Here is a 54,428-nt window from a genome sequence, read left to right on the forward strand (position 1 = left end):
GGGCCTGGTCGGGCGCCCCCCTGCCCGATCAGGTCCGCCGGTATTTTTCGTTGGTCCCTTGTATTCCTGAGCCAGACTTGAGTATTTTCCGCAGAAAGCCTGAGCGGGGCCAGACAGACTCAGCTACAGACTCCTCGAGAGAAGTCGAACCATCCCCGAAAGGAACGCCAGGACATGAGCACCCTCACCAGCATCAACGGACCAGCCCTCCATGGCCGGCGTTCCGCCGTGAAGAGCACCCTGGCCGGGGTCGAGAACCAGCCCGCCGCCGTCGCCGTCGCCGCCGTCGCCGTCGCCGCCGTCGCCGTCGTCCCTTGCGCCCCTGAGGCTGCCCCTGTGAAGCAGGCCGCAGCAGACGCACCGACACTGACGCCGGCCGCTGTGCAGCAGTCCGCGGCGGCCACACCGAACACCAGCACTGCCGGTACGTTCCGTCGCGTCGCCGGTAAAACAGCCAAGGGAATCGGCGCGGGCATGCTGGTCCTCGCCGCCCTCGTGTTCCTGTTCCTCGCCATCGGCCCCCGCGTCCTGGGCTACCAAACCTCCACCATGCTCACCGGCTCCATGGCACCCATGATCAACCCCGGCGACATCGTCGTCACCGTCCCAACCCCCATCACGGACATCAAAACAGGCGACGTCATCACCTACCACATCCCGGTCGAAGACCAACGCGTGGAAACCCACCGCATCACCGAAATCACCCCCACAGCCGACGGCGGCACAGCAGTCCAAACCAAAGGCGACGCCAACAACGGCATCGACCCCTGGATCGCCACCCTCCAAGGAACCACCGTGGACAAACACGTCGCCACCATCCCCGGCGTCGGCAACGCCATCCGCACCCTGCGCCAACCCATCATCATGAACATCCTGATGTACGGCGCACCCAGCATCCTGGTCATCGGAATGCTCGCCTCCATCTGGACCAAAAACCCCACCAAGACAACACCGGAAGGTGCTGCAGAGCCCAAGGCAGCAAGTAGTGAGTGACCTGACGGGGAGACACGGTGAACAGGGCCGGACGTCGTCGGAATCTGTCCTGGAGACCTGCAAATTGCAAGCTTTGGCTGAGGAATTGGGCGACTCCGCGCCGGCCGTCAGTTTCCTCTCCACATACCTGAGCATGCTGCCCGGCAGGATCCTCAGAATTTCCAACGGACTGTGCCTGCATGATGCCGATGCCAGCATGGACGCGGTGCTGAGCCTTAAGATTTCCTCCGCCATGGTGGGGGCTGTGGAGACAGAAAACCAGTGCCGTGCCATTGAGTCGATGATCCGTGACGATCACTTTGATTCAGCGGTTCTGGCACTCCCGGCCCTTCAGAACTCCACGGACCACTGCTTCGCGGCAGGTCCGAAATTGCTCGTGAAGGTGCAGGAGTCTTTGTGCAAAGGTCCTGGGAACTTGAGCCGGGGGTAATCCCCGGGATGAGAGGGGCTAGTGGCGGGCCGGTACGGAGTTGTCGGCGGCCTTGATTTCATGCGGCACCAGGAAGAGTGCTGCCACCGCGAGCAGGCCGGCGGCAGCAAACACATAGAAACCTGCAGGGTAGGCGATGTTCGCGGCCACCAACGTCCCCGTCACTGCAGGACCAACGATTGCTCCCAACCTGCCAACTCCTGCAGCGAAGCCCAAGGCAGTCCCTCGAAGCCTTGCAGGGAACAGTTGGCTGACCCAGGCATAAACCAGCACCTGGGAGCTGAAGACGAAGACCCCCGTTACGAAGACGGCGGTGTTGAGCAGGAATTCGTTCTGGATCTTCGCGCTGAGGATGGCCAGCAGGACCGCCGACAAACCGAACCACACGAGCACGATCTTCTTGGTCCCATGCTTATCGGCCAGGAATCCGGCGAGGAACAGTCCGGCGACTGCGCCCACATTCAGGACCAGCAACAGCGTCAGGCCGGTGCTCACGGGATACCCGGCAGCCGCCATCAGTTGCGGCAGCCACGTATTGAGCCCGTAGACCAGCAGAAGCCCCATGAACGATGCGATGCCAATGCCGACCGCCACCATTGGATAGGGCTTCTGCAAGAGGTCGCGGAAGCCGGTCTTTGGCTTGGGGCCCGCTGATTGTTCGACGGCGGCTGCTGCCTTCGGGTCCGCGTCCGCCTTGGCGGGAGCTGCTTCCGGGAGCGATTCCGGCAGCTTGGCCCACAGGAAGGGCAACAGTACAAGCCCAGCCACGCCGCCGATGATGAACATGAGCCGCCAATTGGGAACAATAAAGATGGCCAGCAGGGCAGTTGCTACAGCACCGACGTGGTAGCCGGTCATGGTGCGGGTTGTTGATTTTCCTGCCGAGCCCGCCGGGGCGTAGTCGTTCATGTAGGCCAAGGCCGCCGGAAGGCATGCGCCCAATCCCAGGCCGGCGAGCAACCGGAGCAGGGAGAACACGGCAACGTTCGGCGCGAAGGCGACGCCGATGGTGAACACCGAGAAGCCGGCCACACAGGCGATCAGGAGCTTGCGGCGCCCGAGCTTATCCGACAGCGGGGCGATAAAGAGTGCTCCAAGACCCACGCCGACCAAGGAGATGGTGGCGGCGAAGGTTGCTCCAACCGCGTCGAAACCCAGCTCGCCTGTCTTGATGAGTGTGGGGATCACCGTTCCGAGGACCACGAGGTCGAAGCCGTCCAGCACCATGGCAAGCCAGCAAAGCCAAACAGGCCATTGGGAACGGCGGGCAGATGGCATCGTTGGCATAGCGTCCTCAGTACTTCTTTGTTCACTCTGGCTTGTTGATTCCTGGCCAAAGAACGTTCGGTCGGTCATGAGAGTTGTATCACCGCGCGATGTTGCGTGGCACACGTTCTACCATTGAATGGAAGGTGTCCACCGGTGCGCTGTAGCACCGGTCGGGAAGCAAAGGAGCGCGTCGTGGCCAACTCAGCATCGGGAGATTCCGTGGTTGACCGCGTAGTGCGGGTGATCGAGGCTTTCCCGGAGGGAGTGACCTCGCTGCAATTAACCGAGCTGGCCGAACGGTCCGGGCTCCCACTGTCCTCGGCTCATCGGCTGGTCCGCCAACTCTCCGAGCACAGGCTGTTGGACCTTGGTGCTGGCGGGACGGTGCGCCTTGGCCTCCGTTTATGGGAACTGGTCAACAGGAATTCGCCCACCTTGGCCCTGCGCCAAGCCGCAATGCCCTTCATGGAGGATATCCAGCAGGTTCTGAACCAGAACGTAAACCTGGCAGTTCTCGACGGCTGGGAAGCGCTCTTCGTGGAACGGCTTTCACGGCGAGGATCGGTTGCCAACAGAGCGAAAATTGCGGGAAGGATGCCTGTCCACATCTCCTCGGCAGGGCTCGCCCTGATGTCGCACCAGACCCGCGAGCTTCAGGCGGAGTACCTCGAGCAGTTCCAGGACCCTTCCGGAAAGGTGACGGCCGACGTCGTGCGTCACTTCCTGGCCGAAGCGGCCCAACAGGGGTACGCGCAACTCGCGGGCGTGGTAGATCCCGATACGTGGGGCATCGCCGTTCCGGTCATGGACGGGAAGCGTCGCACGGTAGCGGCCCTTGGTGTTGTTGTCCCGTTGGCGGAGATGCGGCTCCAGGCGCTGGTCCCCGCGCTCCAAACGGCAGCCCGCGGAATCGGACGGCGACTCGGCGAGTGATCCCGATTCCGTTCAACGGAATCAATGTAACGCCAGTCACCCGATGCGGGCCACACTGATCCCAGAATCATCCCGCTTCCGAGCAAGCCGGGATACGCAACGAAGCGAGGAACAACCATGGCACGCACACCCATCACAACCCAAGTGGCCATCATGGGCGCAGGCCCTGCAGGCCTCATGCTCTCCCATTTGCTGGCCCAACAAGGCGTCGAATCGGTAGTGGTGGAAATCCGCAGCCGCAAGGACATCCAGGAAACGGTCCGAGCCGGAATTCTTGAGCACGGCACCGTAAACCTGCTGGTTGATTCCGGGGTTTCGGACCGCGTGCTGCGCGAAGGCGACCGCCACGACGGCATCGAGCTGCGCTTCAACGGTGAGAGCCATCGCATCAATTTCAAGGAACTCGTGGGCGAATCCGTCTGGTTGTACCCGCAAACTGACGTGTTCATGGATCTCGCCGCAAAGCGGGAGGCCGACGGCGGCGACGTCCGGTACAGCGTCACGGACACCACAGTTCACGACCTTGAAGGGAAACCGAAGGTTTGGTTCACGGACGAGGACGGCCAGGAATTCGAGATCCAGGCAGACTTCCTCGTGGGTGCCGACGGATCCCGCAGCCACTGCCGCTTCCAGATCCCGGAAGCCAACCGCAAGTGGTACTTCCACGAATACCCGTTCGCGTGGTTCGGGATCCTCGCCGAGGCCCCCCGCAGTGCCGATGAACTGATCTACGCCAACTCCGAAAACGGCTTTGCCCTGATCAGCCAGCGCACCGAAACCGTGCAGCGCATGTATTTCCAGTGCGACCCCAAGGAAAACGTGGCTGACTGGGACGACGAGCGCATCTGGACTGAGTTCCGCAAACGCGTCAACGGCAACGGGTTCGAACTTAAGGAAGGTCCCGTCCTGGAGAAGATGGTCCTGCCCTTCCGCAGCTTCGTCCACACTCCGATGCGGCACGGCAACCTCTTCCTGGCCGGCGACGCAGCCCACACTGTTCCGCCCACGGGAGCCAAGGGACTCAACCTGGCCATCCACGACGTCAAGATGCTCTTCGAGGGCCTCGATTCCTTCTACTCCAACGGTTCCACCGCTTTGCTTGACTCTTACAGCGACCGCGCGTTGGACCGGGTGTGGAAGGCCCAGCACTTCTCATACTGGATGACGTCCATGCTGCACACTGTGCCGGGAGCCGACGACTTCGACCGGGCCCGCCAACTCGGCGAACTGCACTCCGTGGTCACATCCGAACATGCCAAGGCGTACCTCGCGGAGTCCTACACGGGCTGGCCGGCCTCGCGCTAAGCCGGCAGTTGGGTCATCGCGCCGCGCCGCGGTGCATACCGGCCACCATGATTCCCCGCCAGTGCCAGTATCAGTACCGCTAGCAGCGCCAGTGCCAGTGCCAGTATCAGTACCGCGAACAGCGCCAGTGCCGAGTGCTATTGCCGCTGCTGGTGGTTGTTCTATGGGTGTTTATGTTCGTTGGGGTGTGTGGTGGTGGTTGCGTCGGGGTTTTTGTTGGGGGTCGATGTGGGGTGGGGGGATGAACCAGGGGACGCCGGTTTTCATGTCGATCCGCCATTGTTCTTTGTGGATGAGGTGGTGGTGGTGGCTGCAGAGGAGGGTGCCGTTGTGTGTTGAGGTGGTGCCGCCGTGGGACCAGTAGGTGGTGTGGTGGGCTTCGCACCAGGGTGCTGGCATGGTGCAGTCGGGGAAGGCGCAGCCGCCGTCGCGGGCGGTGATGGCTTTGCGGATGTGGGGTGGGAAAATCCGGGTGGTGCGGCCGATGTCCAGGATGCGTCCTTCGCTGCCGAGCAGGACGGGGATGATGTCGGCGTCGCAGGCTATTTTGCGGATGGTGTTGGGGTGGATGGGTCCGGCGAACGTCGCTGTGCCTGTGCCTGTGTCTGGGCTGGTGCCTGTACCCGCGCCTAAACCGGTGCTGGTGTGTTGGGTGAGTTGATCGAAGAGTTCGTTGTAGTCGATGGTGACGGTGAGTTGGGGTCTGAGTCCGCCGTTGGAGGGTAGTTTCGCGGTGGTCATTGCGAGGTTGCAGGCGCCGGTGAGGCCGTCCAGGAGTTTCTGGGCCCGGGAGCGCCGGTCAAGGTCAGGGCCGTCGCCGGCATCAGGGCCAGCATCAGCACCGAAGCCAGCATCAGCACTCAGACCCGCACCGGCCCCAGTGCCAGCTCTAACGCGGGGGTCAGCACCAGCGGCCATGGCCGTGCCGGCGCCTGTGTTGGTCAGGCGTGGGTTGGTGGCGGTGTTCATGGTGGTGGTGAGGGTTTCGTATTGTTCGGTGGTGGCGAAGATTTCGATGTGGTGCAGGCCGTAGCGGCGTCGGCGGCGCAGGAACGCGCCTTGGTGTTGGCGGAGGACTTCTTCGGAAGGTTCGGGTCCGTCTTGGTCGATGCGGTCGGTCCAGCGTTTGGCCATTCTGGTGACGAAGTCCGGGTCGGACTCCACTGCGGTATTGGTCAGGGCGTGTTCCATCCGGGTGATGGTGGCGTCGTCGGTGAGGTTCCGGACTTTGTCCAGGGCGCTGCTGATGATGGTCGCTGGCCGGGACGGCAGGTCTCCGGTGGCCAGGGCTTCGGCCAGGATCCCGCGTCGGGCCGGGATGTCCTGGCCGGTCATGCCGGGTTGGGGGAGGACATCCGGGGCGAGGGCAAGTCTGCGCCGGGCCTCGCCGATCCCGACCCGCAACCGTGCCCGCAAGAACTCAGCCGCGTTCCGGTACCCGTCATCCAAGACACCGCCCGATCCCGCAACACCTGCCTCGGACCCTGTTTTCGCTCCGGTCTCGATGCTGCCAGCCTGAGCGCTGCCAGCCTGAGCGCTGCTGGTTCCCGTCCAGGACTGGGAAGCCGCTCCGCCCTCAGGCCTCTGCTCCGTCACCGGCTCCGGCTCGACCCACCCCGTCCGCCATTCCGTCGCTGCCGACAACGCCCCCGGACTCGACTGCTGCGCTGCCGTCCGCGTCCGCTCCACGGCATGGGCGGCGATAACTTGGACATACTCCAGGACGCGGGCGATCTCCTCCACCCTGCCAGCGAAGTCAGCGGCTTCAGTAAACCCAAACAGCCGTGACTCATCGACTGCCATGGAACGCAAAGCATCCGCGGCGGCAGCACCTTCAAGAAGTGTTGCTTCCCATGCCGGAACATCAGTCCACGGCGACCCCGCGGGTACTTTCCCGGGCATTGGGTCCTGCACTTCTCCGCGCATGGGCGCCTCGGGCGCCGGTCTCCCAGTCGCGGGCAGCGGCTCAAGCGGCGGAATCAGCCCGGTATTGCGGGAGGAATCCACTTGGGTGACCATCGGCGTCGGGCGTTGGCGTGCTGTAGTTCGGGCGGTCGTGTCGAAGGAGAACGGCGGAATGAGCGGGGGCGCCTCGTCGCCGCCGGGCAAACCTGCCCGTCGCTCCACGATCTGCCCTGTGTCCTCCATAAATCAAGCCTGTCACGGCAGCCCAACAGCCTGAATCCCCCATTCGCGCTATGTGGAAAACCGCACCACTACCCATGTTGTTCGAGGGAGGGAGGAGTGCGAGGACCTACCGTAGCAACATGACTGTAGAACCAAGTCCAAAACCACCCGTCCGTCAGTTGCGCCTTGTCGTGGAGGCTGATGACTACCAAGCGGCTTTGGCATTTTTCCGGGACGGCCTTGGCCTCACCGAGCAGGCTGCCTTCGAGGGGGATGGGGACGCCAGGGTCACCATTTTGGATGCGGGTCGTGCAACTTTGGAGATCGCCAACCGTGCACAGGTGCGGATGATCGACCAGGTTGAGGCCGACGGCTTGCCCAGCGCCAAGCTCCGCATCGCTTTCGAAGTGGATGATTCAGCCGCGACCACCAAAGAGCTGGTCGAAGCAGGAGGTACCTTGATTGCGGAACCCAGGGAAACCCCGTGGAAGTCGCTGAACTCCCGGCTCGAAGCACCTGAAGGGCTTCAAGTAACTGTGTTTCAGGAGCTCGAACCCCGGCAATAGCCGGACTCAACCCGGCATAGCCGGACTCAGTCGGACCCAACCGGCCTCCAACTCCCCGCCATAGCCGGACCCAACCGGACTCAGCCACCGACGCCCGTCCGGTGGTCAATACCAGCTTGGTCGACTTTCCGGTGGAAGCGCATGCCCGCCTTTCCGCCGAGGATGGCACCGACGAGGGGGACGAGCAGGGCAATGACCAATCCGATGATGCCACTGGCCGTCATCAGGCTTCCGTCGAGGGGAATTTGGGGTGCGCCGTTGAGGTCGTCGAGGATGTTGAACCGGCTGCCCGCCACTGCTGCGAGGATCGCCACGATTATCGGGACGATAATGCCCCACAACCAGACGGCGAGCCCTTGCTTCGCTCCGTCAAAGCGCGCCATGCGACCAGCAACGTAGCCGCCACAGTAGTAGGCCAGGAACAGGACTATGGCCAGTACGATTCCACTGGCCACGCCGAGGGTTTCGGGGTTCTGCCGTGCTTGGTCCGCTGCTTGCTCGGCACCTGACGGGTTCGCCGCTCCTACGCCTACTCCTATCGCCGCAGCCAGGGCGCTGAGCAGGACGGTCATCCCAATCGCCGTAAGCCAGCCAAAGAAGGCGGAGCCCCATTTGATGCCACCAAAGCGTTCTTTTTCCGCTTGGACGACGTCGTTCCTGCGGGCTTTGGGGGTGCTTGATCCGGTGTCGTATGCGTCGGCCATGTCAGCTCCTGGTCCGGGTGCCTGAACTTTGGTACATCAAGCAAAACACCTCCTTCCAGCAGAAAGCAAGGATGCTTACTAAACTCCTGGACCGGCAAAAGAATGTCGTTGCGGCCGCCCGCGAACGACGCCAGCTGCCGGGTGATACGCCGGAAACGTGGCAAGCGCACGACGGCGGAAGGTCGCCGTCGTGCGCTCGTCACCTATGGCGCGGACCGCCGCAGTTGAGGTCAGGGCTGTTGCGACGCCGCCGCGGTCGGTTCGAGATCGGCAAGGGTGAGCAGATGGCCCGGGGCTTCGGGGAACGGTGCCGTGGAGGCCAGTGCCAAATCCGGCCCGACGTGAATCAGTTCGCCGGATTCCATGGGACGCCAGCCAGGGTTGCCGTCCATTGGCTCGGTGGCGAAGAGGACGTGCGGGGACCGGGAGAGGTCTGTGCTGCGAGAGTGGATCCGCTTGCTCCGGGCGTCCAGTGGTGATGCTGCGGGGCCACGTTCCAGTACATACAACGGGTGGGTTTCCGGGTATCTGAGGGCCCACATGTCCGTTGCCGTGGTGAGGATGAAGTTGAGGCTGAAGACCGGCAACTCGCGGGCCACCCAGGTGATGGCCTCCGTGATGCCCGCGCCTACGTTACCCCCGGCACGGCGTGTCTCCGCCGTGATCAGCGCAAAGAGGCGTTCGCTGTCCGATTGTCCCTGCACGAGGTTGGACACGCCGAGTTCCGCAAGGCGCTGCTCGAGGTGAGGGAGGCCGTGAAGGACGCCGTTATGCGCAAACAGGCGGCCGTCCTGCTCGAAGGGATGGGTGTTGACCATGGTCAGCGCGCCCGTGCTGGCATACCGCACGTGGGCCAGGAATGTGGTGCTCTTCAGGTCCCGTGCTTCGCGCGCGAAAGCGTGATCCTCCCAAGCGGCCAAGGGCTGCTTGGCTACGTGGGCCTTGCCCTCGGCGTCGAAGGTGCCGATCCCGGCGCCGTCGGGCTCCCGCTGGCTTTGCACCGAGAGGCTGTCCGGGGCGTCCAACAACCAGAACGTGGCCCGCACGGGCCGGGGGCCGGCGTGGAGTCCGAAGAGACGGCACATGCGCAACTGCCCTTCCCGGGGTTAGTGGTGGAAGCCTTCAGACTGTTTGTCCGTGGGCATTGGTGCTGTGAGGCTGTCGAGGTAGTCCACTTCCTTTTTGAGGTCGGCCAGGAAACTGGAGGCGAGGTCCCGTGTGAAACCGTTGCGGACCACGATCCTCTGCACGGTCACATCACTTAGTCCGTCAGGCAGGGGGTAGGCGGGGACCAGCCAGCCGTTCATCCGCAGCCGCTCGGACAAGTGATGGAGGTTCCAATGCTTTGTGTAGCCGTCGCTGAGTTGCCAGGCAAACACCGGAATGTCGGACCCATCGCTCCACAGGGTGAAGGCGTCCATGGCTCCGATTTCATGGGAAAGGTACAGGGCCACATCGCGTGAGGTGGCCTGGACGGACCTGTAGCCGGCAAAGCCGAGACGCAGGAAAAGGTAGTACTGCAGCAAAACCTGGGCGCCGGGCCTGGAGAAGTTCAAGGCAAACGTTGGCATATCCCCTCCGAGATAGCTGACGTGGAAGATCAGGTCGTCGGGAAGGGCCGCAGCATCCCGCCAGACCACCCACCCGAGGCCGGGATACACGAGCCCGTACTTGTGGCCGGATGTGTTGATCGAAGCCACGCGGGGCAGCCGGAAATCCCACATGATCTCCGGTTGAAGGAACGGGGCCACCATCGCTCCCGAGGCTCCATCTACATGGATGGGAATGTCCAGGCCGCGGCGGGCCTGAATGTCATCCAACGCCTCCGAAATCAGCTGCACGGGCTCGTACTTGCCCGTATAGGTCACTCCCAGGATGGCTACGACCCCGATGGTGTTTTCGTCCACGTACTTGTCCAGATCGTGGCCATCCAGAGTGGGGTGATCGGTGGAGACCGGCACGAACCGGGGTTCGACGTCCCAGTAATTGCAGAATTTCTCCCAGCACACCTGCACTGCCGAACTAAGGATCAGATTGGGCTTCTCCGTGGATTGCCCCGCGGCCCGCCGGGCATGCTGCCATCGTCGCTTCAACGCCAGGCCGCCCAGCATGCAGGCCTCCGAGGATCCAATGGTGGAGGTTCCGATGCTCTTCTCCGGATCCGGCGCGTTCCACAGGTCTGCGAGCATCCGCCAGCACCGGGTCTCAATCAGTGCCGTTTGTGGGTACTCATCTTTGTCGATCATGTTCTTATCGAACGTTTCGGCGTAGAGCGTGGATGCTTCGGTCTCCATCCACGTTCCGACGAACGTCGCCAAATTCAGGCGCGAGTTGCCGTCCAGCATGGCTTCGTCGTGGACTACCTGGTACGCCGTAGCCGGCAGCGATTCGGCTTCCGGCAAGGTAAAGCGCGGAAAGATGGTGGACTCTCCCGGCCGGCTGAACAGAGGATTAAGTTCGACGGCGGTGTCCGGCTCATGCTGTGACGTTCTGTGGGATCTGCTCATGGGGCAACTCCTTGCGGATCGTCCGCTCGTGGCGGGGGCAACTGTCCTCGGCTCACGCTACCCGGGACGGGCCAGCTTCCCAAGGCATGTGGAAAGACGCAGGAAAAGCGCTCGACGGCGGCAGGTCGCCGTCGAGCCCTTTTCGCTTCGTCATCCGCAGATGAGGGGTTGCCAGCAAACACTAAGCATGCTTACTTTATTGATGTTCCTTAAAGCCGGCAGGTTGAAAACGTTCCCTGTTCCGGCGACCGGAAACCATGCCTGGTGATGCAGCCCGCTTGGCAATCCACAGTAAGAGAACCGCATTCCAAGGAGACATCATGCTCGCGAGGGAAAACATCGACCGTCTTATGGGCCTCAATGGGAACGTCCGCACCACAGAAGGTGACAAAGTGGGCTCCATTGGCACGTTCTACACCGACGACGACACGGGCGAACCCACCTGGGTGACCGTCAAGACCGGACTTTTTGGCAGTTCGGAATCGTTCATACCGCTCCAGGACGCCGCCGTGGAAGGTGACGACGTGGTGGTTCCGTTCAGCAAGGACCACATCAAGGACGCTCCCCGCGTTGCGGAAGATGGACACCTCGATCCGGGGGAGGAAAACCGCCTCTACCAGCACTACGGGCTGGAGGGCAGGCACGACTACAGCGGTCACGGCGACGATCTGCGCACCGGTACCACCACTGATCGCGACCCGAATTTCGCCGGGACGGTAGGCACCCGCGACCAAATGGGTACCCAGGACACCCTCGGCACCAGGGACGCGATGGACACTGGCGGCACCTACCGCGGCGAGGGTGGCAGGAACGACGACGACGACGCCATGACCCGCTCGGAAGAGAGGCTCAACGTAGGCACCGAGAAGCAGGCCGCCGGCCGGGCCCGCCTGCGCAAATACATCACCACCGAGAACGTCACCACCACGATCCCCGTGCAGCGCGAGGAAGTCCGCGTGGAGCGTGAGCCCATCACTGACGCGAATGCAGGGGACGCCATGTCCGGCCCGGACCTGACCGAGAGTGAGCACGAAGTCACCCTCCACGAGGAAAAGCCGGTGGTGGATAAGGAGACCGTTCCGGTGGAACGGGTCCGCCTCGAAAAGGACACTGTGACCGATGATGTCCGGGTGGACGAGGAAGTCCGGAAGGAGCGGATCGAAACCGAGGGCACCAACGCGGACGACATCCGCCGGTAGAGCCTGTTGTGCGGCCCGCCCTGTTCTCCATGCGCCGCGCCTGCGCCCGGGCGAGGACGCAAGCCCGGACGAGGACGAAAGCCCGGACGAGGACGAAAGCCCGGACGAGGACGCAGGGCGGGCCGCTCGCCGCAGATTTTCCTATCGCAAAAGCACTGGCGATGGGACGATTTCCTTATGGCCGAACAAGAGAAGGACTGGCCCGATATGGCCTCCGCAGCAGCGACAGAGGACAGGGGAGACCCCACAACCCAGCAGCTCAGGACTGTGGGGCAGCGCCGTCGGGAGGCCGAACGGAAGTTGGACCTCCACTTGGAAGAAGCGCGCCACAAAGGTGAAAAGGGGTACCCGCCCGCTACCGAAGGCGGGGATCACTCCGGAGGGTAGCGCCGCTGGAGTGCCCGGGGTGTTTGCCGTGAGCCAGTGGGGTGTCGCTCTTGTGCGCCTCTCCCTGATGCAGCTGCAGCGCGCTGTGAATGAGGGGGAAATGGCTGAAGGCCTGGGGCGTGTTGCCCAGTTGCCGCTGTGCCCGCGGGTCCCATTCCTCGCTCAGCAAACCGACGTCGTTGCGCAGCGTGAGCAGCCGCTCGAAGAGCTCGGTTGCTTCCTGGGAGCGCCCGATGCCCAGCAGCGCATCCACCAGCCAGAACGAGCAGGCCAGGAAGACGCCTTCATCGCCCGGCAGGCCGTCGTGCCCGGATTGGGTCCGGTAGCGCAGCACCAGGCCGTCATCGGTGAGGGCATCCTGGATGGCATCCACTGTCCCGGAAACCCGGGGGTGCTTGTGCGGAAGGAAGCCCACGCGGGGGATCAGGAGCAGGCTGGCGTCCAGTTCCTTGCTGCCGTAAGCCTGCACGAACGTGTTGAGTTCCTCATCGAACCCCTTGGTCATGACGTCGTTGTGGATTTCGCTGCGGAGTGCCGCCCAGCGGTCATGCGGGCCGGGCAGCCCGGAGCTCCGCACTCCCTTGACCATGCGGTCCGCAGCCACCCAGGCCATGACCTTTGAGTGGGTGAAATGCTGCCTCGGTCCACGCATCTCCCAGAGCCCGTTGTCTGGCTGGTCCCATGCCCCTTCGAGGTACTCCATGAGGGCCACCTGGATGTCCCAGGAATTATCCACCGTACCGTCGTGAAAAGCGGCCCGGGTCAGGGACAGCCCGTCCAGGACCTCGCCCCACACATCAAGTTGCAGCTGGGGAGCTGCCGCATTTCCCGTGCGTACGGGAAGTGACCCTTCATAACCGGAAAGCCACGGGATGTCTGCCTCGGGGAGTCTCCGGGCGCCGTCGAGCCCGTACACAATCTGAAGTTCCGACGGGTCGCCGGCGATAGCGCGCAGCAGCCAGTCCCGCCACGCAGAGGCTTCTTCGGTGTACCCGGCGGCGAGCAACGATTGCAGGGTCAAGGTGGCGTCGCGCAGCCAGCAGTAACGGTAGTCCCAGTTTCGGGGGCCGCCGACCTGTTCCGGCAGGGACGTGGTGGCCGCCGCCACGATGCCGCCTGTTGGCGCATAGGTGAGGGCTTTGAGGGTAATCAGGGACCGCTCCACCGGCTCCTTGTATTTGCCTGCTATCTCACTGCGGCCGATCCACTCCAGCCAGAATGATTCCGTGACGGTCAGGGCCCGGAAGGGGTCGATCCGTCGCGGTTCCCGCTCATGGCTCGGTGCCCATCGCAGCACGAACGGAACGCGCTCGCCTGCCTTGACCGTGAATTCGCTGTAAGTACGTTTGTCCCGTCCTTGGAGGGGCGCATGGGTGGTCAGATAGGCCGAGTCGGGGCCGGCTACGGCGCTGATGCCGTGCTTGCTGTGCCTGACCCATGGCACCACCCGGCCGTAGTCGAAGCGCAGGACAAGCTCCATCTGCATGGCCACTTCGCCCGAAATACCTTCCACGATCCGCACCAGGTCCACGGCGTCGTCCCGGACCGGCATGAAGTCGATGACCCGGACCGCCCCGCCGTCCACTTCCCATTCGGTCTCCAGGATCAGTGTGTCTTCGCGGTATTGGCGCCGGGTGCAGGTGGCTCCCTCGGGGATTCCTGCGGGGGCGAGGAGCCAGCGGCCGGCGTCGGGATTGTGCAGCAAGGACGCGAAGCAGGCCGGGGAGTCGAACCGTGGCAAGCACATCCAGTCAATGGATCCGCTTCGCCCCACCAAAGCAGCGGTGTTCAGGTCCCCGATAATCGCGTAGTCCTCAATCCTGGCCATGGATCAGATCCTAGTCGGCCTCACCCGCCGGACGGCTGAGGCAGTCCGGGATGCGGTCCGGACCGAACGCTGTTCGGCACCAAAGCCGGAACCAGGTTCAAGGACACGCTCGTGCGCAGCAGGGTTCCGACGCTGGGATTCGCGGCACCCTGTTCCACGTTGATGATCATGCGGCGACTCACGCCGGCGGCTTCGGCCAGTTGATCGAGTGTCCATCCGCGGGTTTGGCGCTCTTGTTTCACCCGGGCGCCGATGGCCAGGGACAGAATGCTGGTGCTTTCATCCATTAGTGCAAAGACTGCACTGAGGGTGCACTATTGCCGTGATGGGAAATGTACCCTAGCCCGAGGCTCCCGCGGCGTGCTACCACTGACCATAGGACCAAACCCCCGAGGAGAAACCGTGGCCCAAGACCTGCCTGTCCTTGTTGTTGGTGCCACCGGGTTCCTGGGCGGCCAGGTGGTGGACGAGCTCCTCAAGCGGGGAAAGAGCGTCCGCGCCTTGGTGAGGCCCAAGTCCAATGCCGCCAAGCTCGAGGCCAAAGGTGTCGCGATCGCCCGGGGAGACATGCTTGACACCGCCTCCTTGATCGCGGCCATGACCGGTGTTTCCGCGGTCATCTCGACAGCGGCCGGATATACGAGGAACGACAAGAACGCCAAGGAAATCGACACCTTCGGCAACAGCAACCTTGCAGTCGCCGCCAAGTCTGCAGGCGTCCCCCGCTTTGTGCTGACCAGCATTGTCACCAGTGACCAGACCCCGCAGATCCCCCACTTTTGGAACAAAAAACTGGCTGAGGACAAGCTCCAGGAGCTCGGCGTTCCCTTCGTGGCGCTCCGGCCTGGCGCCTTCTTTGACCAAGCGGTGGGCATGGGTGGTGACCCTTTCGCGAAGGGGCGCTTTGTATGGCTCGGTTCCAAGGAGGCCCGGCTGACCTTTGTCCTGGCCAGTGACGTGGCCCGATACCTGGCCGAGGCCGTCGACGCCGACATCGTTGAGGGTGAGCGCATCGACATCGGCTGGAGCCGGCCCGTCAGTATCCAGGAAGCTGCAGGCATCGCCTCCCAGCGGGCCGGCAAGCCGGTCAAAGTGATGACCGTTCCCGCGGGCGCCATTGCCGGGCTGGGCAAAGTCACGGCAAAAGTCCTCCCCTTGGTGGGGGACATGGCAAGTATGGTGGCGTGGTTCGAGACCGGGAAGTACGTTGCGGACACCAGCCGCCAGGAGCAGGTCTTCGGGCCTGCGCCAACGCCGGAGGATGCGATCGGCAGGGTGGCCGCGCGTTACGGTCACTGACGGGCAGCCCGCCACTGACGGGCGCTCCCGCTGCCGACGGGCGTTTTCCCTGCTGACGGTCGCTTCCGTCGCCGACGGGCGGCCCGCCGGAAGAGTTTAAATTGCTGGCAGGAGTACCCATTCATAAGTATGCTGACTGTATAGATTCGGCCGAAGACCCCTGACCACGCGCCGAACGTATACGAGGAGCACGTTATGAGAATTGGTTCTTCCATTGCCCTGATCGCCATCGGAGCTATTCTGGCTTTCGCGCTCGCCCCCGGACTCATCCCCTTCCTGGACCAGGTCCTGGTGGGTTACATCCTGATGGTGGTCGGTGTTATCGGCCTCATCATCTCCATCGCCATGTCCAACAGGACGCGTCGCACTGTTGTTGAACGCCGAGGCGACCCCCACACCGTCGTCGAACGTCGCCCGGAGGTCTAAGCAGCCGCCGCAAAACGCAAGAAAGCGCACGACGCCGGGTGGCCGCCGTCGTGCGCTTTCTTGCGATAAAGGGTCATTGCGTAAGTTCCGGGCCCCTTGCGTGACGGGATGGTCCGAAGGCGTCCGCTTCGGCCCGGGCTTCCTGCCGGCGAACGGCGCGTCGGGCGTTAGGCTGCTGCTATGGAGAAGTCATTCGACATTGAACTTGTCAATCAGAACGAGTACCTGGTCCGGTGGGCCTCGGAAGGCCAAACCGGGGAATCCCTGGTCCACACCAACCCGGATTTCCTGTCCGAGGCAGGCCTGGGTGGCTTCGACGAGCAGCGTGTGGTTGAAGAAACTACGTCATTCCTGGCGGAGCACCAGCCCGTGATCGACTTCCCCCAGACGGTTGACTTGGAAGAAATTGCTGCGGCTTACACGGACTACGCCGAGCAGTTGAAGGCGCGCTTGGAAGCCAGCTAACTTCCCTTCCTGAGGTGGGGGCGTCCGGATTCAGGCGCCCACCCTCACCGGCAGTGGATTGTGCTCAGCAGCGGGTTGTTGCCGCAAGCGGACAGCCTGAATCACGACGCCCAAGGCGGCGAAAACCAGGAGAGTTCCGCCGTAAGCCTGGAGTGTCGGGACGAGCCCCCATGCGGGTACCAGCAAGCCTGCGATGACAACCGGGATGCTGAAGGCAAGGTAGGCGGCGGTGTAGATGCCTGCGAAAACACCGGCACGTTGCCGGGGTTCAACCAAGGGTGCAATCAAGCGAAGTTGGCCGCCGAAGGAGCCGCCAAAACCAACGCCTCCAAGCACGGCGCCAATCCAGATGGCAGGCAGCCATGGGGCGCTGATCCCGATCAGGACCACGACGATTCCGGCGAGGATCAGGGACACTCCTGCCAGGGTGCTGTGCCGGGCGGGATGCCGGGTGAAGTAGAAGCCCGCAGCAGCGGCAGTGAACGGACCCAGGAACGCCGTGAAGCCTGCCACGAGCCCTCCGTCCAGCCCGAATTGGTGCCGGAGCAATGCCGGAGAGAGTCCCAAAAACAGGGCCGGGAACATCCAGCCCGCGATGTGCACCGGAAGGCCTGCGCCAAATTCGCGGCGAATTGACGCCGGCAGGCTGAGTCGGGGGACGAGTGAACGCAAAGCACCCGGTTTGGCAGCCACTGTTTCCGCGGTGAAGCTCACGTATGCGATGGCCGCGGCCATGATGACCGCAAGGATCGCGAAGATCAAGGTATTGGCGTCCGGCGTGAATTGGACGGCGGCGCCGGTGACGAGGGCTCCCAGGCCCAATCCGCCGGCCACGGATGCGGCCGCAAGCCCTCCGGCGATTTTCTTGCGGTTCGCCGGAGCGTGTTCAGTGATGGCTGCGTTGAAAGCGGAAGTGGCCAGTCCGGTGGCAAGGCCCTGCGCCGCTCGAGCGATGATCACCCACGTGATGTTGGGGGCCATGATGAAGACGATCATGGAAAGCAGTTCGCCGGAGAGGGCGATCAGCATCACCGGACGCCTTCCAAGATGATCCGACAATGTGCCCCCGATGAGGAGGGCCACCAAGAGCCCGATCGCGTAGATGGAGAAGGCAATGGTCAGTGCGGAGGCCGAAAAGCCCCACTCCTGTTGGCGCAGAGAAAGCAGCGGCGTCGGTGCTCCGGCTGCGAAAAAGAATGCTGCAAACACCGCTGCGAGCCCGACGAACGAGGATTTTGAAGGGGTGGAACGAGGCAAGGGGGACTCCTTGGACAGGACGGTCTAATAACCTCAGTTAGACAGGTCTGTTCAATAAAGTCAAGAAGTTTTAGACAGATCTGTCTGATAGGCTGTTTGCATGTCCGCAACCAAGGTTCCAGCACGACAACGACTCCTCGATGCCGCAGACAAGTTGTTCTACTCCGAGGGCGTCCACACTGTGGGGATTGACCGGGTCATCGAAGAAGCCGGTGTGGCCAAGGGTTCGCTGTTCTACAACTTTTCCGGCAAGGACGAGCTCATAGCCGCTTACCTGGCCGGCCGGGACCAGCGCCGGCGGGACCGAATTGCCCGGTTCCAGCAAGGGTTGGACAGGCCGGTGGATAAGCTGCTGGCCATTTTCGAGGCACTCGAGGAAGCCGTTGCCGAGCCAGGCTACAAGGGTTGCCCATTCGCCAATGCCAACGCAGAAGCCCGTCCGGGCAGCGTTGAGTCCACCGCGTTGCGCACCTTCCGCGATTGGCTGGCCAATGCCATGCTCTCGCTCTGCGAGGAGGAGGGCTTCGCGCGCCCGGAGGATGTCTCCGCCCGGCTTTGCCTCCTCTATGACGGGGCAGTCGCCGGCTCCAACCTCGACGCACAACCCCAGGCCGTTTCCGTAGCGAAAGAACTGGCGGCAATGGTGCTGGAGGCATCCCCGCGCCGCTGAAAAGGGCCGCACACAAACAGCAAGGGCCGTGAACCTCCTCGAGGATCACGGCCCTTGCCTGTGGCTTAGCGGTCCCAGGCCGTTACTTACTGAAGCCCACTGAAGCCTACTGAAGCGCCGGCTACTTAATCAGGGCAGCGGCTTGGTCCATCATTGCGCCGGCATTGGCCACGCCCGTGGCCTCGGCGCCCTTGCCGGATGCGGTAGCCGAGATCAGGACGCCGTCTTTGATGGCGTAGGCCATGTACGTGGTCTGCGACGCACCGCTGGCGGATGACATGGCCGTCTTGTATCCGACCGTTCCCGGGACCGTGCTGATGCCCTCAAATTTTTCGGTGGCCACGTTCATGGATTGGCCGGACATGGACAGGGTCATCTTGGCGCACTTGTTGGCTTGGGCGCTGCTCTTGTCGATGCTCTCCTGCAGTTTCTGGACGTCAACGCCTGAGGTCAGGGTCACCATGGTCATTACTCCGGATTCAGCGTCGAGGTCTGCGCCGGCAGCCGTTGTTGACCCCTCAAGGACCTCTGATCCGCCCAGGGTTCCCAGGTCCTTACATTCGGCCGGTTCCACAGTGAACATGCTCAGGAGTGCCTTCATCGGATTCTCCTGGGAGAGCTCATCACTGGAGGCAACGGTCAATTCCTTGCCCGAAGGGCTCTTGACCTGCTTGACCAGTGCCATGAGCTCGTCATTGGTGTACTGCTTGGCTGTGGCCGGAGCCTGCGATGGGGACGCCTCCTGCGTGGCCGACCCAGTGGATCCCGTGGACCCGCCGCATCCGGTCAATGCCATCATCACCAGTGCCGAAATTCCGACGCTATGCAGCGCAAACTTTTTCACTTCATTCCCCCAAGGGTGCTTCATGTCCAGGCTGAGTGGTCCTCAGTCGAGACAACACTATCGGTGATTGGCTTTCGTGCCAGGCATCCCGTGCGAGGTGTCAGCACGAGGCCTATGACAACCGCGCCGGACCCACTATCCTCTTTGCATGGGCGTGTGGGGAGCGTTTTCCTTGCCGGGCTCCCGCTTTGTGGGCGGGGGTCGGACCCCGCAGCGGGCGCGTGCAGCATGCCCATCCACCAGGGTGGCTGGCCCATGAGGCCGCCGGACAACGCTTCGCCTCCGGACAACTATGCAGCCTTTATCCAGAGGCTGGACGACGCCGCTGCCCACCTCGGATCCCGGCTCCGGTCCGTCCTCCAGGCACTCGGCGCAGTCTCAGTGCTGCTGGAAAAGTACCAGGCCGCTTCCTTGAAGTGGGAACATCGCAGGGCCCGTGTATCGATGGAATTGGACCGCCACACCGGAGGGCCGGAGAAGTGCGCCGCCCTTGGTGAACTCCACGACACCGCTGTGAAAATGGTGGCGCTCCACCACGCGCAGACAACACGCATCAATGAAAGGATGCACCAGCTACGAGGCCGGCGCGACGCTATCCAAAAGTCGCTGGCAGAGCTTGAAACCGCCGCGGCCAAACTGAAGGCGTCCCGTGCGGTGCAGCAAGACCGGCACAACCTCAACACAGTCCTTTATGAACTCGCCGGGGCCAAGGGCGGCGGCGCATCGATACCGGACCATGGGTTGCTCAACGATCTGAAGCAAGCCCGCGAGGCGGTCATCCTCGCCGAAGCGCTCATGGAAGTGAAGGGGGACCAACCATGAAAGATCCAGAGCAGCCGCTATCCACCAAAGGCACGGTCACGGTGGTTCAGTGGGAAAGTAGGACGGGCGATGAACCCGTCGTGAAGTTCGTCATCTTTGGCGTGCTGGGGGTCCTTATCGGACTGCTTCTGATGGTCTTCCTGCCTGCCTTCAGAAGCATCGGCGCCGTCGCCATGTTCACGGTGGTCTTCGCAGGAATCCTAACGCTTCCTGTCATTGCAGCGCGCAGGAACTTCATGCAGGGAGTCACCGCAAGAGTGAATGACACCATTGCCGAGGTGACGGGGAACGCCAGTGAGGCGCTCTCGGTGCAGCAACTTCACCGTCTGATCAGGACTGGCGAACCATGGCCGCTCCTGGTCAACGGCGTGGCCGGGTTACGGCTGCAGGTTCAGCGGGTCCTTGCCCAGAAAGAGGACGCCCCGGTGAAGTGGCGGGCAGTGATCACGGCAGTTCCGCCCGGGAGCGGAGTATCCAGCTTTGACCGTTTGTTGGATGCCGCCCTCAAGCCTGCAGCGGGAAACCGTCGGTAGCCGCTTACTCAGGCTTCGATGTCCACCCGGACGCGCTCGCCGTTGAAGTATTCCAGCTGCCAGCCGTCCGACACGTGGTGGTGTGCCAGGTTCAGGACCGCGTTCTGGACGCTGTCCAAGGTGCGGCCGATGGCACGGCTCAGGGTCAGCCTGATCAAGGTGCCATGCGCGACCACCAGGACCCGTTTGCCGGCGAATTCACGGGCCAACTCTTCCAGGGCTGCGATGCCCCGGTCTGCGGCAGCTTCATCGCTTTCGCCGCCGCGGAATCCGCCCGGGATGCGCAATGCCTCAAGCTCAGGGCCTGCCTGCAAGCCTTCCGCGGGGCCAAAGCTGCGTTCGGTGAGCTCGGGAACAAGCCGGGCCACCTTCAGTCCGAGCCCGTCTGCGATGATTTCCGCCGTTTCGGCCGCGCGGCTCAGCGGCGAGGACACCACGGTGTCCCACGGCTGATCCGAGAGGAACGCGACGGCTTCGCGCGCCTGTTCCCGGCCGACGTCGTTGAGGGGAATATCGGTGGAACCCTGCAACCGCCGCTCCGCGTTCCAGTCGGTCTGGCCGTGGCGGACGAGGGCGAAAGTCGTGAGGGTCATGCCTTCCATTGTGCCTTGCACAGTGGTGGTGCCGCAGTTCCGTACGTCACGTAAGGAAGCGCCCGACGGCGGGAGGTCGCCGTCGGGCGCCTTGCTGCGGCTAGTGCCGCTCGGTTGGGTCAGCGGCGTACACCGTGCGCCCGCCCACCACTGTCCGCAGGACCTTTGCTTCCAGCAGCACCTGCGGGGCGTCTGCGGCGAAGACGTCGGTGTCCAGGACCACGAAGTCTGCGTACAACCCGGCAGCCAGGCGGCCGATGTGATGTTCTGCGCCACACGTCCAGGCTGAATCGCGGGTGGCGTGTTCGATCGACTCGGCCAGTGGCAGGGCGAATTCCGGGACGTTGGTGCCCGCTGAGGGATCCAAGGCGGACGCGCGCGTGGTGGCTACGTACATGTTGGGCAATGGTGCGTGCGGGGAAGTGGGCGAGTCTGTACCAAAGGCCAAGCGGGCGCCGGCGGCAGTGATCCACGGCCACGGGAAGCCGCGTTCCACGCGGTCGTCGCCCAGCTTGGCGCACCAGTTCCCGCTAATGGCAGGATCAGCGTGGACCGGCTGCATGCTCGCGGTAATCCCCAGGGAGGCGAGGCGATCGACGTCGGCCCTGTCCACCAACTCCAGATGCTCAATGCGGTGGCGGCGTTCGCGGGGGCCGTTCTCCGCCACGGCGTGCTCCACCGCTCCGATCGCGATCCGGACCGATTCATCGCCGATCGCGTGCATGGCAACCTTCAACCCGGCAGCATCTGCCGCTGCAACCACGGGTGCGAGTTCCTCGGGGCTCCAGATCGGCTCCGCATTCGAACCATCGGCGTACGGCATGCCGAGGGTGGCGGTGCAGCCGTCGATTGTGCCGTCAATGATGACCTTGATGCCCACCACCCGCAGGAAAGGCGAAACATGTTCGACGGCAAGCGCGGCCGCCCGCTGAACCTGGGCTATGTTTTCCTCCGCCGATCCAGCGTTGTTGACCCTCCAGTAGGCGATGAGCCGGCTGGTCAAGGTGCCGTCTTTGTCGGCCCGGATAAAGGCCTCAAGGTCGGTCTCGTTGAAACCCATGTCGCAGGCGGTGGTCACGCCGGTTTCGCGGTAGGCATGTTGGACGGCGGCAATGCTGGCCTCGTGTTCGCTTTTACTGACCTGGGCATCGAGGTAGGGGAGCACCATGTCGTAGAAGGCGTTCTCGTCGATGTAGCCGGTGGCACGGCCGTGCAAATCCCGCTTGATGGTGCCGCCGTGCGGGTTCTGCGTGTGGTGATCAATGCCGAGTTCAGCCAACGCCGCAGCGTTCACCCACACGGAGTGGAAGTCGTAGGCGAAGGCATACACGGGCCTGTCTTGAACTACGGCGTCGAGCATCGCCGCATCAGGAACGCCACCGGGAATGGCGCCGTGCAGCCAGCCGGTGGCCAGGATCCGGTCAGCATTCGGGCGTTCCGCTGCCCCTACCTTGATGCGGTGCTGGATCTCCTCCACGGATTTGGCTCCCCATAGGCTGACCTGTCCCAAAGCTTCCCCGGTGCCGACGACGTGGGCGTGGCCATCCACGAACCCGGGGACCACCAGGCGGCCTTCGAGGTCAACCCGTTCGGCGTCGGGCCTGAGCCGTTCGGCGGTATCGGCGTCGCCGACGTACAGGATGCGTTCGCCCTGGACGAGGATGGCCTCGGCCCAGCGGCGGGTATCGGAGGTGAAGATTCGGGCGTTGGTGTAGAGCTGGGTGGTCACGCTGCTTTGTCCTTGCTTTTGGGGGCTGTTTCGTCTGCTGCTGCATCTGCCGCAGTCCGGCTATCCAGGGAGCGGCTCACGTCCAGGAGCAGCTGGTTTTGGAGTTGGTGGAGGTGCTCGCTTTCCGGCTCCGGCCAGGTGGACAGTTTCACCATCACGGTCTGGGTGGGTGGGTCTATCCACAGGTACTGGCCGTATATGCCGATTCCCGTGACGTTGCCTCTTTCGTTGCCCGTGCACCACCACTGCCGGGTATAGGAACCGCCGGGGTGGATGGCGGTGAAAGAGGAGTCCACCATGGCTTCGCGATCCCCGCCATTGAGGATGTTCCCAACCCACTCCGGGGAAACCACCCTGCCAAGGTGAGCTTCGCCGTCGTCGAGCATCAGCTGCCCTACCCGGGCGAGGTCCCGGGCGGTGCAGGAAACCCCGCCGTTCGCGAAGCCGAAGCCGGCGGAATCCACGGTAATGGTGGCGTCCCTGTCTGCACCGAGTTTGGACCACAGATACGTGGACAGGGCCTCGGAGTAGCGCAGCCCGGTGACGCGCTCGATGACCCAGGCAAGAACATCGGTGTTGGCCGAGCAGTACTGGAATTCGGACGCGGTGCCGTTCCCGGTCAGGGTGGTCAGGAATGCATAGGTGTCTTGGGGGTCTCCGGGGCGGCGGGTGCGCCACCCTGCGGAACGGTCATGGGTCTGGACCTCGGATGCTGGATCCACATAGTCCTCGCTGTAGTCGAGGTGGATGGCCATATCCAGCACGTTCTGGATGGTGGGACCGTCGTAGGCGGAGCCGGCGAGCTCCGGGATGTAGTCCACTACGGGGGCTGTGGGGACAATCTCTCCCGAGTCGATCAAGGCCCCCACTACCAGCCCGCACATGGACTTTGAAACGCTCATCACCAGGTGCAGGTCATCGGGTGCGAAGCCGGGGCGGTAGTACTCTGCGATGACCTGGTTGTGGTGCACGACCAGAAAGGCATCGGTATAAGTCTCTTCGAGCCGGTGCAACAGGTCCGGGAGCCCCAGCCCGTTCAAGCTGCCAGCAGCCGCAGCGGTGGCGTCAGGGAGGCGGCGGGAAACTGTCGCCGTCGGGACGATCTCGCCAAGGTGCGCGAACGTCCAACGGTTGTGCGGCCCTTCCTGCCAGGTGTCCAGCGTTGGCTGGCCGGTGGCGCCGGGATAGCGGGATGGGTGGTGGCCGGTGGGGGCGGTCATGCGTGCGCTCCTTGGGTGACGGATGGTGTGGTGGTGCTGCGGCGCAGGGAGGGGGTCAATGCGATGTACACGCCGGCGGTGACGATCATGGAAACGGGTACGGAGAGATCCAGGAAGCCCATGGCTGCCGAGATTGGTCCGGTCCATACGGCGTTGGTGAGGAAGAGTGAGGCCACGGCGGCGCCGAGGAGCACCGCGAGCAAGCCGGGGATGTGCCAGCCGCGGCTGTACCAGAACGGGCCGCCCGGTTTCTCGTTGAAGAGGTCTTCGCCTTTGTAGCGGTTGCGGCGAAGGATGACGTCCACGGCGAAGATGGTCATGGTGGGACCGGAGATCAGGACCAGCAGTTGCAGCATCAGGTTGACGGCGTCCAGGAGGCTGGTGGACATGACGAGGTAGATGGTCAGTGCCGCGCCGATGCCCCCGACCACAATGGCTGATGGGATGCGCCGGATCGGGACGCCGATGGACTGGAACGCCATGCTGGCGGTGTAGGTGGTCATGCCGTTCAGCGAGATCGTGTTGATGATGACCCCCACTACGAAGATCGGTCCCAGCCAGGCCGGGAGCAGGGCCAGGAGTGCAGACTCGATGCCGAGGTCCATGGCTGCCGGGTTGATGCCGGTGGCCAGCAATGCGCCCACGGCCGTGAAGAACATGCACGGCAACGCCCCTCCGAAGGCCGTGGCCGCGATGATGTGCGAGCGCTTGGTGTTCTCGGGGAGGTAGCGGGCCAGGTCCGGGCTGTTGCTGTAGGACAGGGGAGTGGAGGCCAGAATGGCGAAGCCAATGGTCGCGGCAGACCACAGCCCAGCACCTTCAAGCGGTGCCGGGGCGGCATAATCCCATTGCACATGGGGCAGGACGAACGCCGTCACCAGCAGGAAGATGGCCAGCAGCACGGAGGCCACCAAGGGGTAGCTGCGGAGGATCAGGCTGTGGCCGAACACTGCCACCACCACGGTAATCGCGGCCACGACGATGGTGACGGTCACCGGGCCGGCTACGGGATCCGTGAAGCCAAGCTGTGCCAGGAGTTCAGCGCCCATGAAGGAGGACGCCAGCCAGTTCAGGGCCAGGAAGACGGCGGAAATGAACCAGCCAAAGAAAGCGACCACTACCCTGTTGCCGCGGATCCCGTAGATGGCGCGGGTGATGACGGAGCCGGATGTTCCGGCGGCCGGGCCGCTGGTGGCCACGATCCCGGTGAGGATCCATGGGAGGCTGCCGGCGACGATGACAAGGAGGGCCTGCCACAGTTCCAAGCCGAGCAGGATCAGTGAGGCGCCGACTGTGAAATTCAGGACGCTGACGTTGGGGGCCGCCCATACGGGGAAGAGATCGCGGGCGCGGCCGTGCCGTTCCGAGGCCTCGATGAGTTCGATGCCGCGGGTTTCGGGGTGGGCAAGGGGTTCCGGATAGCTGACCGGATCAGTGACATGGGGCTGGGACAACGCTGTTCCTCTCGGGCAAAGACCGGCTCACGACGATGGGATACCGGCCCGGTGATGCTATTGGTCGCGTGACCAACGTGCTATTGGTCACTAATCCAATAGACTGTCGATCATGGTGTCAAGCCCCCCGCCCCAACGTGTCCGGAAATTACCTGACGAGCGCCGCGCAGAAATCCTTTCCGAGGCCGCGTCCATTGCCTTGGCCGAGGGGCTCGAGCGGATTACCCTCCGCGCCGTCGCGGACCGGCTTGGTGTCCGGCCCGGCCTGATCAGCCATTACTATCCGGCCGCCGAAGACCTGGTGGTTGCAGCCTTTGTCCTCGCCGTTTCGGAGGAGCGGGAAGAGTTGTTTCCCGACGACGGAACTCCCCTGCACCGCATGGCCCATTTGGTTTCACGCATCGAAGGCAACGGGGCCTTTGCGTTGACCCGGCTATGGCTCAACGCGAGGCACCTCTGCCGCTTTACTCCCGCGTTGGCCGAGGCCATGCTGTCGCAGGAGCATCTGGACCGAACCCGGCTGACCGCGCTCATTGAAGATGGCCGGGCGTCGGGTGACTTCGCCGTCGACGATCCATTCGCAGCCTGCATCCGGATCTGGGTGGCGATCGACGGCGTCGGCTCCTACGCCAACAACCCCGGCTCCTTTGATTATGAAGCGTTTACGCGGTTCGTCACCGACGTTGCCGAATGGACCCTGGGCGTGCCCGCGGGCAAGTTGCGGGCGGCGGTGGATCGGTTGCGCGAGGCCTGACATCGGCCGCAATGCAGCTGCCCCCATTGTTCTTCCAGCGATTTAATCAGTATCCTGATAACTTATCTGGTGAAACCGGATGATGCTGTTTGGGCTCCTTGCCTGGGCCGCACGTGGCTGAAGCAGATTGGCCGCGCGGCCATCGTGAAAGTTTGATTGACGGCATTGCTTGGTGACGCAAGGACAGTGGTTGGGTCCGCGGCTCCAGGTATGCCTGAAGGACGTGACATTTCGTGGGCAACAATGACGAGGCCGTGGACTCCCGTGTCCCCGATTCCATCGACGACACACTGGACGGCCGCTACCAGTTGGGACCCGTGCTGGGTCGGGGCGCCATGTCTGCCGTTTACAAGGCAACAGACCTGCTGCTCGGCCGCGATGTAGCCATCAAGATCTTCCTCCCCGGCTCCGGCGACGACTCATTCCGGGCCCGGCAGGAAAACGAAATGCGGTTGCTGGCCGCCTTCGACCACCCCGGGCTGGTGGCAGCGTTGGATGCCGGGGTGGACACGAGGAATGACGAAGAGCGCGCCTACCTGGTCATGGAACTGGCCGAAGGCCGCGATCTGCGTGCCATGCTCTCCGAGGGACCCCTCACCATTCCGGAGACCGCACGCATCGGAACCCGGCTGGCCGGTGCTCTTTCACAAGTCCACGCCAAAGGTGTCATCCACCGCGACATCAAGCCGGCCAACATCCTGGTCTCCGACGACGACGTACTGGGTGGGTCTGTAAAGCTGGCGGACTTCGGTGTGGCGCTGGTGATGAACGACCACCGCCTGACTGCCACCGGGTTCACCGTGGGTACGGCCCAGTACCTGAGCCCCGAACAGGCCCAGGGCCTGCATCTGACCCCGGCGAGCGACATCTACTCGTTGGGCCTGGTTCTGCTCGAATGCCTTACGGGTAGGGCGGAATACCCTGGGACGCCCATCGAAACGGCGTCGGCCCGCCTCCACCGCGCGCCCCAAATACCCCTGGATCTGCCCGCCCCGTTGCGCTCGCTCCTGGAAGCCATGACCGACATGGATCCCGAAAAGCGCCCGGCCGCTCAAGAGGTGGAACAGTCGCTTGCCGCGGACGGGATTCAAACCGGGCGCAGGACTGCAGTGCTGACGGCGGTGCCCCCTCAGGGCCCGCTGCGCTCAGCGACCCGGAAGCAAGCCACCATCACCAGCATCCAGAGCTTCACCAAGCGCCGTCCCAAGACGGTGCGGGGCGTGGCGGCGGCAGCTGTGACCATTCCAATCGCCCTGTTGCTGCTGGCCCAGGGCATTGGATTGGCAGGCAATACGCCCGATCCGTCACAACCCGCCGACCCCGGAATCTCCCAGGCCGACCCCCAACCCGCCACACCCGAAGTGACCCGGGACCCTGCGGGAACCGCCCCGGATGCGCCCAAAGGACCTGGGCCCTCGGCAACCGCCCCCGCCGCTCCAAAAGCCGCGGATCCGGGCCCGGCCGAGGTCGTCAACCTTCCCGAGACCACCCAGCCGGAACTTGGCACGGTGCCTGCCGGTCAGCCGGTCGTCGAACAAGCGCCCCTCGGCGGCAAGGAACTCGCAGCTCAAAAGAGCGAGGGCAAGAGCGGCAAGAAGTCCGAAAGCGGCAAGGGCAACGGCAAGTAGCCCAATCACCGTTGATTAACGCACGACGGCGACCTGCCGCCGTCGTGCGTTACGTTCTGTCAGTTCGGCGACCCTGTCAGTTCGTCAATTCTGTCAGTTCGGCGACCCTGAACGCGCTGGCCGGGGTCAGCTTCCGGAGGGGAAACTGACGGCCACTGTTGTACCGCCGCCGGGAGTTTCTGCCAGGGTGAGGTCGCCGCCGTGTGCTTTCGCGATGCTGCTGCAGGTAGCCAGGCCGAGACCTGAGCCGGGGCCGTCACCCTGCCTGCGCAGGCGTACCAAGGGTTCCAGGACCTTTGCGCGGTCCTCCGGGGCGATGCCCTTGCCGTTGTCCGCAACGAAGACAGTGGCGCCGTGATAGTTCGAAACCCCGCTGATCCGGACCCGCAGCTCACGATCCGGGCTGCGGTAGTTCATGGCATTCGAAACGAGGTTCTGCAGCAGGGTGCGGAGCTGCCCGCGGTCCGCCTGAAGCCGGAGCTCCTGGACGTCCACAACGTCATCGTTCTCGATGCCGAGGTCACGGGCAACCTCTTGGGCTACCTCGCGCAGTGACACCGTGACCGGCTGGATGCCGCCACCCACGCGGGAGTAGCTCAGGACGTCCTCGAGCATGCCCAGCATTCGGCGGCCGCTGGCACCTATCCGGTCCAGGTACTGTGCAGCGGTGCTTTGGGGTTCGACGTCGGGGTCGTCCTCCACCAGTTCCACGTAGCCGAGGATGGTGGTCAGGGGGATGCGGAGATCATGGCTGACGCGGCCCGCAAAGCCGGCGAGTTTCGCGTTGCTTTCCCGCAACTCGGAATAGGTACGGTCCAACTGGACGGTGCGGTGCTGAAGTTCAAGCAACTCCACTACCTGCTTGGCCAGGACTTCCAGCATGCTGACCTGTTCAGGGGTCAACTCCTTGGTCTTGTCCGAGAAAACGCACAGGGTTCCGGGGACGAACCCGGACTCTGTTTGCAGGGGAACTGAGGCGTAAAAGCGGACATCGCCGATCTCGCCGGTAACAAAAGGATTGTCTGCGAAGCGGGGGTCCTTGGACGCATCCGCCACCACGGTCCTCTCGCGGGAGAGGAATACCTTGGCGCACATGGAGTCTTCACGGGAGCACACCCCCGGGTCCACGCCCCACGCGCCGATCTGGTGTTGGTACTCGGCACTGATGATGTTGACCACGCCAAACGGTGCGCCGCACAGCTCGGTGGCGAGCCTCACGAGGTTCTGCAGGGCACTCATGACGGCGGCATTGGGCAGGAGCGTGGAATCCACGGCGGGATCAAGCCCATACTCCTGCAGTTCCAAGTCCCTGGCTGCGTCCTTCGTGAAAGACAGCTGCCCCTGAATTTCCGTCATAAAAAACAATCCCCCAAGAGTTTCGTCAATTACCTGCCGATACTACCGGGCCGTTGGACCCGGTGGTTTACTGGATCGCATGACCGAGCAGGAACCGTCCACCGCCGCGTCTACTGACACCATCGATCTCTCCGTACGAACCCCGGCACAAAGGTCCCGCACCTTCACCGGGATCCTGATCAACACGGCGATCGCCAATATCACCACGAGCTATCTCTGGTTCGCGTTGACCTTTTGGGTGTATCTGGAATCCCGCAACGTGATCGCCACAGGGGTGATCGGCGGTGCGTACATGTTGTTGATCGCGCTCTCCAGCATCAGCTTCGGCACCTTCGTGGACCGGTACCGGAAACTGGCCGTGATGCGCTTCGCGGCCATGTTCACCCTGGTGATGTTCGTCCTGTCCGGGATCATGTTCCTGCTGACGCCCGAAGAAGCGCTGCTGGACCTGACGCAGCCCTGGTTCTGGATCTTCACCATGATCATCCTGATAGGTGCTGTGGTGGAGAACATGCGCAACATCGCACTGTCCACCACGGTCACCATCCTGATCGAACCCGACCGCCGGCCCAACGCAAACGGTCTGGTGGGCATGGTGCAAGGGCTCATGTTCATTGTGACCTCGGTGCTATCCGGGTTGTCCGTGGGGCTGCTGGGCATGGGGTGGACCGTGGTTGTGGCCCTGGTGCTCACCGCAGTGGCCTTCGCGCATCTCCTCACGCTGCGGATGCCCGAGGAAGTACGGGCAGCGGCCTCCGACGCGGAAGGCGGATTCGACCTGCGAGGTTCCTGGGCTGCAGTCATGGCGATATCCGGACTGTTTGCCCTGATCCTCTTCTCAACGTTCAACAACTTCATTGGCGGGGTCTACATGGCCCTGATGGATCCTTACGGACTGGAAATGTTCTCCGTGGAAATGTGGGGAACTGTCTTTGCCGTGGGAGCCACGGGGTTTGTTGTTGGCGGCGCCTTGATTGGCAAGTTCGGACTCGGCTCCAACCCCTTGCGCACCATGTTGATTGCAGTGATGCTCATGGGCTTGATCGGTGCACTGTTCACCGTGCGGGAGTGGGCCTGGCTCTACATCGCAGGAATCTGGCTGTACATGGCCTTGGTTCCCGTAGTGGAGGCGGCCGAACAAACCGTCATCCAAAAGGTGGTTCCCTTGCCCCGGCAAGGGCGGGTGTTTGGCTTCGCCATGGCGTTCGAGTCCGCGGCTGCACCCATCACCGCCTTCCTCATCGCTCCGATCGCCCAGTTCTGGATCATCCCCTACGCACGGTCATCCGAGGGCGCAGCACAACTGGAACCGCTGCTGGGAGAAGGGATTTCCCGTGGCATCGCCTTGGTCTTCCTGGCCGCGGGCCTCATCATGATTGCCGTGGCGCTGCTCGCCTTCCTGACTCCGGTTTACCGACGCGTCTCGGCCTCGTATGCGACGACGGCGGCGGAAGAGTCGGCTGGATCGGCGGCGGGATCGGCGGCGGAAGAATCCGCTGCGGGCTGAGTGGCCTGGGCGGCTCGGACGGGACTTCAACCGTCAGCGCACCCAAAGATCATTCTTTTTGGATGAGACAGGGTGATTGTCCCGGGGTGCAGGGTTGAGTCAGATCGTGTCGCCCTGGCCAGGGCCGCAGAGAGGGAGATGCTTCCATGGCTCAGCAGGACCATTGCGATTACGTCATCGGGTTCGAACCGGAAGACATCATGTTCCTGGCGTGGAAACCCGGCGTGCGGATCGAGGCCGCCAACGCCCGTGCCGCCGTCGAGGCCGTCAATGATCTCGCTGCCGGCAGCAGGTATCCGCTCTTGGTGACCATGGCCGAGACCGCCCACCTCAGCCGCGCCGCCCGCGATGTTTTTGTTGAGCCCTGTGCTGCCTCGAGGATAGCCCTTCTGGGAAACAACCCGGTGGACCGCATGCTCGCCGACTACCAATTGGCGGTCCAAGAGCCACCTTGCCCCACCCAATTCTTCACTTCTGCTGCTGAAGCTAGAGCCTGGCTTCGGCTCTCTCCGGAGGAAGATGGCCGAGGCGCGCAGCAGAAAGCGCGAGGGAACCCGCAGGAGGACCCGCACGAGGACCGGAGCGGCTCCGTCGGAAGAACCGCGCCGTGACCGAACCGGCGTCGGGCATCCCTGCCGCTTCGGCGGCAGTACCCGCGGACCCGCCAGCGCTGGCAGGCCCGCCCAGCGAGGGTCCAACACCGCCGGATTCAGCACAGCCCGGTTCAATACAGCCCAGTTCAATACAGCCCGGTTCAGCACAGCCCGGTTCAATACAGCCCAGTTCAATACAGCCCGGTTCAGCACAGCCCGGTTCAGCACAGCCCGGTTCAGCACTTCCCGGTTCCCAGCACCGCCGCCTGGCCAACGAGTCCGAGGCACTTCTGGCTGCTTCTTCCGCCGCAGTGGTGGCCGGGCTCGCAGGATTGCTCATTTTCTTTGGCCGTACCCCTCCCTTATGGGGCGGCGTCTCCTTGGGACTCGTGTCTGCGGGCGCTGTTCTGGTGCTGGGGTTGGCCTCGGCGTATATCGGGTACTGGCGGTCGCGGTATCAGCCGGATCAGCACTGGCGGCTTGGCCTGCCGGCCTGGAAATTCATTGTGGACGCCTCAACGGTGGCCTTGGTCCATGCCCTGATCGCAGCGATCGCAACTGTCGCGGTTTTCCTTCTTCTGCAGCGCAGCTTCCAGGGGCTCACCGTGGATATCTATGCGGCCACCGTGGGGATGGCAGTCGTGTCAGGCCTGGCTGCCTACTGGATTTACCTGTCGGTGTACGACATCAGCACCCGCAAACTGTCCGGTCTCCTGGTCCTGTTCATGGTGATGAGCATCGTGGCCAGCATGGCGACTTCGCAGGATCCCAAATGGTGGGAGTACCACTTCAGCCAGCTCGGCACTGTGGGCGGGGCGTCCAGTGGACTCTTTAATCTGTCGCTGATCGTGGCCGGATTCTTCATCACCACCTTCGCCGTCTATTTGGACCGTGATTTGCGTTCCCTCATCGCCCAGGGCGTACTGGTCAGGCCTTGGAGCGCAGGACTTTGCTCGGGTGCGTTCGTGGCCATGGGGTTGTTGCTGGCAGGGGTGGGCGTGGTCCCGTTGTCCGTCAGCTTCCTGATCCATACCTTGTTCGCCTCCGGGATGGCGGTGGTGTTCATCCTGCTGCTCCTTGCCTCGCCCTTCATCCTCCGGGGCCTGCCCCGCCGGTTCTTCCTGGTGTGCGGCAGTTTCCTCGCGGCCCTGATCGTGTCGCTGGTGCTGTTCTACCCGGTGGGTTACTTCAACCTCACGGCATTCGAGCTCATTGCGTTCGTGATCATCTATGGCTGGATCGCTGTCTTCATCCGCTTGCTGGACGCCCTCGCCACCCGGAACGACTGATGCCGACCGTGCAGTTGGGGGCCGAGCGGCGCGCGTTGCGGGCTTCTTTGTGGGTCTCCGCTGTGTCGGCCGCAGGGGCCCTGGTGTTGGGGATGCTCAGCGGGACAAGAATCATTGTGTTCGACGGCGCCTACATGGGCATTGGGCTGGTGCTCACCGCGATCTCCCTCAAGGCATCTTCCGCTTCTGCCGGCGGCCCCACGCGCCGTTTCCCCTTTGGCCGTGACGCCCTGACTCCGCTGGTAGTGCTCATCCAAGGCCTGGCGGTGGCGGGGACGTTGCTGGTGGCAGCGGGCGATGCCGTGGTGGTCATACGCGACGGCGGTTCTCCGGTCAGCGCCGCGATCATCGCCATCTATGGGGCTGCCACGGCGGCCATTGGATTCGGGGTGGCCGCGTGGATGCGGCGGGCGGCACCGGACTCGGACCTGGTGGTGGCTGAAATCGCGCAATGGCGGGCGGGGGCCATCCTCAGCGTCATGATGCTCCTGGGCGCGGGGGTGGCATTGGTCCTGCAGGGCCTTGGGCTGAACGATGTTGCCCTCTACGTTGACCCGGTCCTGGTCCTGCTGGCCTGCCTGATCCTGGCGTACATCCCCATCGGGTTGATCCGGACCGGGTTGAACGAGCTCCTCGAAGGTGCGCCGTCCAAAGAGTTGGACGCCGCCATCACCCAAGCGATACAGGGCGTCCGGGCGGAATACGGGCTGCAGGAACCGCTCATCCGGTCCGGGAAGGTAGGGCGGAAGCTGTACGTTGAGGTTGATTTTGTGGTGTCCGGATCCGAGTGGAGCGTGGGCGAGGAAGACGCCGTCCGCAGGGCTGTTGCTGAAGCATTGGAGCCTTTGGGCCTGGACGTGTGGGCTTACGTTGCCCTCACGGCGGCCCCGGAACTCTTCGAGTGATCCAATGCCATCCCCCGCTTCGGATGAGAACTCCCAAACCCCCTACCCCTCGTCCGGGAGGTGTGCAAGTATCGGCAAATGGACCAATATCTGTGGGTGTTGAAGCAAGATCAACTTGATTTGATTCGCGAATTGGAGCCAGCCAGGCTTGAGCTCCTCGATGAGGAAGGCCTGCTGCAACTGCACAAACGGGTGCGGCGGGCCCGCAACAAATACACCACCAACTATCGACGCAAAGCCGCTGACGAGGTCCTGGAAGCCGGCGGCCGCGGAGCTGCGTCGAACAAGTCAGACAAGGCACGTGCCCGGGCGTTCGTGTTCGAAGAGGCACTCTCGATTGTCAGCACGGAACTGGCGCGCCAGGCCCATGAAGCTGCCGAGGCCTTGAAGGACGAACGGCTGGAACGAGCCAGCGCGGGCAAGTCCACTGGACCTGGGTCCTCGGGGGGAGGCGCCAAGCCAGCCACGGATTCGGGCCGCGCCCGTTCCCACCAGAAGACCACCGGTGGCGTGAAGCGCGATGCCTCCAGCCAGTCCCAAGGCGCCCAGCGCCAGGCAAAGAAGGACGCCCGCTAAGGAAGCAACAGCTAAAAGGCAACAAGCGCACGACGGCGGCAGGTCGCCGTCGTGCGCTTGTTCGCCTTTACGGTTTGTCGCTTTGCGCTGCTGGCCGCGCTGCTGGCCGCGCTGTTGGCCGCGCTGTTGGCTGCGCTGCTGGCAGTACGTGTACGGCGCTCACGCCATAAACGCCAGGTCCTCCAGTTTCACCGGGTACTGCAGGGCCTCCCCACGGGACAACCGCAGCGCCTCATTCACTGCGCTCGCCGCCATGCGCTCCAACTCATTGCCCAGGGACCCCGCCACGTGCGGGGTGAGCAGTACGTTGGGGTGCGTATAGAAGCGGGAGCCGGCAGGCAGCACCCACGGGGTGGTCACGTCAAGGATCGCGTAGAGGTCGCCGCGTTCCACCCTGGCGAGCAGCGCATCCTGGTCCACGAGTTCGCCGCGGGAGGTGTTGATGAAGGTAGCGCCCGGCTGCATCCGCTCGATCAACCCGGCGTCCATGAGGTTCCTGGTGGACGGCAGCGACGGCGCGTGGAGGCTGACCACATCACTGTGGGCTACCAACTCCTCCAGGCTGACGAGTCCGACGCCGAGGACTTCCGCTTCCTCGGGGGAAAGGTAGGGATCGGCAACCACCACTTCCAGATCGTAGGGTGCCAGCAACCTGATCACGTGCCTGCCGATCTTCGAGGCTCCGATGATTCCTACGCGCTTGCGGTAGTTGCCCATGTCCGGGAAAAGTTGCTCGGCCAGGACATCGGCGCGGGTGGTGTGCAGGGCGCGGGCGATCTGCAGCACGCGTTTGTTGGCGAGGATAATCATGGCCACGGTGTACTCGGCAACCGGGATGGCGTTGGCGTCCGCAGCCGAGCTGACTTGGAGGCCGCGTTCCCAGCAGGCATCTCCGACGTGGTGTTTCACGCTGCCGGCGGCATGGAGTACATAGCGGAGCCGGGGTGCAGCGTCCAGGACAGCGTGGTCGATCATCGGACAGCCCCAGCCGGTGATGAGGATGTCCGCCTCTGACAACACGGCGCGGCCATCCGGCGTCGTGAAGTCCTCGATGGGGTCCCGGCTCAACAGTGTCAGCGCCGGCTCCAGGGGATCCAGGCTCCTGGAGGGAAACACCGCCCGCGCGGTGTGGGCCGGCATGGCCAGGGCAACATTCAACCTCACTTGACACTCCCTGCCGTGAGACCCGATTTCCAGAAGCGCTGCAGCATGATGAACGCCAGCAGCAACGGAATGATCGAAAGCAGCGAGCCCGTAATGACCATGGGCGTGAACTCCGGTTGAGGGATGGAATACCCCTGCCAAATGGAGATGCCGACGCTGACCGGCAGCAACTTCTGGTCCTGGAGCATCACCAAGGGCAGCATGAAGTTGTTCCACACGCCCACAAACTGGAACAGGGCGATGGTGATGTACCCGGGCATCATCATGGGAAGGCCCAGGGAGAAGAAGGACCGGATGGGCCCGGCCCCATCAACGCGGGCAGCTTCCAAGGTCTCGGCGGGAACGTAGGCCGCCGAGTACACCCTGGCCAGGTAGACGCCGAACGGGTTGCAGAGCACCGGAATGAGGATGGCCCAGATGGTGTTGGTGATGCCGAAAACGGAGGCCAACAGATACATGGGGAGAACCGTGGCCGTGTTGGGAATCAGCACGCCCACCAGGACAATCCCGAAGAACGAGTCCTTTCCACGGAACTGGAATTTGTCGAACGCGTAACCGGCCATCACGGAGATGAGGCCGCCAAGAATTGCTCCGAAAGCGGCGTAGAACATGGAGTTCGCCTTCCACCGGAGGAACATCCCGCCGTCCTGGTTCAGGACTGCCATAACGTTCTCCAAGAAGGCCGGCTCACCGAACGCGTAGGCGGCGGTTCCGTACAGGTCCGCGGTGTTCTTGGTTGAGGCGAAGAACAGCCACACCACGGGAAGCACCATGTAGGCGCAGCCCAGGATCAGCAGCGCGTTCACGGTGAACGTACTCGCGAAGCTGCCGTTACGGGCGCGCCGGCGCCTGCTTTGTGCTGGCATGGGAGTTTGGCTGGCGGTGCGGGAGATCGTGGCGGTGCTCATGCTGTGTTCCTTGAGCTGAAGCGCGTCACGGCCCATGAAAGGACTGCCGCCATGAGCGCGATGATGATGGAGGCCGCCGCGGCCTGGTTGAGGTTGTGGCGGTTGAACGCGGCGTCGTAGGCCCACATGTTGGGCACCCACGTGCTGGTGACCGAGGCTGTGGCCTTCGAGATGATGGAAGGCTCCGTGAAGAGTTGGAGCGTGCCGATCACCGTGAAGAGCATGATGACGCTCAACGCGGGCAGGATCAGGGGGAGCTTGATGCTGACGGCCGCCCGGATTTCGCCTGCCCCGTCCACGCGCGCGGCTTCCAGGGTTTCCCGCGGTACGGCTTGGAGCGCGGTGAACAGCACGATCACGTTGTAGCCCGTCCATTCCCAGACGGCGATGTTCACGATGGACGGCAGGATCAGCTGGTTGTCCAGGAAGTTCAGCGAGATTCCACCGGTTTCCAGGACGGAGACGATCGGACTCACGCCGGGAGTGTAGAGGTAGGCCCAGATCAGCGCGGCAATAACTCCGGGGACTGCGTGGGGGAGGAAGACGAGCAACTGGAACAGTTTCCTGGCCCGTGCCACGGCAGCGTCGAGCAAAAGCGCGAATGCCAGGGCGCCGCCCACCATGCAGGGAATGTAGATCAGGCAGTACAGGGCGAGGCGCCCGATACCGCCCACGAAGCTCTCGGACTGCAGGACCTGGAGGTAGTTTTCCAGGCCTACGAACGCGGTCTTGGCCTCACCGAAGCCGAGTCCGGATTTCTGCTGGGCGAAGAAGCTGAGCACGATTGCATAGATCACCGGTGCCACCATGGCGAGAGCGAAGATCGTGAAGAAGGGGGTCAGGAAGAGGGCAGCGGTGCGGCCGCCGGTTCCGGACATGGCCCGGGGCTTGCGGGGGAGCGGAAGTCCGACGTCGGTGGCTTCTGCGGACATCGCTGGTGTTGTGGACGGGTTGGCCATGATGATTCTCCTCGCTGGCAGGGCGGCCTTGGTTGGGCCGCCCCACCTTGCGGGCCTACTCCTTGACGGAGAGACCGTTCTGCTTGAGTCCGGCCACTGTTGCGTCCTGGGCGGTATCGACGGCGTCGAGTACCTTGCCGCCGCTGGTCAGCGTGCCGTAGGCGTCCTTGAGTGCGGTGTTGGTGATGTCCCAGTTGGGGCCCCACTGCCAACCCGGGGTGATGGTGGAATAGGCCTTGCCGAAGACTTCATAGATGTCGTTGCCGAAGTAGCTGGCATCAAAGGCTTTCTGCGCCACGGGCGTCAGGCCCGGGAAGGCGAGGAAGGCGGAGCCGGTGTTGCCGCGGGCAGTGACGGCCTCCTTGCTGGTGGCGAGGAACTCGATGAACTTGGCCGCTGCGGCCGGATTCTTGCTGCTCTTGGTGATGTTGAAACTGGAACCGCCGTAGAACGCGTCAGCAGGAGTGCCCCAGTTGGGGACTTCGGCGGCGATCCACTGCCCCTTCTGGCCGCTGGCCTCGGTCCGTTTCTGGATACCGGTGGCGCTCCAGTTGGCGCCCAGGACTCCGACGACGGCGCCGCTCGCCAGGTCTGCGGACCACTCGTCGCTGAAGGACTGCTGGACCTTGACGATCTTCTGGTCGATCAGTTTCTGCCAGTAGGTGGCGACCTTCTTGGTGGGCTCGTCGTTGACACCCACCTTCCAGCTGTCGCCTTCGGTGCCGAACCACTTGCCGCCGGCCTGCCAGGACAGTGCGGCGGTGAGCGCGGCCTCGTTCGGGTTGAAGCTGGCCAGGTGTGCTTCGGGGGCAACGGCCTTGAGCTTCCTGCCGGCATCCTCGAATTCCTGCCAGGTCTTGGGCGTGGAAACGCCGGCCTTGTCCAGCATGTCCTTGCGGTACCACATGATCATCGGTGCAGCATCGTAGGGAAGTGCGTAGGTCTGCTCGCCGAACTGCACCAAAGCTTTGGTCTCGTCCGTGAGTTTGTCCACGGTTTCAGCCTTGTTGATGTAGCCGTCCAGCGGCTGGAGCTGGCCGTTGCTCACGAACTGGGGCAACTGCGGGTATTCGATGGTGGCAACATCCGGACCGTTGCCTGCGGTGATGGCAGTGGAGAGCTTCGCATAACCGCCGGCGCCGCCGTTGGGAATGGTTTCGAAGGTGACCTTGATCTTGTCCTGGCTGGCGTTGAAGGCCTCTGCCACTTTGTCCATGCCGGCCATGGAGGACCAGAACGTGATGTTGCCGCTGGGGTCTTCCACGGGGGTGGGGTTTGGCGTGGCGGCCGGGGTACTGCCACAGCCGGTGACGAGTGCAGCAGTGGCCATGAGGCTGGCTGCTCCAAGCAGAAGCTGGCGACGCTTCATTCTGTTCTCCTTTGAAGTTCACGATGCGAAAGTCGTGGTGTGCTCCGGGGCACTTACGGACTAGGCACTATGAAATCCACAAAAGTGAACATCATCAATAAACTGAACAGAAGTAAACAGATCGGCGCCCCGCCGAGGTGGCACTTAAGGACAATGTTGGCGCCCAACATTGGGATTAACTGCCATCTCGGCGTGCCGGTGGGCGGAGTTGACTCGGGGGTGTGGGGCTTGGGGAGGAGCCCGGCAGGAACTACAGCTGCGTGGAGCCGCGGACTTCCAGGGCCGGGGACAGGTTGACCCGTTGCAACGCCGAGGTGCTTCCGCGCCGCGCCCCGATTCGGCTCAAGCACATCACCAAAGCCTGGTGGCCGACGTCGTATTTCGGCGGTGCCACGGCGGTGAGCGGTACGGCGCCGAGGGCTGCAATCTCGTCGTCGTAGGAGACGATTGCAAAGTCCTCAGGCACTCGGATCTGCCGCTCAAGGCAGGCGCTGACGAACTGGAGTGCGTCCTCGTCTGTGTGGACAACAGCTGCCGTCACTTGCGCTGAAGCGCACCAATCCAGGATGCGGTCCACCAGTTCCCTGTGGGCTTGGGGGTCGTTTTGGGCGCGGGACATGGCCCGTACCATCGTCTCGTCCCGGGTGTGCCCGGCGCGCTGCATGGCAAGGTGGAAGCCGTCGATGAGCTGCGGAGCCGTAGGACTGTTTTCACGCAAGCAGATGGCAATCTTTTGGTGGCCAAGGCCCAGCAGGTGGTTCACGGCGATCTCCGCACCGCGGACGTGGTCGCTCCGCACCGCTTCGAGCCTGCCGTGATCCAGCGCGTCGTCAATGGACCGCTCCACTACAACCACCGGCACCCCGGCCTCTGCCAGCAGGTCCAGCGTTTCGGTTCCGGCCAGGGATTGTGCACTGGGTGTGATGAGGATGCCGTCAACGCCGTGTTCGTACAGCCGCCGCAGCTGTCGTCGCTCCTCGGCGTCGGAATAGTTGGTGACACCCAGCACCAGCCGGACGCCGGCTTCCTGCGCCGCCGCTTCTGCGCCGCGGATGACGCCTGGGAAGTAGTACGACGCCGACGGTACGATCATCCCGATGGTCGCCAAAGGCCTCCTCCCGCCCGGCCGCCAGGACGTTGAGGGCCGGGTTGCCTGCCCTGCCGGAGTTTTTCCGTTCACCGCGATGGCGCCGCCATGGACGCGTTCCAGCAGTCCTTGCCCGGCGAGAACAGCAAGGTCCCGGCGAACGGTCATCCCCGAGGTGCCCAGTTTCGCCGCGAACTCGCTGGCGTTGAGGGAGCCGTTCAAGGCCAGTTCCCTCAGGATGAGCTGTTGACGATCCTCGGTCAGCATGCAGATGTCCGCCTATCCAGTTCACTTGTGTTCAGTTTGTTCATTATGAACCAGAACCCGGCGGCGTGGACCAACAACGACTAACTGTCCAGTTTCACCACCGAAATCTCGACGACGGCGGGCCGGGGGAGCAGGTGCTGGCGGATTGCCGCGGCTGCTTCACGGGTTACGACCGGAGCCGGGCGCGACGCATCCACGCCGATCCGGACTTTCACCGCCAGGACCTCGGCGGTTTCGACCAGCCCGATCAGGGGAAGTGCCTCACCGGTGACGGCGGCTATGGCCGCGCCGGCTATGGACTGCCACAGCGGCTGGGCCGGATATACCGCGTGGACGCCGTCCAAGGCCTGGACTACGCCGAGCAGTTCCTCAGCCAGGACCGTAACCGCGGCCGGTGCGGGGATTGCAGACGCCGTGGGTGCGGTTACGGGTCCTGTTACGGGCGCGGCTCCCTGCCCTGCTGCCGTGCGGGATTCCGGCCCTGCTGCCGTGCGGGATTCCGGCCTTGCTGCAGGCCGGGATCCCGGGCCGGTTGTGGGCGGCATGTCCGCAGCTTCCAAAAACTCCGTCATGGCTGGTCCTCCGTGTTCAGCGGGTCAGTGGTGCTGAGTGGTTCAAGGACATCAGTCACCGTGATGTCGATTGCCTGGATGTTCAGTTCAGTCTGGACGGCCAGGGTCTTTGCCAACTCGTCGCGAAGGGTGGCGGCCCGTTCTTCCATGGAGTGGCCATACACCACGGCAATTTCCACTTCCACGGTGATCAGGGCGCCCACTGTGGTGACATCTCCCCGCAGCCGGCACTTGCCGGCTGCAGTCCCTGGAAGTGCGTCCGCCACGGACCGGATCAGGGCTGAAACAGCTCCCTCGGTTTCCCACAGCGTGTCATCAGGGTGTTCGGCCTTCAAAGGGATGTTCCGTCCCGGCCGCAGTTCCAAGTGCAAATTGTCCAGGATGGACTGCATCCAGTCGTCCGTGCCTGAGCCGGCGTCTGCAACATCGGAGCGGAGCAGGTCGCCGCCGAGCTCGGTGAGCCGGCGCAGGGAGGCCAACGCGGACTGGCATTCGGGGCACATCTCCAGGTGGGCGGGATCGTCAATCTGTCCCGTGTCCAGGTAGGCGCTGAGATCGGCAAGGCTATGCCCGCATTCGAGGGTGTCGCTGGGGGTGTTCATCGCCATTCCTCCATAGTGCGTGCAAGCGTGATCCGTGCCCGGGCCAACCGGCCGCGGACACTGGCTGGGCTGATGTTCAACGTCAGCGCAATCTCCTCATAGCTCTGGTCATTGAATTCCTTGAGGACCCAACAGCGCCGTTGCTCCTCGGGGAGTGCGGCGAGCGCGGCTTTGAGGGCCTCTACCCGCGAGGCATTGACAGCGTTGTTTTCGGGATCCTGGGCCTTCGTCCGGGGCGTGTCGTCGAGTTGGTTTTCCGCAGTGTCCAACTCCACATGATTGCGTCGTTTCCGGAGGTGGTCGATGCTGCGGCTGCCCACGATCCTCAACAGCCAGCCTTTGACGGCCGCGGGCTCCCGAAGGGTGTCCAACTGCTTCCAGGCCTGCACCAACGTTTCCTGGACCACATCATCGGCGTCCGCCAGGCTACCGGTCAATCGGCGGGCGGTGGCACGCATCAAGGGGCCATGCCGGCGTGCCAAGGCTTCGAAAGCTGCCGTGTCACCATCTGCGGCCCGGCCTGCCAGCAAGGCATCGGGAACGAGGTCCAGTTGGTGCTGTGCCGTGGGTGAACCAGTCACGTTCTGCCTTCCCAGGGAGTCGGAGGTAAGGGTGGAAAGGGGCCGGCCCCGCAAGCGTAGCGGAGCCGGCCCTGGAAATGCCTATTTCTTGGTGAAGCCCTCTTTGAGTTTCTGGGCTGCTTCCTTGATGTTGTCGCCGATGTCGGCGGCAGCGTCCTTGACCTTCTCGCCTGCCTGCTGGAGCTTCGCCTGGGCCTGGTCGTGCTGGCCTTCGCGCTCCAACGACTCGTCACCGGTCAGTTTCCCGGCGCCTTCCTTGGCAGCGCCAAGGTGCTCGGTGGCGGCGTTGTTGATCTTGTCGTTGATTCCCATGGTGTTCCCTTTTCTTTGAGGTGCGCGTGCTCTGTGGTGCCGCGCATGGTTCGGTTGGAGAGAAGTGCGTTCCATTCGTTTACCGGGCTCGTCGCGGTCCAGACACCTGGGTTCGGGCGCCGCTGGTGATTCGGACCAGCACAGGCATTGGATGTCCCAGCAGGGCATCTATTTCCCGGATGAGTTCTTCTGCTGTGTTGGCAAGGTCCCGTGGTGAACTTCCCTTGCGGGCTTCGATGCGGAGCCGGAGTGCGGTTCCCCGCCGTGATTCCCAGGCAGAGACGGACGTGGCCAGGACATCCCTGTTCGTGCTGAGGGCTTCCCGGATGGCTGCCGCAACCAGTCCTACGTCCACTACTGTCCGGCCGCGGGACCCGCCAAGGCTGTTGGCCCCCTCGGCTTCGGCGTCTTCCAGGGCTCCGCCGGCTTCGGAAGGTTCGTCCAGTTGTTCTGCGAGGCGCGGAGTTCGCCCTCCGCCTTGGGTGGCGAGCCAGGCTGCGCTGAGGGCCGCACCGGCCAGCAGCACCGCAATTCCTGCCACCAGCCACCAGCTCCGGAGGGGGTCAGGAAGGGGAGCTGTGCCCGCCAGGGTCCTGAGGTAGTCGCGGCCCGATGTCGCCACCGTTGTCCACGTATCCGCTGCTCCCGACAGGGTTCCGGCCGCGAAGACTGCGGCACCGGCGCCCAGGAGAGCAACACCCAGGAGGGCAAGAATGATGCGGTTCAGTGCACGGTTTGTCTGCCTCATTGCCCCACGGCTCCTTGGTTCATCACCCTGACACTCGACGTGACCCGGCGATCCAGCGCGAAGGCGGCCAGTTCGTCGTCGACCACTGTTGCAACAGCCCCGAGGTCCAGTGGAACGCCCGACGTCGGACGGGCCTGGACGCGTACGGACCGCCCACCGACGGTGGTGGTCACCTGTCCTGGGGCGAGGCCGGCGGCAAGCCGGGTGGTGCTGGAAACGGCGGCGGCAATCACGTCGTCGTCCACCACCACTGCGGCGCGCTGGCTTTCCAAGGCACGTCGGGCCTTACGGCCCCGGCCCAGTCCTGCGCCAAGGAGCACCAATCCCAGGATCCCGAGGCCCGCTCCGGCTGCTGCCATTCCGACCGGGAGCGTGGTGGACGGGAGGTCGATCAGCCACTGGAACATTTGTGCAGGACTCGCGAGCAGCGGCTGGTCCTTGAGGATCCACAGCACGGCTTCGACCGCGAGCCACAGGCAAACGACCAGCAGGATGCAGGCGGAAATGACCGACGGGACAGCCCTAGACGAGTGCGTTTCCCGGCGGATCATCCGGCGCACTGTTCGGTCCTGGCTCATTGCACTCTCCCTTCCCTCAGCTGTTCCGGGATCTGTCCCGTGGTTCCGGGCTGGTTCTTGGCCCCGGCTTGTCGCTTGGTTTCGGTTTTGCCCGTGGTTCCGGTTTGGCCTTTGCTTCCTGCTTGTCCCTTGGCTCCGGCGAGCCGGATGTCGACCCTGCCGATTTCCAAACCAGTGAGCTCCAGGCCGCGGGACACCAGTTGTGTCCGTGCCGCGCGGGCCTGTTCGAAGACAGTGCTTGTTGTGGTCCGGGGTCCCAGGAGCGACGGCAGCGACAGCTTGACTGAAACCTTGACCCCGAGCTTGCCGGCGTCGTCTTCCAGTTCAGCGGCCACGTTGCCCGCCCCCACCCGGAACGCCTGGGCTGTGACGGATTCCAAGGTCTTCCGGATGGCCTGCTGGGTGATGCGGGTATGCCCGGCCCGTGTCATTCCGGCCCGTGTCATTCCGGCACTGTCCGTGTTGACGCTGCCCTTGTCGGCACTGTCCTTGTTGGCACTGCCGTTTGCGGCCCGCGTCATGATGAGGAGCGCTTGCCCCGCAACGCATCCAGTACGCCGCGCAGGTCAAGCTTTCCCTCAGCGGAGCGTCCCAGGACAGCCCCGACACCCATGAAGAGAGCCGTCAGCAGCAGGCCCCAGAAACCAAAGGCCAACCCTGCCAGGGCCAGGACCGCTCCGATGGCTATGCCGGCGATCGTGGGGTTCATGCGACCCTCGGCTCACGGCCGGCGTCGTCCGCTTCAGCGTCCTCGGAGGGAACGTGGATGTCCGTGATGGTGATGTTGACCTCGGTGACTTCCATGCCCACCAAGTCCTCGATGGCGTTGTAAACGGCATCGCGGGCGTTGTCCGCAACTTCCTGGAGCGGGTGCGGGTACTCAACAACCAAGGTCACGTCCACGGCCACCTGGGTCTGGCCGACCTCGACGCTGACGCCCTGGGTGAGATCCTTCTGGCCCACCTTTTCGCGCAGGTTGCCAATGGCACGGGCAGCGCCGCCGCCAAGGGCATGGACGCCCGGGATTTCCTGGATGGCGATGCCGGCGATCTTGGCCACGACACCGTCGGCAACGGTGGTGGCTCCACGGCCGTCCTTGCCTTTGTTCGCAGGGGCGCCGTTCGCTGCCGGGGCGCCGTTCAGTTCAAGAGTGCCGGCACCAGCTGCGGAAGTGTTGGTGGCCGCTGCCGTGGTGTTCTTGGCCGGAACGTCTGCGGGGGTGTGCGTCTGGGTCGTCATGGCAATCAGTCCTGTCGGTTGGAAGCTGCGATGGATCATTGCGGCTTGGTTCGCTGCGGCGTGTGTTTCGCCGTCATGAAGAAGACGCAGCCAGCCGACGATTCCTCACGGTCCCCTTTATGTGAACTGCATCACAGGGCGTGTTCAGTATTGTTCAGCTCGCCCCTGGCCGTGTCAGGCACCCCTAGGGTGGTGGCGCTGGAACTACCCCGCAGGAGACCCATGTCCATCGGCTTCACCATGCCCGCCCCGGATTTCAACCTCAGCCCCATCACTGGCTGGACACGGGAACACTGGCTTTCCTTCGCCGATCAGCAACTCCTTGCGGTGCGCCCATACTTCTCCCCGCTGAAGGCGGCCATCCGGCTGGGCGGCCGCCCGTCGTCGTCGGGCGTTGAGTCCGACGGCCTGGAGGGCTTCGCCCGGACGTTCCTGCTGGCCGCGTTCCGGGTGGCGGGGGAGCAGGGTGGGGATCCCTTCGGCCACCTCGACCTTTACCGCACGGGACTCCTTCACGGCACGCGGAAAGATGGGCGTGAAGCGTGGCTGCCCATCACCGACCGATCCCAGCCCATGGTGGAAGCGGCGTCGATAGTCCTTGGACTCCAACTGACCAAGCCCTGGCTGTGGGACACCCTTACCGCAGGGCAGCAGGAGCAGGTGGCCGGCTGGCTGCAGGGTTCTTCCCGCAGCTCCTGCGTGGACAACAACTGGGTGCTCTTCCAGGTCATGATTGCCGAGTTCCTGGCCGGTGCAGGGTTCGAACACAACGCAACCCACATCGACCACGGACTGGACAGGCTGGATGACTGGTACGCCGGCGGGGGCTGGTACAGGGATGGAGACAACGGGAGCACCGGAGATTTCTTCGATTACTACTGTGGCTGGGCCATGCACCTGTACCCCATCCTGTGGGCGGAATTTGCCGCCGGCCGCCATCCACAGGCCGATCACCGCCTGGACATTTCCCGCAGCCGGCTCGCCGCTTTCCTGGAAGACCACGTCAGCTTCTTCGGCGCCAACGGCGCCCCGGTGTTCCAGGGCCGCTCCCTGATCTACCGCTACGCAGCCATCGCGCCCCTCTTCATGGGCGAGGCGATCTGCGCCACGCCGCTCGCCCCGGGCCAAACCCGCAGGATCGCCAGCGGCGCCGCCAAGTACTTCCTCGACGCAGGGGCTTACGACGGCGGCCTGCCGTCACTGGGGTGGCTCGGCGCTTTTGAACCGATGACCCAGGAATACTCCGGCCCGGCGTCGCCCTACTGGACGTCCAAAGCCTTCGTGGGGCTGCTCCTGCCCGCTGACCACCCGGTGTGGACGGCGGTTGAGGAGCCCTCGCCGTTGGAAGAGGTGGACGGGCTGAAGCATGCCGAAGCGCCCAACTACCTGCTTCACTCCACCGCCCCGGACGGCATTGCCCGCCTCCTGAACCACGGCAGCGACAAATACTATGCCCCCGGACCGGACGATCCCCTGTACCGCAGGCTCGCGTACTCAAGCCACACCGCTCCGCTCTTCACCGAGCACCCCGTGGACAACCACTTCGCCATCCTCGATGATGCCGCGACGCCCAGCCGGCGCTCGCGGATCCACCGGCTTGCCGCCGGCGCAGGACAAGCCGCGAGCTGGCACGCTCCGGTGTGGAGCGACTCCCAGGATCACGCCGGCTCTCCGTGGCGGGTAGCGACAGGAACCGCAGCGGCAGGCGGATACGAGCTGAGGGTCCACATCGTTTCGGCCCCTGCCGGTTTGGGCGGCTCTGATTCGGGCGGCTCTGGTTCGGCCCCCGCCGGTTCGGCTTCCGCCGGTTCGGCCCCCGCCGGTACGGGTGGCGTCGTCCGGGACGGCGGATATGCGCTCGCCGACCACCACCCGGTGCCCGCCGACCCACCTTTGCCCCGGGGAAATGGCGCCCATGTCCTCACCGATGGCAGGCTGCACACCGCGATTTGGCCCCTCCATGGATACACGGACAGCGGCGTCTACCAGGGCGAGGGGGAATCGCCATTTGGCGCCTTCGCTGGCTGCGGCTATCTGGAGGGGCGGCTTACCGGGGAGCGCAGCTGCTTCGTCTCCCTGGTGTACCTCGGAGGTGAGCCGCCCGCCTGGGTGCCTTCCGGCGTCGGGCTTTCAACCGCTTTTGACGTGTTCGACGACGGCACGCGTGTCAGTGCCCGTCTCACCCTGGGTACGGGCCAAGCGCTGGAGGTGGCGTTCGCCTTCTAGGGACTGGCCGGGATTCTTGAGCAAATCTTGAGATGAGACGGCGCCCTTCTTGAGGACTCCATCCGATGGTTGAAACATCAGCCACCGCAGCTGTTGGAGCTTCCAGGAAGGACCACCGAAATGACGGACCAGATTTCCACCCAGTCCTCGAGCATCACCGCCGTCCACGACGCAGTATCCGGCTCTGCCGAAGCCGTCCGCCACGCCGGCGAGGTCCTCAGCCAGACGCGGGTGGCCGTCCGCGAGCAGTTCAATCCGCTGGGTGTGGGCCTGCGCAGTATTTGGCCGCAGTCAGTGGTCGGGTTCTAGGTTTACAGATCCCGGGAGCCACGCAGTTTTGAAACGGGCAGTACCTCCAGCATCGGGGAGGTACCTGCCCCGCTTCATTTAAGGGACGATGGAGACAGCTCAATAAATAAGGAGACTTGTCATCAAGGAAGAGATGAGGAAGGCCGCCGATGTGGCCGAGGAAGCGTCGAATTCGCAGGCTTTCGCCGCTGTCGCGCGCGGCGGCTACGTGGTCAGCGGGCTCCTGCACGTGCTCATTGGGGTCATCGCCCTCCAAGTGGCGTTCGGAAGCAGCGGCGAAGCCGATGTCAGCGGGGCCGTGACGTCCCTGGCCAGCCAGCCGTACGGCCCGCTCCTGCTCTGGGCCTGCTTCGGCGCCTGCGCAGCACTGGCGCTGTGGCAACTGGGAAACGCCATCCTTGGCCACCGGAACGGCTCGGACAAAATCACTAAGAAACTCTCCGCAATAGGACAGGCGATCGTCTTCGCCGCACTCGCCTCCACGATCGTCTCCTTCATTGCAGGCAAGGGCCAGAACAGCCGGGAGTCCAGCAGCGACTTCACTGTCACACTCCTTAAAGCACCGTTTGGCGTGTTTTTGCTGGTGGCTGTGGGGGCCGGCATCGCGATCACGGGCATCGTCTTCGCAGTGCGCGGCTTCCGACAGAAATTCACCAAGGACCTCACCTTGTCCTCCAACACCTCCGTACGGAAATTCCAACTGGGGGTAGGCATAGTGGGTTACATCGCCAAGGGGATTGCCCTCTTCCTGGTGGGCCTGCTGGTAATCATTGCCTCGGTGCGCGCCCAACCTGAACAGTCCACCGGGCTCGACGGCAGTTTGAAGGCACTCAGGGAGCAGCCTTACGGGGTGTACTTGCTGGCCGCTGTGGCTGTGGGCCTGATGGCCTACGGCCTGTTCCTGATGGTCAAGGCACGGACCCTGCGGACGTAGTTGTACGAAAAGGCGGACTTGGTTTTCCAATAAGGCGGCCCGGAGGGTTAGGCGGCGGCGAATACGGGTAAGGAACAACCATGACCCACCACGACCCGAACAACTCCGGCCAGTCAAAGACACCGTTGACCTCACCGCCCACGGATCCCCGCAGCGGGTACCACTCCGGTACCTTCCCGCAACAGGAGCAGCAGCAGCCCGGCCTGACCGCGCCCCTGGATCCCCAACCGGACCACGGCGAGAAAAGCTACGTGGGACACGGCCGGCTGCAAGGCAAGACGGCCCTGATCACGGGTGGAGACTCCGGCATCGGCGCTGCCGTGGCCATCGCCTATGCCCGCGAAGGTGCCAATGTGGCCATCAGCTACCTTCCGGAGGAAGAAGAAGACGCGAGGTCGACGGCGGAATGGATCCGCGAATGCGGTTCGCAGGCACTCCTGATGCCAGGGGACGCGCGGGACGAGGCTTTCGCCAATGAAATCGTGGAACGGACAGTGCAGGAACTGGGCGGTCTCCATGTGGTGGTGCTGAACGCGGCTTACCAGAAGAACCGCGAAGGCCTGGAAACAATCCCCACCGAAGAATTCGATCGCGTCTTCAAGACCAACCTCTACTCACTCATCTGGACAGCCCAGGCAGCCATTCCACATCTCCGGCCAGGAGCATCGATTATTGTTACGGCCTCCATCCAGGCCTTCAACCCTTCGGCCCAGTTGGTGGATTATGCCATGACCAAGGCAGCCCAAGTGGCCTTCACCAAGGCCATGGCCGAAGAACTGGGACCCAAGGGAATCCGGGTCAATGCCGTGGCTCCCGGGCCCGTGTGGACCCCGTTGATTCCCGCCACGGAATGGCCGGACAAGCTCCCCACCTTTGGCCAGGACACGCCGCTGGGCAGGGCGGGTCAGCCGGCCGAGCTGGCTCCGGCCTATGTGTTGCTCGCCTCGGATGAAGGGTCCTACATTTCCGGAGCCGTGCTTCCTGTGACGGGAGGCAAAGGACTGTGAACCGCGTGATCGGAGGTCTGTCGTGATCGGAGGTCTGTCATGATCGCAGTACTGGTCATCGACATGCAGAATGCCTACTTCGAGGATCCTGCCTTGAAGTCCCGCCAGGACGAGGTTGTTGCTGCCTGCAACTCCTTGACCAGCGCAGCGAGCGAAGCCGGCGCCAAAGTCCTTCTGGTGGGAACCGTGCATGAACGGGACAAATCCACCTGGTCCCTGAACATGCTCGACGACGATCAAGGCTTCATCTTCAGGGGCAGTGAGCAGGCAGAGTTCGTCCCCGGCCTGCTCACTGCCGATTTTCCCCGGCTCATCAAGACCCGTGACAGCGCTTTTTTCGGCACCGACCTCGCCATGCGCCTGAGGAATTGGGGTGTGGACACTGTAGTGCTGGCAGGGATTTCGGCCCACAACTGCATCGCGCAGACTGCAGCCGACGCTTTTGCCCACAACATCAGGGTGATCTACGCGGCCGAGGCCATCGGTACTGAAAACGCTGAAGCCGCCGAATCGGTGCTGCGGGTCTTCACCCGCGAATACCGCCAGGCCGTGCTGCCGCTGGAAGAGATCCTGCTGTTCCTGGAATCGGAGCGGTCAGCTTAGCCCGCTAGCCGGGCTTGCTGTGCCCCGGTCCTTACCGCGTGCCGGGTTCTTCCCGTTCCACCGGAATCCACAACTGCCCGCGGCCGTGCGTGCCACCGGCCTCCACTTGGACGCTGAGCATTTCAGGGCCGGGTGCCCACTGGTATGGGTTGGCCGGGAACCACTCGGTGGCTGCGTCCGCCCACATGCTTTGCAGGACTTCCGGGAACTTTCCTTCAGTTTCGAAAACCACCCATAGGCCTGCTGGAACGTCCATGGCCGCGAATCCCTCCGGTGCCGGCTGGCTGGATGCCACCGCATGCCAGTAGTCCAGCCCGCTTCCTTCGCTGCGCTGCTCATCGATGTTGTCGGTGACGGACAGCGGTCCTGCCGGTTCCAGATCTGCCAGTTTCAGTAAGCGCTGGGTGTCAGCGGGGTCCAGGCTCCGCTGGAAATCGATGATGGCTTGGTTGGGTCCTTCGTGGACCAGGGGGACGCGGGCTTTCAGGCCAATAAGGCGGAAAGCGGGCTTGTCTTCAATACGGTGCTTCATGTCGGTGTTCCCTTCGACTCGTAGGTGGAACCTCAATTGAGGTTGGGAATGAAGAACAGCCCCGGCTTGCCTTGCTTCAGAGGGAGTAAGGCCGTGCATGGCCTTGAATGCCCTGGTGAACGCCTCGGCGGAGGCGTAGCCGTATCGGACAGCAACGGCCAGGACAGTGCCGCCGTCGATGATTTCCGCTGTGGCTGCCGTCAGGCGGCGCCTCCGGATGTACTCCGAAACCGGCAGTCCGGCCAGGGAGGAGAACATCCGCCGGAAGTGATATTCGGATGTCAGGGCGATCCGGGCCAAAGTCCCCACGTCGATCTCTGCCGTGAGGTCCGCCTCGATTGCCTCGATGGCCCGGTTCCATTCCTGCATGCTGTTTGCGCTCCCTTGTGCCGCCTGGTTCGGCCTGCTGTGTCTTCGTTCCTGCCTCTGACGCTACGCAGGGTGTGGGGCCGATACCCCACCTATCCTTGCCCGAAAGTATCAGGCCCACCCGAGCACGCCCGCGGGTTGGCGCATACCCGGCGGGTTGGGGCGTACCCCGCGGGGCATTACCTGCCAATCCTCGGAAGCGTTCAGGTGCCGGGGCGGGCCGGGCCAGTGCCGGGCAGGACCGGCTCCGGGGCTGGACATAACGCAAGGACCCGGAGGCTGCGGCTGCAGCACTCCGGGTCCTTGGTGTTTTTCAGTTGATACCGGTTCGGTTTCTACCGGTCACTCATTACGGCCGACTGGAGCCGGATGCTTCTTCATCGGGTTCCGATGAGAAGGGCCGGTCCCGAGGGGTGTCTTCCGTATTGTTCTCGTCCAGTTCGGCATCGGCCGAAGGCACCGTTTTTTCGGCGTAGTCGCCGGCGGTGTAGTCTCCTCCGGCGTCCTCCTTCAGGGTCTCGGGGGATACTCCGGAATCACCGTAGTCGCCCTCGGAGTACTGGCCCTCGAGTTCCTCGCCGTTGGCGTCGTGGTTCTGGGTGTCAGCCATGGTGGGTCCTGCGGCTGGTGACCAGGCCGTAGATCAGCAGCACGATGATGGAGCCACCGATAGCGAGGAGCCACGTGGTCAGCGAGAAGAATTCCTGAAGTCCGGTGCCGAAGATGAGGCCACCGATCCAGCCGCCCAGAAGTGCGCCGACGACGCCCAACAGGAGGGTCACGAACCAGCCGCCACCCTGACGGCCCGGAAGAATAAGCTTGGCGATGGCACCGGCCAGGAGACCGAGCAAAAGAAAACCAAAGAAACCCATTTTTGCTCCTACTTTCTTGTTGATGGAAATTCCATGAACGTGGTGAAGCGGTTCACTTCATCGGGTGCCTGTTCCCGATTTTAGGCACCGATATGTTGCCCCTGAGAGGCAAATGGAATACGGGGAGTGGAACAGTGGTAAAACCCCGATGAAATTGTCATTGCGTTCAATACAGCACTCCTCCCGATGGGGGGTCGGGCTCAGTACTACAACTGCAACGCTAGCCGTTCGAGGGACTAGTAGCAAGTAACCTGACTATCTACCTGCCTCGGCCACCGGCCCGTTATCACGGGGATTCGGGGGTTCGAACTGCTCCAGGGGTGCAATGGCGGGCACCTACTGGCCCGTCGACTACCCCTTCAGCAGCGTTCCGGCTTCCGTGGTCCGGTGCCATGGTTATCACTCCTCGGCTCATGGAACTGATGCTTTGCGGAACTTCCCGACGGGTATATTTCCTGCGGGCGTCCCTTGGATGGCATGACAGTTTAGTCCATTACGCCTGGCATGCAAATGATCCATAAACGCAAGGATTGTAATATGCAGGTGACAGCGCACGGCCCGCGGGGCTAGTGTCGAGAAATAACGCCTCGAAAGGAGTGATTCCTGTGAAAGGGAAAGCATTGTTCGCCGTTGGAGTGGCCGTCGGCTACGTATGGGGATCAAAATCCTGGCCGGAGGTGTACAAGCGACTCCGCGGGGGCACCGAAAAGGTGCTCAAGAACCCGGAGGTCCAGGACAACGTCCATCATGCCGCCGAAGCTGTCCAGGAATCAGTCCCGGACATCCTGGATAACCTCTATGAGGCTGGCAAGAAACTGCTGGAGAAGGCCGAAGCCGTCCTGCCGGGCATCACCTCGCCGAAGTCGGAGCAGAAGCCCGGTGCCTCAAACAGTGGTAGCTCAACCAGCAGAACCTCAACAAGCGGGCCGACCGTCACCACCGTTCCCACTGTCACCCCCGTTCCCGCAGCGACCGGCGTCGAATCCGATGTCGTGTCGGACCCTGCCCGGGATGACACCACCGGAAGCGACTGGACGGACGAGGGCGGCGCAGCGCCGGAAGGGCCGGCCACCAATACGCCGCCCAAGGCCTGACCTAAGCTGACCCGACGCCGGCAAGTGCCGGCGTCGGGCTCTATTTTCCGCGTTCCACGCTGGCCACAATTGCCTCGCCCAACTCTGTGGGCCTGGTGAATTGTGGCCAGTGGCCTGTGGGGAGGTCGATGTAATCGACATCCCGGATCCGCGCGAGCTCAGCGGTGAAGGGGTGCCCGGCGTCCATCCATTCCTTAAGGAGCGAGGACGGGAACTGGCACGCGATGATGGTGGCCGGAACGTCGTAGCGGCGGACGTCGCCCAAATGCTGCTGGTCGCAGGCCACTCCCTTTGGTTCGGGGATGGCGCGGGCACGGAAGGCGTCCTTCAGCTCATCCGTCAGGTCAACAAGGTCCTCGTCCTCGAACAATTCCCACGGCGGCAGTGGGATCTCATCGCCGTCGTCGGGCAGTTCATCATTGATGACCCCGCCCTCACCGAGCGGACCGCTGTCGACGTATATAGCGCGGGCCACCCGGTCCGGCCGGGCGTCTGCCACGCCGTGGATGATGGCGCCGCCGCCCGAGTGGCCCACCAGGACCACCTTGCCTTCCAGGTCATCCACCGCGGCAACCACGGCGTCGATGTGCGTGCGAAGTCCTATGCCGGCGCGGGGTGCATCGGCTGATTCCAATCCAGGCAAGGTCAACGGGTGCACCGTATGTCCGGCCGCCACCAGCGGGGGAGTCACCTCCTCCCACGATGAGGCGTCCAACCAGAAACCGGGTACGAGGATGATGTCCATGCGGGTACCCTACGGGAGCCCGCCGACAGTTTGTAGGAGTGGCTAGTTTCCTTCCGCCAACTTCTGCACCGTCTTTGCCAGAATCCCGGCGCGCGACCCGGTTGTCCGGGCTTTGAGTATCGGCAGGATGAGGAGGTACCGGTCAGTCTTGCCCAGCTGTTCAAAGGCTTCCCGGGCACTACTGTTTCCTGCCAGGGCCGCCTCAAGGTCCTCGGGAACCTCGGCCTTGGCCTGCGAAACGTAGGCCGATTCCCAGCGGCCGTCCGCTTTGGCTGACTCAATCTCGGCTATCCCCGCCGAGTGCATTCGTCCGGCCTCGATCAGCCGGGCCACTTTGCCCACGTTCACCTGCGACCAGGAACTTCCGGCCCGCCGCCGCGAATACCTTTGCAGGAAGGTCTTGTGGTCATGGCCCTTGCGTTGGCCATCAATCCAGCCGAAACACAGTGCGCCGTCCAAGGCGTCCTGGATGTCGATGAGGCCGGTCCCCGCGTTCTTCTTGCCGATCACCAGCCACGCCTCGGTCTTGGTGTCGTGGTTCGCGGCGAGCCACTGTTCCCATTCCGGGCCGCCGGCAAACCGCAGCAACTCCCGTGCGTCATCGTGCTCCACGGCCGCTCCTCCCTCCGTTGCCCTTCGCCTTCCTCCCAGCATCCTCCAAGTTAGGAGCAATTGGCGCTGTTTTCAGTGCCGGTGACCACGTCAACTGCTACCCGCCTGGGCGAGGATTTGGGTCCCGGAAAGGGGTTGACGCGGGTCACGTTCCCAGTCCATAGTTATCGTATACGATTTCGTACTTGATGCAGTTGGACGAAAAGGAGGCGCCGTGACACTGGAGTTCCGGACCCAGGAGATCAGCCAGGACATGCTGGCCCGGACGCGCAAAGTCATTGCCGTCCACATCAACTACCCCAGCCGGGCAGCCCAGCGCGGACGCACTCCCGGGCAGCCGTCCTACTTCCTGAAGCCTTCCTCGTCGCTGGCACTCGGCTCCGTGGATGTTCCCGGCACGGTTGAGCGCCCCGCCGGCTGTGAACTCCTCGGCTACGAGGGCGAAATCGCCTTGGTGATCGGAAAGTCCGCACGCCGTGTCGGGTTGGAGGATGCCTGGAGCCACGTCGAATGGGTCACGGCTTCGAACGACCTCGGTGTGTACGATCTCCGCTACGCAGACAAGGGCTCC

60 protein-coding genes and 1 pseudogene (1 of these 61 running past the window's edge) are annotated in these 54,428 nt (G+C 63.6%); 27 read left to right on the forward strand and 34 right to left on the reverse strand.

The window, feature by feature from the left end; genetic code table 11:
* Positions 1-174: 174 nt before the first annotated feature.
* Both AC6JA3_RS01060 and AC6JA3_RS01065 read left to right on the forward strand, forming a co-directional pair.
* Positions 175-993 (forward strand): signal peptidase I, encoded by an 819-nt coding sequence (locus AC6JA3_RS01060; RefSeq protein ID WP_347782361.1) that lies wholly within the window; start codon positions 175-177, stop codon positions 991-993.
* A complete protein-coding gene (locus tag AC6JA3_RS01065) occupies positions 986-1,423 on the forward strand; it encodes an Hpt domain-containing protein (protein ID WP_497919849.1) in 438 nt (145 codons plus the stop codon). Before AC6JA3_RS01060 ends, AC6JA3_RS01065 begins: the two co-directional genes overlap by 8 nt.
* A gap of 18 nt (positions 1,424-1,441) precedes the next feature.
* On the opposite strand, the gene AC6JA3_RS01070 is transcribed toward AC6JA3_RS01065, so the two are convergent.
* On the reverse strand, positions 1,442-2,710 hold the full coding sequence (locus AC6JA3_RS01070; RefSeq protein WP_497919850.1) for an MFS transporter: 1,269 nt from the start codon (positions 2,708-2,710) through the stop codon (positions 1,442-1,444).
* A 174-nt stretch (positions 2,711-2,884) separates the two neighbouring features.
* Between AC6JA3_RS01070 and AC6JA3_RS01075 the strand changes: the two genes are divergently transcribed.
* Positions 2,885-3,625, forward strand: coding sequence for an IclR family transcriptional regulator (locus AC6JA3_RS01075; protein WP_091553389.1), 741 nt, complete (start codon positions 2,885-2,887; stop codon positions 3,623-3,625).
* A 117-nt stretch (positions 3,626-3,742) separates the two neighbouring features.
* Positions 3,743-4,930: a 4-hydroxybenzoate 3-monooxygenase gene (locus tag AC6JA3_RS01080; RefSeq protein ID WP_026543517.1), complete on the forward strand. Its 1,188-nt coding sequence runs from the start codon at positions 3,743-3,745 to the stop codon at positions 4,928-4,930.
* A gap of 171 nt (positions 4,931-5,101) precedes the next feature.
* Here AC6JA3_RS01080 and AC6JA3_RS01085 read toward each other — a convergent pair whose 3' ends face one another.
* Positions 5,102-7,078, reverse strand: coding sequence for an HNH endonuclease signature motif containing protein (locus AC6JA3_RS01085; protein ID WP_497919851.1), 1,977 nt, complete (start codon positions 7,076-7,078; stop codon positions 5,102-5,104).
* 119 nt (positions 7,079-7,197) lie between these two features.
* Between AC6JA3_RS01085 and AC6JA3_RS01090 the strand changes: the two genes are divergently transcribed.
* A complete protein-coding gene (locus AC6JA3_RS01090; protein WP_026548552.1) occupies positions 7,198-7,623 on the forward strand; it encodes a VOC family protein in 426 nt (141 codons plus the stop codon).
* An 80-nt stretch (positions 7,624-7,703) separates the two neighbouring features.
* Here AC6JA3_RS01090 and AC6JA3_RS01095 read toward each other — a convergent pair whose 3' ends face one another.
* From AC6JA3_RS01095 to gad, 3 genes are all read right to left on the reverse strand, one after another.
* A complete protein-coding gene (locus AC6JA3_RS01095; protein WP_026548551.1) occupies positions 7,704-8,327 on the reverse strand; it encodes a hypothetical protein in 624 nt (207 codons plus the stop codon).
* Between the two features lie 230 nt (positions 8,328-8,557).
* On the reverse strand, positions 8,558-9,412 hold the full coding sequence (locus AC6JA3_RS01100) for a class II glutamine amidotransferase (RefSeq protein WP_026548550.1): 855 nt from the start codon (positions 9,410-9,412) through the stop codon (positions 8,558-8,560).
* Positions 9,413-9,433: 21 nt separating this feature from the next.
* Positions 9,434-10,834 (reverse strand): glutamate decarboxylase, encoded by a 1,401-nt coding sequence (gene gad, locus AC6JA3_RS01105; protein WP_026548549.1) that lies wholly within the window; start codon positions 10,832-10,834, stop codon positions 9,434-9,436.
* Between the two features lie 320 nt (positions 10,835-11,154).
* Here gad and AC6JA3_RS01110 point away from each other — a divergent pair, with 320 nt between their 5' ends.
* Together AC6JA3_RS01110 and AC6JA3_RS01115 are read left to right on the forward strand one after the other, a co-directional pair.
* A complete protein-coding gene (locus tag AC6JA3_RS01110; protein WP_026548548.1) occupies positions 11,155-12,033 on the forward strand; it encodes a DUF2382 domain-containing protein in 879 nt (292 codons plus the stop codon).
* Between the two features lie 177 nt (positions 12,034-12,210).
* A complete protein-coding gene (locus tag AC6JA3_RS01115) occupies positions 12,211-12,420 on the forward strand; it encodes a hypothetical protein (protein WP_081733660.1) in 210 nt (69 codons plus the stop codon).
* On the opposite strand, the gene AC6JA3_RS01120 is transcribed toward AC6JA3_RS01115, so the two are convergent.
* Together AC6JA3_RS01120 and AC6JA3_RS01125 are read right to left on the reverse strand one after the other, a co-directional pair.
* Entirely contained in the window at positions 12,389-14,248 is a 1,860-nt protein-coding gene (locus AC6JA3_RS01120; protein ID WP_026548547.1) for a glycoside hydrolase family 15 protein, read from the reverse strand. The two genes, AC6JA3_RS01115 and AC6JA3_RS01120, sit on opposite strands and share 32 nt — an antisense overlap.
* 20 nt (positions 14,249-14,268) lie before the next feature.
* Positions 14,269-14,535: a helix-turn-helix domain-containing protein gene (locus AC6JA3_RS01125; RefSeq protein ID WP_026543094.1), complete on the reverse strand. Its 267-nt coding sequence runs from the start codon at positions 14,533-14,535 to the stop codon at positions 14,269-14,271.
* Between the two features lie 115 nt (positions 14,536-14,650).
* Here AC6JA3_RS01125 and AC6JA3_RS01130 point away from each other — a divergent pair, with 115 nt between their 5' ends.
* The 3 genes from AC6JA3_RS01130 (at position 14,651) to AC6JA3_RS01140 (ending at position 16,438) form a co-directional block, all read left to right on the forward strand.
* Positions 14,651-15,547: an SDR family oxidoreductase gene (locus AC6JA3_RS01130; protein WP_026543093.1), complete on the forward strand. Its 897-nt coding sequence runs from the start codon at positions 14,651-14,653 to the stop codon at positions 15,545-15,547.
* A gap of 195 nt (positions 15,548-15,742) precedes the next feature.
* Entirely contained in the window at positions 15,743-15,973 is a 231-nt protein-coding gene (locus tag AC6JA3_RS01135) for a DUF6458 family protein (RefSeq protein ID WP_026543092.1), read from the forward strand.
* Positions 15,974-16,153: 180 nt separating this feature from the next.
* Positions 16,154-16,438, forward strand: a complete 285-nt coding sequence (locus AC6JA3_RS01140) for a hypothetical protein (protein ID WP_026548546.1) — start codon at positions 16,154-16,156, stop codon at positions 16,436-16,438.
* Between the two features lie 30 nt (positions 16,439-16,468).
* Here AC6JA3_RS01140 and AC6JA3_RS01145 read toward each other — a convergent pair whose 3' ends face one another.
* Complete coding sequence (locus tag AC6JA3_RS01145) at positions 16,469-17,695, reverse strand: MFS transporter (RefSeq protein WP_051421019.1); 1,227 nt, start codon at positions 17,693-17,695, stop codon at positions 16,469-16,471.
* Between the two features lie 100 nt (positions 17,696-17,795).
* On the opposite strand from AC6JA3_RS01145, the gene AC6JA3_RS01150 reads away from it, so the two are divergent.
* Entirely contained in the window at positions 17,796-18,365 is a 570-nt protein-coding gene (locus tag AC6JA3_RS01150) for a TetR/AcrR family transcriptional regulator (protein ID WP_026548545.1), read from the forward strand.
* A gap of 121 nt (positions 18,366-18,486) precedes the next feature.
* On the opposite strand, the gene AC6JA3_RS01155 is transcribed toward AC6JA3_RS01150, so the two are convergent.
* Positions 18,487-19,209: a sensor domain-containing protein gene (locus tag AC6JA3_RS01155; RefSeq protein WP_026543090.1), complete on the reverse strand. Its 723-nt coding sequence runs from the start codon at positions 19,207-19,209 to the stop codon at positions 18,487-18,489.
* 228 nt (positions 19,210-19,437) lie between these two features.
* On the opposite strand from AC6JA3_RS01155, the gene AC6JA3_RS01160 reads away from it, so the two are divergent.
* Together AC6JA3_RS01160 and AC6JA3_RS01165 are read left to right on the forward strand one after the other, a co-directional pair.
* Complete coding sequence (locus AC6JA3_RS01160; protein ID WP_155854172.1) at positions 19,438-20,031, forward strand: hypothetical protein; 594 nt, start codon at positions 19,438-19,440, stop codon at positions 20,029-20,031.
* The gene (locus AC6JA3_RS01165) at positions 20,028-20,564 is read left to right on the forward strand and encodes a hypothetical protein (protein ID WP_026548543.1); all 537 of its coding nucleotides are present in this window, start codon (positions 20,028-20,030) and stop codon (positions 20,562-20,564) included. The genes AC6JA3_RS01160 and AC6JA3_RS01165 overlap by 4 nt, the downstream gene beginning before the upstream one ends.
* Before the next feature lie 8 nt (positions 20,565-20,572).
* Here the strand turns inward: AC6JA3_RS01165 and AC6JA3_RS01170 are convergent, their stop codons facing one another.
* From AC6JA3_RS01170 to AC6JA3_RS01185, 4 genes are all read right to left on the reverse strand, one after another.
* Positions 20,573-21,166: a histidine phosphatase family protein gene (locus AC6JA3_RS01170; RefSeq protein WP_026543087.1), complete on the reverse strand. Its 594-nt coding sequence runs from the start codon at positions 21,164-21,166 to the stop codon at positions 20,573-20,575.
* 91 nt (positions 21,167-21,257) lie between these two features.
* Complete coding sequence (locus tag AC6JA3_RS01175) at positions 21,258-22,886, reverse strand: amidohydrolase (protein ID WP_497919852.1); 1,629 nt, start codon at positions 22,884-22,886, stop codon at positions 21,258-21,260.
* Entirely contained in the window at positions 22,883-24,106 is a 1,224-nt protein-coding gene (locus tag AC6JA3_RS01180) for a serine hydrolase domain-containing protein (RefSeq protein ID WP_026548541.1), read from the reverse strand. Before AC6JA3_RS01180 ends, AC6JA3_RS01175 begins: the two co-directional genes overlap by 4 nt.
* On the reverse strand, positions 24,103-25,560 hold the full coding sequence (locus tag AC6JA3_RS01185) for a purine-cytosine permease family protein (RefSeq protein ID WP_026548540.1): 1,458 nt from the start codon (positions 25,558-25,560) through the stop codon (positions 24,103-24,105). Before AC6JA3_RS01185 ends, AC6JA3_RS01180 begins: the two co-directional genes overlap by 4 nt.
* 112 nt (positions 25,561-25,672) lie before the next feature.
* Between AC6JA3_RS01185 and AC6JA3_RS01190 the strand changes: the two genes are divergently transcribed.
* Positions 25,673-26,314 carry a TetR/AcrR family transcriptional regulator gene (locus AC6JA3_RS01190; RefSeq protein WP_026548539.1) on the forward strand — a complete coding sequence of 214 codons (642 nt, stop codon included), beginning with the start codon at positions 25,673-25,675 and terminating at the stop codon, positions 26,312-26,314.
* A gap of 233 nt (positions 26,315-26,547) precedes the next feature.
* Positions 26,548-27,942 carry a serine/threonine-protein kinase gene (locus AC6JA3_RS01195; RefSeq protein WP_026548538.1) on the forward strand — a complete coding sequence of 465 codons (1,395 nt, stop codon included), beginning with the start codon at positions 26,548-26,550 and terminating at the stop codon, positions 27,940-27,942.
* Between the two features lie 126 nt (positions 27,943-28,068).
* Here AC6JA3_RS01195 and AC6JA3_RS01200 read toward each other — a convergent pair whose 3' ends face one another.
* Positions 28,069-29,298 (reverse strand): GAF domain-containing sensor histidine kinase, encoded by a 1,230-nt coding sequence (locus AC6JA3_RS01200; RefSeq protein ID WP_026548537.1) that lies wholly within the window; start codon positions 29,296-29,298, stop codon positions 28,069-28,071.
* Between the two features lie 79 nt (positions 29,299-29,377).
* Here AC6JA3_RS01200 and AC6JA3_RS01205 point away from each other — a divergent pair, with 79 nt between their 5' ends.
* Both AC6JA3_RS01205 and AC6JA3_RS01210 read left to right on the forward strand, forming a co-directional pair.
* Positions 29,378-30,805, forward strand: a complete 1,428-nt coding sequence (locus AC6JA3_RS01205) for an MFS transporter (RefSeq protein ID WP_497919853.1) — start codon at positions 29,378-29,380, stop codon at positions 30,803-30,805.
* Between the two features lie 146 nt (positions 30,806-30,951).
* Complete coding sequence (locus AC6JA3_RS01210; RefSeq protein ID WP_245232978.1) at positions 30,952-31,416, forward strand: DUF7793 family protein; 465 nt, start codon at positions 30,952-30,954, stop codon at positions 31,414-31,416.
* A 162-nt stretch (positions 31,417-31,578) separates the two neighbouring features.
* On the opposite strand, the pseudogene AC6JA3_RS01215 reads toward AC6JA3_RS01210, so the two are convergent.
* Positions 31,579-31,686 (reverse strand): annotated as a pseudogene (locus AC6JA3_RS01215) (hypothetical protein); the annotation flags it as partial.
* Between the two features lie 443 nt (positions 31,687-32,129).
* Between AC6JA3_RS01215 and AC6JA3_RS01220 the strand changes: the two are divergent.
* From AC6JA3_RS01220 to AC6JA3_RS01230, 3 genes are all read left to right on the forward strand, one after another.
* A complete protein-coding gene (locus AC6JA3_RS01220) occupies positions 32,130-32,687 on the forward strand; it encodes a DUF998 domain-containing protein (RefSeq protein ID WP_497920613.1) in 558 nt (185 codons plus the stop codon).
* On the forward strand, positions 32,687-33,592 hold the full coding sequence (locus AC6JA3_RS01225) for a cation diffusion facilitator family transporter (RefSeq protein ID WP_026548535.1): 906 nt from the start codon (positions 32,687-32,689) through the stop codon (positions 33,590-33,592). Before AC6JA3_RS01220 ends, AC6JA3_RS01225 begins: the two co-directional genes overlap by 1 nt.
* A 78-nt stretch (positions 33,593-33,670) precedes the next feature.
* Positions 33,671-34,168, forward strand: a complete 498-nt coding sequence (locus AC6JA3_RS01230) for a hypothetical protein (protein ID WP_026548534.1) — start codon at positions 33,671-33,673, stop codon at positions 34,166-34,168.
* Between the two features lie 159 nt (positions 34,169-34,327).
* On the opposite strand, the gene AC6JA3_RS01235 is transcribed toward AC6JA3_RS01230, so the two are convergent.
* The 14 genes from AC6JA3_RS01235 to AC6JA3_RS01300 all read right to left on the reverse strand — a co-directional run bounded on the left by AC6JA3_RS01235 (position 34,328) and on the right by AC6JA3_RS01300 (position 44,554).
* A complete protein-coding gene (locus AC6JA3_RS01235; protein ID WP_026548533.1) occupies positions 34,328-35,332 on the reverse strand; it encodes a hydroxyacid dehydrogenase in 1,005 nt (334 codons plus the stop codon).
* Positions 35,329-36,240 carry a carbohydrate ABC transporter permease gene (locus AC6JA3_RS01240; protein WP_497919854.1) on the reverse strand — a complete coding sequence of 304 codons (912 nt, stop codon included), beginning with the start codon at positions 36,238-36,240 and terminating at the stop codon, positions 35,329-35,331. The genes AC6JA3_RS01235 and AC6JA3_RS01240 overlap by 4 nt, the downstream gene beginning before the upstream one ends.
* Positions 36,237-37,199, reverse strand: coding sequence for a carbohydrate ABC transporter permease (locus AC6JA3_RS01245; protein ID WP_497919856.1), 963 nt, complete (start codon positions 37,197-37,199; stop codon positions 36,237-36,239). Before AC6JA3_RS01245 ends, AC6JA3_RS01240 begins: the two co-directional genes overlap by 4 nt.
* A 55-nt stretch (positions 37,200-37,254) precedes the next feature.
* A complete protein-coding gene (locus AC6JA3_RS01250; protein ID WP_026548530.1) occupies positions 37,255-38,568 on the reverse strand; it encodes an ABC transporter substrate-binding protein in 1,314 nt (437 codons plus the stop codon).
* Between the two features lie 250 nt (positions 38,569-38,818).
* Positions 38,819-39,922 (reverse strand): substrate-binding domain-containing protein, encoded by a 1,104-nt coding sequence (locus tag AC6JA3_RS01255; RefSeq protein ID WP_026548529.1) that lies wholly within the window; start codon positions 39,920-39,922, stop codon positions 38,819-38,821.
* An 80-nt stretch (positions 39,923-40,002) separates the two neighbouring features.
* On the reverse strand, positions 40,003-40,494 hold the full coding sequence (locus tag AC6JA3_RS01260; protein ID WP_245232977.1) for a hypothetical protein: 492 nt from the start codon (positions 40,492-40,494) through the stop codon (positions 40,003-40,005).
* Entirely contained in the window at positions 40,491-41,096 is a 606-nt protein-coding gene (locus AC6JA3_RS01265) for an Asp23/Gls24 family envelope stress response protein (RefSeq protein WP_026548527.1), read from the reverse strand. The genes AC6JA3_RS01260 and AC6JA3_RS01265 overlap by 4 nt, the downstream gene beginning before the upstream one ends.
* On the reverse strand, positions 41,093-41,677 hold the full coding sequence (locus AC6JA3_RS01270; RefSeq protein ID WP_051421027.1) for an RNA polymerase sigma factor: 585 nt from the start codon (positions 41,675-41,677) through the stop codon (positions 41,093-41,095). Before AC6JA3_RS01270 ends, AC6JA3_RS01265 begins: the two co-directional genes overlap by 4 nt.
* An 81-nt stretch (positions 41,678-41,758) precedes the next feature.
* Positions 41,759-41,989: a CsbD family protein gene (locus AC6JA3_RS01275; RefSeq protein WP_026543072.1), complete on the reverse strand. Its 231-nt coding sequence runs from the start codon at positions 41,987-41,989 to the stop codon at positions 41,759-41,761.
* 79 nt (positions 41,990-42,068) lie between these two features.
* Positions 42,069-42,737: a hypothetical protein gene (locus AC6JA3_RS01280; protein WP_347782392.1), complete on the reverse strand. Its 669-nt coding sequence runs from the start codon at positions 42,735-42,737 to the stop codon at positions 42,069-42,071.
* Complete coding sequence (locus tag AC6JA3_RS01285) at positions 42,734-43,315, reverse strand: hypothetical protein (protein WP_347782393.1); 582 nt, start codon at positions 43,313-43,315, stop codon at positions 42,734-42,736. Before AC6JA3_RS01285 ends, AC6JA3_RS01280 begins: the two co-directional genes overlap by 4 nt.
* Complete coding sequence (locus AC6JA3_RS01290) at positions 43,312-43,836, reverse strand: hypothetical protein (RefSeq protein ID WP_347782394.1); 525 nt, start codon at positions 43,834-43,836, stop codon at positions 43,312-43,314. Before AC6JA3_RS01290 ends, AC6JA3_RS01285 begins: the two co-directional genes overlap by 4 nt.
* Complete coding sequence (locus AC6JA3_RS01295; RefSeq protein WP_091553310.1) at positions 43,833-44,024, reverse strand: DUF2273 domain-containing protein; 192 nt, start codon at positions 44,022-44,024, stop codon at positions 43,833-43,835. Before AC6JA3_RS01295 ends, AC6JA3_RS01290 begins: the two co-directional genes overlap by 4 nt.
* A complete protein-coding gene (locus AC6JA3_RS01300) occupies positions 44,021-44,554 on the reverse strand; it encodes an Asp23/Gls24 family envelope stress response protein (RefSeq protein ID WP_347782395.1) in 534 nt (177 codons plus the stop codon). Before AC6JA3_RS01300 ends, AC6JA3_RS01295 begins: the two co-directional genes overlap by 4 nt.
* A 222-nt stretch (positions 44,555-44,776) precedes the next feature.
* On the opposite strand from AC6JA3_RS01300, the gene AC6JA3_RS01305 reads away from it, so the two are divergent.
* The 5 genes from AC6JA3_RS01305 to AC6JA3_RS01325 all read left to right on the forward strand — a co-directional run bounded on the left by AC6JA3_RS01305 (position 44,777) and on the right by AC6JA3_RS01325 (position 49,633).
* A complete protein-coding gene (locus AC6JA3_RS01305) occupies positions 44,777-46,780 on the forward strand; it encodes a DUF2264 domain-containing protein (RefSeq protein ID WP_347782396.1) in 2,004 nt (667 codons plus the stop codon).
* Positions 46,781-46,900: 120 nt separating this feature from the next.
* Positions 46,901-47,089 carry a hypothetical protein gene (locus tag AC6JA3_RS01310; protein ID WP_026543066.1) on the forward strand — a complete coding sequence of 63 codons (189 nt, stop codon included), beginning with the start codon at positions 46,901-46,903 and terminating at the stop codon, positions 47,087-47,089.
* A 133-nt stretch (positions 47,090-47,222) separates the two neighbouring features.
* Positions 47,223-48,023, forward strand: coding sequence for a DUF1206 domain-containing protein (locus tag AC6JA3_RS01315; RefSeq protein ID WP_026548520.1), 801 nt, complete (start codon positions 47,223-47,225; stop codon positions 48,021-48,023).
* 80 nt (positions 48,024-48,103) lie between these two features.
* Positions 48,104-49,030 (forward strand): SDR family oxidoreductase, encoded by a 927-nt coding sequence (locus AC6JA3_RS01320; RefSeq protein ID WP_026548519.1) that lies wholly within the window; start codon positions 48,104-48,106, stop codon positions 49,028-49,030.
* Between the two features lie 39 nt (positions 49,031-49,069).
* Positions 49,070-49,633 carry a cysteine hydrolase family protein gene (locus AC6JA3_RS01325; protein ID WP_026543063.1) on the forward strand — a complete coding sequence of 188 codons (564 nt, stop codon included), beginning with the start codon at positions 49,070-49,072 and terminating at the stop codon, positions 49,631-49,633.
* 31 nt (positions 49,634-49,664) lie between these two features.
* On the opposite strand, the gene AC6JA3_RS01330 is transcribed toward AC6JA3_RS01325, so the two are convergent.
* The 3 genes from AC6JA3_RS01330 to AC6JA3_RS01340 all read right to left on the reverse strand — a co-directional run bounded on the left by AC6JA3_RS01330 (position 49,665) and on the right by AC6JA3_RS01340 (position 51,406).
* The gene (locus AC6JA3_RS01330) at positions 49,665-50,534 is read right to left on the reverse strand and encodes an AraC family transcriptional regulator (RefSeq protein ID WP_026548518.1); all 870 of its coding nucleotides are present in this window, start codon (positions 50,532-50,534) and stop codon (positions 49,665-49,667) included.
* A 349-nt stretch (positions 50,535-50,883) separates the two neighbouring features.
* Positions 50,884-51,144 (reverse strand): hypothetical protein, encoded by a 261-nt coding sequence (locus tag AC6JA3_RS01335; RefSeq protein ID WP_026543061.1) that lies wholly within the window; start codon positions 51,142-51,144, stop codon positions 50,884-50,886.
* Positions 51,137-51,406 (reverse strand): GlsB/YeaQ/YmgE family stress response membrane protein, encoded by a 270-nt coding sequence (locus AC6JA3_RS01340; protein ID WP_026543060.1) that lies wholly within the window; start codon positions 51,404-51,406, stop codon positions 51,137-51,139. The genes AC6JA3_RS01335 and AC6JA3_RS01340 overlap by 8 nt, the downstream gene beginning before the upstream one ends.
* A 605-nt stretch (positions 51,407-52,011) precedes the next feature.
* Here AC6JA3_RS01340 and AC6JA3_RS01345 point away from each other — a divergent pair.
* Positions 52,012-52,500, forward strand: a complete 489-nt coding sequence (locus tag AC6JA3_RS01345) for a hypothetical protein (protein ID WP_347782397.1) — start codon at positions 52,012-52,014, stop codon at positions 52,498-52,500.
* A gap of 40 nt (positions 52,501-52,540) precedes the next feature.
* Here AC6JA3_RS01345 and AC6JA3_RS01350 read toward each other — a convergent pair whose 3' ends face one another.
* Positions 52,541-53,245: an alpha/beta fold hydrolase gene (locus AC6JA3_RS01350; protein WP_347782398.1), complete on the reverse strand. Its 705-nt coding sequence runs from the start codon at positions 53,243-53,245 to the stop codon at positions 52,541-52,543.
* A 42-nt stretch (positions 53,246-53,287) separates the two neighbouring features.
* A complete protein-coding gene (locus tag AC6JA3_RS01355; protein WP_347782399.1) occupies positions 53,288-53,857 on the reverse strand; it encodes a YdeI/OmpD-associated family protein in 570 nt (189 codons plus the stop codon).
* 214 nt (positions 53,858-54,071) lie between these two features.
* Here AC6JA3_RS01355 and AC6JA3_RS01360 point away from each other — a divergent pair, with 214 nt between their 5' ends.
* On the forward strand, positions 54,072-54,428 hold the 5' portion of the coding sequence (locus tag AC6JA3_RS01360) for a fumarylacetoacetate hydrolase family protein (RefSeq protein ID WP_347782400.1). 1,167 nt of this gene lie beyond the right edge of the window; 357 of the gene's 1,524 nt are visible here — the first part of the coding sequence; the start codon lies at positions 54,072-54,074; its stop codon lies beyond the right edge, outside the window.

The sequence above is a fragment of the Arthrobacter sp. TmtSoilC79 genome (genome assembly GCF_059739405.1).

Coding starts and splice junctions, on each gene's coding strand:
- AC6JA3_RS01100 (WP_026548550.1), bottom strand. CDS start 9,412: ATGTGCCGTCTCTTCGGACTCCACGCCGGCCCCCGGCCCGTGCGGGCC.
- AC6JA3_RS01115 (WP_081733660.1), top strand. CDS start 12,211: ATGGCCGAACAAGAGAAGGACTGGCCCGATATGGCCTCCGCAGCAGCG.
- AC6JA3_RS01125 (WP_026543094.1), bottom strand. CDS start 14,535: ATGGATGAAAGCACCAGCATTCTGTCCCTGGCCATCGGCGCCCGGGTG.
- AC6JA3_RS01150 (WP_026548545.1), top strand. CDS start 17,796: ATGTCCGCAACCAAGGTTCCAGCACGACAACGACTCCTCGATGCCGCA.
- AC6JA3_RS01170 (WP_026543087.1), bottom strand. CDS start 21,166: ATGGAAGGCATGACCCTCACGACTTTCGCCCTCGTCCGCCACGGCCAG.
- AC6JA3_RS01165 (WP_026548543.1), top strand. CDS start 20,028: ATGAAAGATCCAGAGCAGCCGCTATCCACCAAAGGCACGGTCACGGTG.
- gad (WP_026548549.1), bottom strand. CDS start 10,834: ATGAGCAGATCCCACAGAACGTCACAGCATGAGCCGGACACCGCCGTC.
- AC6JA3_RS01135 (WP_026543092.1), top strand. CDS start 15,743: ATGAGAATTGGTTCTTCCATTGCCCTGATCGCCATCGGAGCTATTCTG.
- AC6JA3_RS01085 (WP_497919851.1), bottom strand. CDS start 7,078: ATGGAGGACACAGGGCAGATCGTGGAGCGACGGGCAGGTTTGCCCGGC.
- AC6JA3_RS01320 (WP_026548519.1), top strand. CDS start 48,104: ATGACCCACCACGACCCGAACAACTCCGGCCAGTCAAAGACACCGTTG.
- AC6JA3_RS01335 (WP_026543061.1), bottom strand. CDS start 51,144: ATGGCTGACACCCAGAACCACGACGCCAACGGCGAGGAACTCGAGGGC.
- AC6JA3_RS01220 (WP_497920613.1), top strand. CDS start 32,130: ATGAGCATCGTGGCCAGCATGGCGACTTCGCAGGATCCCAAATGGTGG.
- AC6JA3_RS01090 (WP_026548552.1), top strand. CDS start 7,198: ATGACTGTAGAACCAAGTCCAAAACCACCCGTCCGTCAGTTGCGCCTT.
- AC6JA3_RS01120 (WP_026548547.1), bottom strand. CDS start 14,248: ATGGCCAGGATTGAGGACTACGCGATTATCGGGGACCTGAACACCGCT.
- AC6JA3_RS01290 (WP_347782394.1), bottom strand. CDS start 43,836: ATGACGCGGGCCGCAAACGGCAGTGCCAACAAGGACAGTGCCGACAAG.
- AC6JA3_RS01330 (WP_026548518.1), bottom strand. CDS start 50,534: ATGCAGGAATGGAACCGGGCCATCGAGGCAATCGAGGCGGACCTCACG.
- AC6JA3_RS01260 (WP_245232977.1), bottom strand. CDS start 40,494: ATGACGGAGTTTTTGGAAGCTGCGGACATGCCGCCCACAACCGGCCCG.
- AC6JA3_RS01305 (WP_347782396.1), top strand. CDS start 44,777: ATGTCCATCGGCTTCACCATGCCCGCCCCGGATTTCAACCTCAGCCCC.
- AC6JA3_RS01060 (WP_347782361.1), top strand. CDS start 175: ATGAGCACCCTCACCAGCATCAACGGACCAGCCCTCCATGGCCGGCGT.
- AC6JA3_RS01240 (WP_497919854.1), bottom strand. CDS start 36,240: ATGAGCACCGCCACGATCTCCCGCACCGCCAGCCAAACTCCCATGCCA.
- AC6JA3_RS01210 (WP_245232978.1), top strand. CDS start 30,952: ATGGCTCAGCAGGACCATTGCGATTACGTCATCGGGTTCGAACCGGAA.
- AC6JA3_RS01300 (WP_347782395.1), bottom strand. CDS start 44,554: ATGACGACCCAGACGCACACCCCCGCAGACGTTCCGGCCAAGAACACC.
- AC6JA3_RS01315 (WP_026548520.1), top strand. CDS start 47,223: ATGAGGAAGGCCGCCGATGTGGCCGAGGAAGCGTCGAATTCGCAGGCT.
- AC6JA3_RS01110 (WP_026548548.1), top strand. CDS start 11,155: ATGCTCGCGAGGGAAAACATCGACCGTCTTATGGGCCTCAATGGGAAC.
- AC6JA3_RS01230 (WP_026548534.1), top strand. CDS start 33,671: ATGGACCAATATCTGTGGGTGTTGAAGCAAGATCAACTTGATTTGATT.
- AC6JA3_RS01325 (WP_026543063.1), top strand. CDS start 49,070: ATGATCGCAGTACTGGTCATCGACATGCAGAATGCCTACTTCGAGGAT.
- AC6JA3_RS01245 (WP_497919856.1), bottom strand. CDS start 37,199: ATGGCCAACCCGTCCACAACACCAGCGATGTCCGCAGAAGCCACCGAC.
- AC6JA3_RS01250 (WP_026548530.1), bottom strand. CDS start 38,568: ATGAAGCGTCGCCAGCTTCTGCTTGGAGCAGCCAGCCTCATGGCCACT.
- AC6JA3_RS01310 (WP_026543066.1), top strand. CDS start 46,901: ATGACGGACCAGATTTCCACCCAGTCCTCGAGCATCACCGCCGTCCAC.
- AC6JA3_RS01190 (WP_026548539.1), top strand. CDS start 25,673: ATGGTGTCAAGCCCCCCGCCCCAACGTGTCCGGAAATTACCTGACGAG.
- AC6JA3_RS01225 (WP_026548535.1), top strand. CDS start 32,687: ATGCCGACCGTGCAGTTGGGGGCCGAGCGGCGCGCGTTGCGGGCTTCT.
- AC6JA3_RS01205 (WP_497919853.1), top strand. CDS start 29,378: ATGACCGAGCAGGAACCGTCCACCGCCGCGTCTACTGACACCATCGAT.
- AC6JA3_RS01340 (WP_026543060.1), bottom strand. CDS start 51,406: ATGGGTTTCTTTGGTTTTCTTTTGCTCGGTCTCCTGGCCGGTGCCATC.
- AC6JA3_RS01200 (WP_026548537.1), bottom strand. CDS start 29,298: ATGACGGAAATTCAGGGGCAGCTGTCTTTCACGAAGGACGCAGCCAGG.
- AC6JA3_RS01095 (WP_026548551.1), bottom strand. CDS start 8,327: ATGGCCGACGCATACGACACCGGATCAAGCACCCCCAAAGCCCGCAGG.
- AC6JA3_RS01350 (WP_347782398.1), bottom strand. CDS start 53,245: ATGGACATCATCCTCGTACCCGGTTTCTGGTTGGACGCCTCATCGTGG.
- AC6JA3_RS01180 (WP_026548541.1), bottom strand. CDS start 24,106: ATGACCGCCCCCACCGGCCACCACCCATCCCGCTATCCCGGCGCCACC.
- AC6JA3_RS01265 (WP_026548527.1), bottom strand. CDS start 41,096: ATGAACACCCCCAGCGACACCCTCGAATGCGGGCATAGCCTTGCCGAT.
- AC6JA3_RS01275 (WP_026543072.1), bottom strand. CDS start 41,989: ATGGGAATCAACGACAAGATCAACAACGCCGCCACCGAGCACCTTGGC.
- AC6JA3_RS01280 (WP_347782392.1), bottom strand. CDS start 42,737: ATGAGGCAGACAAACCGTGCACTGAACCGCATCATTCTTGCCCTCCTG.
- AC6JA3_RS01295 (WP_091553310.1), bottom strand. CDS start 44,024: ATGAACCCCACGATCGCCGGCATAGCCATCGGAGCGGTCCTGGCCCTG.
- AC6JA3_RS01255 (WP_026548529.1), bottom strand. CDS start 39,922: ATGCTGACCGAGGATCGTCAACAGCTCATCCTGAGGGAACTGGCCTTG.
- AC6JA3_RS01080 (WP_026543517.1), top strand. CDS start 3,743: ATGGCACGCACACCCATCACAACCCAAGTGGCCATCATGGGCGCAGGC.
- AC6JA3_RS01285 (WP_347782393.1), bottom strand. CDS start 43,315: ATGAGCCAGGACCGAACAGTGCGCCGGATGATCCGCCGGGAAACGCAC.
- AC6JA3_RS01070 (WP_497919850.1), bottom strand. CDS start 2,710: ATGCCAACGATGCCATCTGCCCGCCGTTCCCAATGGCCTGTTTGGCTT.
- AC6JA3_RS01160 (WP_155854172.1), top strand. CDS start 19,438: ATGCCCATCCACCAGGGTGGCTGGCCCATGAGGCCGCCGGACAACGCT.
- AC6JA3_RS01140 (WP_026548546.1), top strand. CDS start 16,154: ATGGAGAAGTCATTCGACATTGAACTTGTCAATCAGAACGAGTACCTG.